Raw genomic sequence first — 54,822 nt, 5'->3', positions numbered from 1 at the left:
CGCAATCGGGTCAAATTCTTGCCCTATTCCTTGTGCCATTAGGCATCTCGACGGGTTCATCTCACCAAATGGGGACTGGGCACGCCCGCTTTTCACGAAAAGGCTGCGGCGGACTTCGACACGGTTTCGTCCCGGTGCGGCGCGGAAGACCTCGGCAAAATGCGTGCGTGTTGACGGTTTGGTAACCTGAATTAAGTCAAAATAAATCAAATCGTCATCAAGCATGGCCGACACCGGCGTGAAAGGCATCCGCCTTCGGCCGGCAATCACTGGCAAGACAACCGGCAGGAAAACATGTTCGTAAGAAAGCTCGCAACCGCACTCGCCCTCGTCCTTGCGACCGCAGGCGTTGCCTCGGCGCAAACGCCGACGCGCATTCAGCAGTTCAATGCCTGGGGCGCCTATTCCTATCAGGCGAATGGCGGCAAGGTCTGCTACGTGCTGTCCGTGCCGAAGGAAAAGACGCCGCCCGGCGTCGACCACGGCGATGTCTTCTTCCTCGTCTCGCAGCGCCCGGGCCAGAACATCAGCTACGAGCCGCAGGCGATGATGGGCTATCCGCTGCAGGAGAATTCCAAGGTCAACGTCGTCATCGACGGCCGCACCTTCGTGATGTTCACCAAGGGCAACTCCGCCTGGGTCGAGAACGCCGCCGAAGAGCCGGCCCTCGTCGCCGCCATGAAGAACGGCAAGGACATGCAGGTTCAGGCGAAGTCCCGCCGCGGCACCGGCACGGCCTATTCCTATTCGCTCTCCGGCATCTCGGCGGCGCTGAAGCAGATCGAGGGTTGCCGCTAAGCTGCGGCTGAAGCCTATCCGCTATAAGGGCCGGCAGCGATGCCGGCCCTTTCGCTATTCCTCGGCAGGTGACTTTGCGCCGGAACAATGCTAAAGGGCCGGCAACTGGACCTCCGCCGCATCCGTCGGCGCCGTAAGGTCCGCTGAACTTCAGTCGAGCATGGACCCGCTAGCGGCGCAGGAAGCCTGCGCAGGCGCGCCCTGTTCTTGAGGGATGACCCGATGGCAAGCATGGACTTTCTCAATACGGCCGAGCCGCTCAAGGCGCCGCTCGTCCGCAACATCCCGGCCGCCGAAAAGCCGTCGCTGATCGGCCTTTCGCGCGAGGACATGGGCCGCGCGCTGGTCGAGAAGGGTGTCGCCGAGCGGCAGGTGAAGATGCGCGTCAGCCAGCTCTGGCACTGGCTCTATGTGCGCGGCGTCTCCGATTTCGACGACATGACGAATGTCTCCAAGGACATGCGCGAAATGCTGAAGACGCATTTCACCATCGCCCGCCCCGAGATCGTCGACGAGCAGATTTCCAATGACGGCACGCGCAAGTGGCTGCTGCGCTTTCCCGCGCGCGGCGCTGGCCGCCCGGTCGAGATCGAGACCGTCTACATTCCCGAAGAAGGGCGCGGCACGCTCTGCATTTCCAGCCAGGTCGGCTGCACGCTGACCTGTTCTTTTTGCCATACCGGCACGCAGAAGCTGGTGCGCAACCTGACGGCCGAGGAAATCCTCTCGCAGCTCCTGCTCGCCCGCGACCGTCTCGGCGACTTCCCGGACCGCGATACGCCGGCCGGCGCCATCGTGCCGGCGGAGGGCCGCAAGGTCTCCAACATCGTTATGATGGGCATGGGCGAGCCGCTCTACAATTTCGAGAGCGTGAAGACGGCTCTGCTGATCGCCACCGATGGCGATGGCCTGTCGCTTTCCAAGCGCCGTGTCACGCTGTCGACTTCCGGCATCGTGCCGGAAATCTATCGTACCGGCTCGGAAATCGGCGTCATGCTGGCGATCTCGCTGCATGCCGTGCGCGACGACCTGCGCGACATGCTGGTGCCGATCAACAAGAAATATCCGCTGAAGGACCTGCTCGAGGCCTGCCGCGCCTATCCGAGCCTGTCGAACGCCCGCCGTATCACCTTCGAATATGTGATGCTGAAGGACGTCAACGACACGCTGGAGGACGCCAAGCTGCTCGTCCAGCTCCTCAAGGGCATTCCGGCGAAGATCAATCTCATTCCCTTCAACCCCTGGCCGGGCACGAACTACCAGTGTTCGGACTGGGAGCAGATCGAGCGCTTCGCCGATTTCATCAATCAGGCCGGTTACGCCTCGCCGATCCGCACGCCGCGCGGCCGCGACATCCTCGCCGCCTGCGGTCAGCTCAAGTCGGAATCCGAGCGCATGCGCAAGGTCGACCGCATGGCCTTCGAGGCGATGATGATCGTCGGGCACGGCGAAGACGACTGAGCCGCGCCCTCTCATCAGAAAATATGATCGACCCAGCGGTCTGTGAGAATTGATTTGAACGGCCGTTTTGCCTAGAAACGGCCGAAATCATTCTCGGGAGACCCATTCATGCGCCATATCCTGCTCGCCGCGGCCGCAACGCTCGCGCTCACGCTGCCTGCGAAGGCCGAAGACGTCACGGTTGCCGTGACGGCCATCGTCGAACACCCCGCCCTCGATGCCGCCCGCGACGGCGTGAAGGAAGCGCTGGAAGCCGCCGGCTACAAGGAAGGCGAGAACCTGAAGTTCATCTACGAGTCGGCGCAGGGCAACCCCGCGACCGCGGCGCAGATCGCCCGCCAGTTCGTCGGCGAAGGCCCGACCGTCATCGTGCCGATCTCCACGCCCTCGGCCCAGGCCGTCGTTTCCGCGACGAAGGACATTCCGGTCGTCTTCACCGCCGTTTCCGATCCGCTCGGCGCGCAGCTCGTCAAGGACATGGACAAGCCGGGCGGCAACGTCACCGGCCTTTCCGACCTGTCGCCGGTTGCCGAGCATCTGGCGCTGATCAAGGAAATCCTGCCCAACGTGAAGACCGTCGGCTACCTCTACAATTCGGGTGAGGCGAACTCCGTTTCGCTGCTCGCCGTGCTGAAGGCCGAAGCCGAGAAGGCCGGCCTCACGGTCGTCGAATCCGCCGCCACCAAGTCGGCTGAAGTGCAGGGCGCAGCCCGTGCGCTCGTCGGCCGCGCCGATGCGATCTACATCCCGACGGACAACACGATCATCTCCGCCCTCGAAGGCGCCGTCGCCGTTGCCGAGGAAGCCAAGCTGCCGCTCTTCACCGCCGACACGGATTCCGTCTCGCGCGGCTCCATCGCGGCGCTCGGCTTCAACTACAAGGATGTCGGCAAGCAGACGGGCGAAGTGGTCGTGCGCATCCTCAAGGGCGAGAACCCGGGCGACATCGCCGTGAAGGTTGCTGCCGGCACCGACCTCGTCATCAACAAGGGCGCCGCCGCCAAGATGGGCGTCACCCTTCCGGAAGCCGTCGTCGGCCGCGCGACCCGCGTGATCGAATAAGCCGAGGTTCGCGGACATCGCCAATCGGAATCAACCGCTGCCGGATCGCCCGGCGGCGGTTGATCTGTTAGAAAGGCCCATCCCGCGCGATGCGGAATGGGAAAAAGAGAAAGCCTAAGAGCCGTGAGCCTGATTGCCTTCTGGGGTGCCGTCGAACTGGGGCTGGTCTATGCCTTCGTCGCGATCGGCGTTTACCTTGCCTTCCGCGTGCTGGATTTTCCGGACCTCACCGTCGACGGGTCCTTCCCGCTGGGTGCGGCCGTCGCGGCCGTGCTGATCATCGCGGGCCTCAACCCCTGGCTTGCCGCCGCCGTCGCCATGGCGGCCGGCGCGGTTGCCGGCCTCGTCACGGCCATGCTGAATGTCAGGTTCCGCATCCTCAACCTGCTCGCCTCGATCCTCACCATGATCGCGCTGTTCTCGGTGAACCTGCGCGTCATGGGCAAGCCGAATGTCGCGCTCATCAATGCGGATACGATGATCAGCCCGTTCTTCGGGCTTGGCCTGCGTGATTTCTACGTGCGCCCACTCTTCGTCGGCATCCTCGTCGTCATCGCCGTCATCCTCGTCTGGCGCTTCCTCGAAAGCGACGCGGGCCTGTCGATGCGTGCGACCGGCGCGAATGCCCGCATGGCCCGCGCCCAGGGCGTCAATACGAACAAGCAGATCTATCTCGGCATCGCGCTTTCCAACGCGCTGGTCGCCCTCGGCGGTGCGCTCTTCGCGCAGACCAACGGCTTTGCCGACGTCACCTCCGGTGTCGGCACCATCGTCGTCGGCCTTGCCGCCGTCATCATCGGTGAGACGCTGTTCGGCGCGCGCGGCATCCTCATGGCGCTGATCGGCTGCGTGCTCGGCTCGATCCTCTATCGTATCGCCATCCAGCTCGCGCTCTCTTCCGACGTGCTCGGCCTGCAGGCCTCGGACCTCAATTTCGTGACGGCCCTGCTCGTCACCGTGGCGCTCGTGCTGCCGCGCCTTCGCCGCGGGGGAGCCGCCTGATGATCTCCGTTTCCGATATCAAGGTCGTCTTCGGCAAGGGCACGCCGCTGCAGAAGCAGGCGCTGAACGGTGTCAGCCTCACCATTGCGGAAGGCGAATTCGTCACCGTCATCGGCTCGAACGGCGCCGGCAAGTCGACGCTGCTCGGCGTTCTCGCCGGCGACGTCATCGCCAGCGAGGGCCAGGTGAAGATCGGCACCGCCGATGTGACCCGCCAGGGCACCGCCGCCCGCGCCGGCCGCGTCGCCCGCGTCTTCCAGGATCCGCTGACGGGTAGCTGCGGCGCGCTCTCCATCGAGGAGAACCTTGCGCTTGCGGCCCGTCGCGGCGAACGGCGCGGCCTCGCTTCGGCCCTCGGTCCGCAGCGCCGCGCGCATTTCCGCGAGCGCATCGCCGAACTCAATCTCGGCCTCGAGAACCGCATGCGCGACCGCATGGACCTGCTTTCCGGCGGCCAGCGGCAGGCGGTTTCCCTCGTCATGGCGACGCTTGCCGGCTCCGACGTGCTTCTGCTCGACGAGCATACCGCTGCGCTCGATCCGGGCATGGCCGAATTCATCATGACCCTGACGCAGAAGATCGTGTCGGAGCGCAAGCTGACGACGCTGATGGTGACGCATTCGATGCGTCAGGCGCTCGATTACGGCCACCGCACCGTCATGCTGCATGGCGGCGAGATCGTGCTGGACGTGGCCGGGGAGAACCGCAAGACCCTTCAGGTCGAGGACCTCATCGCCATGTTCCGTAAGATGCGCGGCCAGACGCTGGATGACGATGCGTTGCTGATCGGCTGAGCTATTTCGCCTGCGTGAAGAGAATCCGCATCGCGAAGACCGAGAAGACGCCCGCGAATGTGTAGTCGATGCCGCGCAGGACCTTCGGGTTCTGCTGGAGCCAGCCTGCCAGCCTGTCGGCGGCGAGGATGACGATCACGTTCACCGGGATGCCGACGACGATGAAGAACAGGCCGAGGAAGATCAGCTTGCCGGTGACGTTCGGGTCGCTGGCCGAGATGAACTGCGGCAGGAAGGTCATGAAGAAGATGATGACCTTGGGGTTCAGCAGGTTCACGCCGAAGCCGGTGGAGATATTGGCGAGCGCCGTGCCGCGCGGGCCGGCCGCCGCCTTCACCGTGAAGTTGGAGCCGTAGCGGATCGCCTGCACGGCAAGCCAGAGCAGGTAGGCCGCGCCGCCGGTCTTCAGGATCAGGAAGGCGGTGGGCGAGGCGGTGATCAGCGCCGAAATGCCGAAGGCGACCAGCAGCGTATGCACCACGATGCCGAGGCTGGTGCCGATCACCACATAGAGCGCCGGGCCGCGGCCCTGCGAGAGCGCCCGGCTGATGGAGAGCGTCATGTCCGGCCCCGGCGTCATGGCAAGCAGCAGGCTTGCGGCCGTGAAGGCGAGAAGCGTCGGGAGCGTGGGCAGGACGTCCATGGCGGAACCCTTGAAAAGCCGGGAGGATGACGGACTCTTATCCGGCTTTCCGGGGATTTCCAATCAAACCTTGTGATGGGCCGTTACGGTTTCTCGACGAAGGCCTTGAACCTGTCGGCATAGTCCTTGTGCCAGCGCGAGAGCGGCGGGCGGTTCTCGATGATGTCGCCCATCGCCCAGGCCATGCGGCGCTCGTCGAGGGCGCGGGGCACGTCGTTGTCCGGGCAGAGAATGTAGAAATCGCCGCGCTGCAGGCTCTCCATCATGAAATCGACCGTCTGCGTCGATGTCCAGGCGGCGTCGGGTTTTTCGGTGCGCTCTCCCCTCGTCAGGGCGGTGAAGACGAAGCCGGGGATCAGCAGATGGGCGGTAAGCTTCGCGCCCTCGGTGTTGCGCAGCTCGTGCTGCAAGGCCTCGGTGAAGACCTTCACGCCCGCTTTCGAGACGTTGTAGGCAGGGTTGCCCGGCGGGGTGGTGATGCCCTGCTTGGAGCCGGTATTGATGATGAGGCCCGGCTCGCCATGGGCCAGCATGTTCGGGCCGAAGACCTGCGTGCCGTGGATCACGCCCATCAGGTTGACGGCGAGGATATGGTCCCAGTTGGCCTCGGCGCTGAAGATGGAAGTGTCCGGCTGGATGCCGGCATTGTTCATCAGCACATGGACGCGGCCGAAGCGTTGCAGCACCGCGCGCTCCAGCGCTTCCAGCTCGTGCCGGTGGGCGACGTCCGTTTCCACGGCCATGACGTTGGCCTCGCCGGCGATGGCTTCCAGCTCGGCGCGCGCCTCGCCGAGCCGGTCGGCGTTGCGGTCGGCGATGGCGACGCACATGCCGGCCCCGGCGAAGCGCCTTGCGGCGGCAAGGCCGATGCCGGAGGCACCGCCGGTGATGACGGCGACGTTGGAAGCCTTGATGATATCCTTGAGGTCGGTCATGGGATTGCCCCTTCCATGGTTCGTTCCGCGCAATATGGGGTGGCAATCGCCCCGGTCAAATCCGGCTTGCGGCAGGATGCGTCGGGCTGCGCCCTTGCGTCACGCGCCAATCTCGCTAAAAGTGCCCGCGACACCGGGCTTTCGCGGGTTTGCTGCGGCCCTTCATGCAACGGACCTCATCATCATGGCATCACATAAAGACGTGAAGAAAGTCGTGCTCGCCTATTCCGGCGGCCTCGATACCTCGATCATCCTGAAGTGGCTTCAGACGGAACTCGGCGCGGAAGTCGTGACCTTCACGGCTGACCTCGGCCAGGGCGAAGAACTGGAGCCGGCGCGCAAGAAGGCCGAGATGCTCGGCATCAAGGAAATCTTCATCGAGGACGTGCGCGAGGAATTCGTGCGCGATTTCGTCTTCCCGATGTTCCGCGCCAATGCGGTCTATGAAGGCGTCTACCTGCTCGGCACCTCCATCGCTCGCCCGCTGATCTCCAAGCATCTCATCGAGATCGCCGCCAAGACCGGCGCCGACGCCATCGCGCATGGCGCGACCGGCAAGGGCAACGACCAGGTCCGCTTCGAGCTTTCGGCCTATGCGCTGAACCCCGATATCAAGATCATCGCCCCGTGGCGCGACTGGTCGTTCAAGAGCCGCACGCACCTGCTCGAATTCGCCGAGCAGCACCAGATTCCGGTCGCCAAGGACAAGAAGGGCGAAGCGCCGTTCTCGGTCGACGCCAACCTTCTGCACTCTTCCTCCGAGGGCAAGGTGCTGGAAGACCCGGCCGTCGAAGCCCCCGAATACGTGCATATGCGTACCATCTCGCCGGAAAGCGCGCCGGACAAGGCGACCGTCATCAAGGTCGGCTTCGAGCGCGGCGACGCCGTCTCGATAAACGGCGTGCGCATGTCGCCGGCGACCCTGCTTGCGGCGCTCAACAATTACGGCCGAGACAACGGCATCGGCCGTCTCGACCTCGTGGAAAACCGCTTCGTCGGCATGAAGTCGCGCGGCGTCTACGAGACGCCCGGCGGCACGATCCTGCTTGCCGCGCACCGCGCCATCGAGAGCATCACGCTCGACCGCGGCGCGGCCCATCTGAAGGACGAGCTGATGCCGCGCTATGCGGAGCTGATCTATTACGGCTTCTGGTTCTCGCCGGAGCGCGAGATGCTGCAGGCGCTGATCGACCGCAGCCAGGAGCATGTCGAGGGTGAAGTGACGCTGAAGCTCTACAAGGGCAATGTCATGGTGACCGGCCGCGAATCGCCGAAGTCGCTCTATTCCGACAAGCTGGTCACCTTCGAGGACGACCAGGGCGCCTACGACCAGAAGGACGCCGCCGGCTTCATCAAGCTGAACGCGCTGCGCCTGCGCACGCTCGCCGCCCGCAACAAGCGCGGCTGAGCGGCTCTGCCCGAATGAAAAGGCCCGCTGCCGGCAACGGCGGCGGGCTTTTCTTATTCCGCCGGTTCCGTCGCAAGCCGGGCGTCGCGGCCGCAGACCGCGCGATACCAGAGGTAGGAGAGGATCGCCATCAGGCCCATCGAGGGAATGATGGTGCCGAAGGCGAAGAGGGGCAGGCCGATGGCGGCGGCGATCAGGCCGGCGAGGAAGCCCGACCCCATCTGGACGAAGCCCATGGCTGCCGATGCCGAGCCGGCGATATGCGGGAAGGGTTCCATGGCGGCGGTCATCATGTAGGGCATCACGAAGGCGATGCCGAAGGCATAGAGGCCGACCGGACCCATGACGCTGAGGAAGGTCGGAGTTTCCAGAAGGTGCGAGGCGCAGGCGATCAGCACGCTGGCGATGCCGATGAAGGTGAGGCCGGGAACGACGATGCGGGCGGGCGTCATCCTGCGCATCAGGAGGCGCACGACGACCGTTCCGGCGAAGAAGAAGCCGGATTGCATGAGCATGCCGACGCCGAACTGGGTGGGCGTCAGGCCGACGCGGTCGATCAGCACGAAGGGCAGCATGGTCGCCTGGCCGTAGAGTGCGCCGACCGCGCCGGCCATGACGAGCGTGGCGGAGACGAAACGGCTGCTGGTCGCAAGATCGCGGTAGCCACGCAGGATCGGGCCGATGCGGCCCTTGGCGGGGTCGGGGGTCGTCGTCTCGGCCATGCAGAAATAAACCGCGCCGCAGGCGGCAAGCGCAAAACCCACCATCAGGAAGAAGATCGACTGCCAGCCGAACAGGCCGAGGGCGAAGCCGCCGAGCGTGGGCGAGACGGCCGGGCCGATGGCGAGCATCATGCCCACCATGTTCATGATGCGGGCGGCTTCGGTGCCGGTGAACTGGTCGCGCACGATGGCGCGCGAGACCGTCATGCCGACGGAGGCGCCGATGCCCTGCACGAGACGGCCGGCCAGCAGCGCGCCGACGCTGGGGGCGAAGGCGGCCATGAGGCTGCCGGCGAGGTAGACGGTCATGAAGATCAGCGTCGTCTTGCGCCGGCCGAGCACGTCCGACATGGTGCCGGAGACGAGTTGTGAGAGGGCGAAGCCCGCGAAATAGAAGGAAAGGGTCAGCTTGATCGCCGATTCCGTGGAGGAGAAGGCATGCACCAGCTCCGGCATGGCGGGCGTGTAGAGCGCCATGGAAACGGGGCCGAGCGCCACGAGGAAGGCGCTGATGATGCTCGTGCGGCGCTCGCTCATGCGCGCCCGCGTCACCGGCCGGTCTCCCTTGCCAGCGTCAGGGCGGTGCTGTCCTCCTCCAGCGCGGAGAGATTGGCGCGCAGGCGTTTCAGTCGCTCGCCCATCAGGTCCAGCTCCGCCTCGCCGATGCCGCTTGTCACATGCTGCATCAGCTCCATCTGCTCGACGCGGATGCTTGCGATCAGCGCGTTGGCGGCGGGCGTGGTGAAGATCAGCTTGGCGCGCCGATCCGCCGGATCCGCGCGGCGCTCGATGAAGCCGAGGCTCTGGAGGCGATCCAGATAGGTGGAGAGCGTCATCGGCTCGATACCCATGCGCTGGGCGATCTCGAGCTGGCGGCTGCCCTCCAGTGTGGCGATGCGCACGAGGGCGCGTGCTTCGCCCGGCGTGAGGCCGAGGCCGGCGGTGGCGATGCGGCGCTCGAAGGCGCTACGCAGCATGCGGGCAACGTCGATGAGGACGAAACCGAGGGCGTCGGGATCGGGGCGTGAGATCATGATTGCTTTCTGGCTATTGTAAGCAGAGCTTACTATGCACTCCCGGAATGGACAACTGGCGAGCTAGGGGAACAGCGCATGGCTGCCCTGCGAAAGGCCGGGCACACCCCCTTGACGAAGCAGGGCCGAACGGCTGGAATGCCTTGAGAATCAAGGGGATTTCCGATGACCGGTTCGATGCTATTCGGCGCCTTCATGGCTGCTCTGCTCTATGTGCTTATCCCCGGCCCGGCCTTTCTCGCCTTGCTCGGCATCGGCGCCGGCCAGGGGCGCAAGGCGGGGGCCCTGTTCATGGGCGGGCACCTTGCGGGCGACCTCGTCTGGTCGAGCCTCGCCCTTGTCGCCATCGTCGGCGCCAAGACGATCGGTACCATGGTCTTCGATGTGCTCGGCCTCTTCTGCGGCTTCTATCTGGCCTGGATCGGCTGGTCGGCGCTGCGCGCGAAGGCCCGGCAGGACGGCGCGGCCGTGATGACGGTGGAGCGGCCGCTGAGACGCGGGCTGATCTTCGGCCTGACCAACCCGAAGGGTTATCCGGTGGCGCTCGCCACCTTCACGGCCCTGCTCGCCAGTTCCTCCAATGCGCTCGATTTCGATGCCTTGCCGGCGCTGCTTGGCGTGTCGTTCCTCGGCTTCCTCGTCGCGGATGTCATCCTGATCGCCATTATCGGCGCGCGCATGGTGCGCACCTTCTACCGGCGGCACGAGCTGGCGATCGTGCGCATGTCCGGCCTGCTCTTCATGGGCTTTGCCGTGCAGGCCGTCTGGCACGCGGCGCCCGGCCTTCTCGGCTGGCGGAAGCCCTAGAGCGCTTTCGCTTTTCTTCGAATCGCGAAAACGCTCTTTCTCTCTTCGTTTTTTCGTATTTCCGAACGCAAAACCGCTACGCACTTTTGCTGGATATACTCTAAGCGGCGGCGGGAAAGCGGATCGCCACACGAAGCCCGCGCCCGCCCGGACCGTCCTCCAGCGTCATCGCCGCATCGAAGAGGGCGGCGATCTCCTCCACGATGGGCAGGCCCAGCCCCATGCCCGGCGCATCGCGATGCTCGCCGCGCGAGAAGCGCTGGCGCACGAGGTTCCGCCGCTCGGGGGCGATGCCCGGGCCGTTGTCCTCGACGGTCAGCAGCGCGCCGTCGGCGGTGGCGCGCACGCTCACCGTCACCTCCGCGCCGGGACCGGCATAGGCGATGGCGTTTTCCATGAGATTGCGCAGGAGTTCGCCGAAAAGCAGCGGTTCGGCGCGGGCCGGAACCGGGCCGTCGCCCTCATAGCCGAGGTCGATGCCGGCATCCGCCGCGGCGGGCACGCGGTCGGCGGTAAGCTGCTGGGCGAGGGAGGCGATGTCGATGGGCGCGGGTTTCTGCGGCTCGTTGGAACCGGCGGCGTCGATCTTCGCCATCAACAGAAGCTGGGCGAGGATGCGTTCGGCATGGGCGACGGCGGCGTCGCCCTTCTGCGCGGCCTCCTGCGCCTCTTCCAGCGTGCCGGCGCGGCTGGCGAGCGCAAGTTGCGTGCGGATGATGGCGAGCGGCGTGCGGAGCTGGTGGCTGGCATTGCCGGAGAAGTGGCGCAGCGCGTCGAGCGCCGATTGCAGGCGCACCATGAAGGAATTGACGGTATCGACGAGGCCCTGCACCTCGCTCGGCACGCGCTGCTCGATGGGATGCAGGTCGTTGGGGTTGCGCTCGGCGATGGCGTCGCTGAGGCGATAGAGCGGGCGCAGCGAGACGGTGACGGCGATCCAGACGATGATGGCGGCGCCCGCGATCATCATGGCGAGACGCAGCGCCGAGCGCAGGAGGATCGTCTGGGTGAGCTGGCGGCGGGCGATGGTGGTTTCGGCCACCGTCACGGCGAAAGGCACGGAGTTGATGCCCGTCGAGGCCGAGCGTTGCAGCACGGCGATGCGGATCGGCTCGCCGCGGAAGGTCGCATCCGCAAAGCCGATGGACCGGCCCTCCGTGGCCGCGATGGTCGGCAGGGTCTGGTAGCCGGTGATGAAGCGGCCGGGCGGGCCGTCGACGCGGTAGAAGACGCGGTCCTGCGCCGCCGAGGTCAGCATTTCCAGCGCGACATAGGGGATGTCCACCTCCAGCGTGCCGTTCTCCGTCACCACGACACGCTCGGCGATGGCGAGCGCCGAGCCGGCGAGCACGCGGTCGGAGACGGTGTTCGCCGTCTTGACCGCCTCGTTATAGGTATCGACGAGGGCGACGGTGCCGATCACCGCCGTCGAGACGAGCAGCCAGAGAAGGAGGCGGCGGCGCAGCGAGGAGGTGGGGAAGAGGGTCAAGCCGCGCTCGCCTTGTCGAGATAATAGCCGATGCCGCGGGCCGTGCGCACGGTCAGGCCATGCGGGGCAAGGCGCTTTCTTAGCCGGCTCACATATTGCTCGATGGCGTTGGCGGAAAGGTCGTCGTCGAAGGCGGCGAGCGACTGCATGATCGCCTCCTTGGCGACCACCTTGCCGGCGCGCATGAAGAGGATTTCGAGGAGGCCGAGTTCGCGGGCGGGAATGTCGAGCGGCGCGCCCTCGGCCGAGAAGGTGCGCGAATTGAGGTCGAGCGCGACGCCGCCAAAGGTGATGGCGGCGGAACGCAGGCCCGCCTGCCGGCGCAGCAGCATGCGCACGCGCGCCTCGAATTCGGAAATGTCGAAGGGCTTGATCATATAGTCGTCGGCGCCGAGATCGAGGCCGCGCACCCGCTCCTCCGGCGCGCCGCGCGCCGTCAGGATCAGCACTGAAGCCTTGCTGGAGCGCGCGCGCATGGCGCGCAGCACGTCGAGACCGTCCATTTCCGGCAGCGTCAGGTCGAGGATGACGAGGTCGAAATTTTCAGACGCGATGGCGGCGTCGGCGGAGGCGCCGTCGCGCACCACGTCCACCGCATGGCCGGTGCCCTTGAGGATGGCGGACAGGCCATCCGCCAGGGCTTCGTTGTCCTCGACCAGTAGAATGCGCACGTTTTCGTCCTCCCTTCGCGAGCTTAACGGCGGGCGGCGGACTTGTGAACCTGCGCGCGCTTTGGCAAGGTCGCGCCATGCGCCTTGTCCTCATCCTTCTTGCGATCCTCGCCGCCGCCTTTCCCGCGCTCGCCGAGCCGACCTTTTTTGCGGCGCGCGACGGCAATGCGGACGCGCCGGTGCTCGTCGTCTATTCCTCGCTGGACGAGCCGCTCGCCCGGCCGATGATCCGGGGCTTTGAGGAAGCCAATCCGGATGTCGCCGTGCGCTACGACGAGATGCTGACGGGGGAATTGCACGACCGCATCGTGCGCGAGACGGATGCGGGCGGGAAGACGGCGGATTTCGCCTTCTCCTCGGCGATGGACCTGCAGGTCAAGCTCAGCAACGACGGCTATGCCCAGCGCAGCGATCTGCCGATGAGCGACCGCTGGCCGGGCTGGGCCAACTGGCGCAACACGGCCTATGCGCTGACCTTCGAGCCGGCGGTCTTCGTCTATCACAAGCCGAGCTTCAAGGGCCGCAAGCCGCCGGCCTCGCGCGCGGAATTCCTCGCCTATCTCAAGGAGCAGGGCGAGAAGGTCTATGGCCGCATCGGCACCTACGATATCGAGCGCTCGGGCGTCGGCTTCCTCTTCATGGCGCGCGACCAGGAGCAGTTCGGCGATATCTGGACGGTGATCCAGGCGATGGGCGCGGCCGGGGTCAAGCTCTATTCGACCAGTTCGGCCATTCTGGAGCGCGTGGCGGATGGCCGCTTCGTGCTCGGCTACAACATTCTCGGCTCCTATGCCGCGGACTGGGCCTCGCGCCATCCCGATGTCGGCATCGTGCTGCCGAAGGATTATACGGTCGTCATGTCGCGCATCGGCCTCGTGCCGCAGGCGGCGGCCTCGCCGGAACTCGGGCGGCGCTACCTCTCCTTCTTCATGTCGAAGGAGGGGCAGGAAATCCTGTCGCGCGAATTGCAGATCGCCGCCGTCAGCCCCGAAGTCTCCGGCTCCAACACGGCGCGCACGATGAGCGCGCTGCTCGGCGCGCAGTTGAAGCCGGTGCCCGTCAGCCCCGGCCTGATGGTCTATCTCGACCAGGTCAAGCGCGCGCGGTTGATCGCCCGCTGGAACGAGGTCCTGCGCACGCAATAGGCATCCGGCGCGCCAAGGCCGGGCCTTGCGCCGCCATGTCAGGTAGATGTCAGCTTCCTGTGTTGCTTTAGGCTTCTTCATCGTCCGTGGAGGCGGACGGAAGACCGGGAGGAGAATTCTGCAGCAATCGCGCCCGCGAATCCGTTCGCGCCGGCGATGGCCGCCATCCTCCCGTCACAAGCAACGATGCGCGCAAAAAGCCGCGCCTGACGGAGGACATACCTTTGAAACACTTCTTCCTGGCATCGATCATCGCCGGCGCTCTCGCGCTTCCGGCCTTCGCCGCCGATTATTCGATCATGGCGCCGGCCGGTCCGGGCGGCGGCTGGGACCAGACGGCCCGCTCGCTGCAGACGGTTCTTCAGGATGAGAAGATTTCCGGCGCCGTTCAGGTCGTCAATGTTCCGGGCGCCGGCGGCACGATCGGCCTCGCCCAGTTCGCCAGCCAGAACAGCGGCAATCCGAACGCGCTCATCGTCGGCGGCTATGTCATGGTCGGCGCGATCCTCACCAACCAGTCGCCGGTCTCCCTCAAGGACGTGACGCCGATCGCCCGCCTCACCGGCGAATATGAGGCCATCGTCGTCCCGGCCGCCTCGCCGATCCAGAACATGGAAGACCTCGTCAAGGCGCTGAAGGCCGATCCGGGCGCGGTCTCCTGGGCTGGCGGCTCTGCCGGCGGCACGGACCACATCACGGCGGGCCTCATCGCCAAGGCTGCCGGCGTCGATCCGACCAAGATCAACTATGTCGCCTATTCGGGCGGCGGCGAGGCGCTGGCCGCGATCCTCGGCAACCAGGTGACGGCCGGCATTTCCGGCTACGGCGAATTCGAAGCCCAGGTGAAGGCCGGCACGCTGCGCCTGATCGCCATCTCCAGCGCCGAGCGTGTCGAAGGCATCGACGCCCCGACCATCAAGGAAGGCGGCCTCGACGTTGTGGTCGAGAACTGGCGCATGGTCGCCGCTGCGCCCGGCCTTTCGGCCGAGCAGGTCGCCGCGGTCAACGCCGATATCGAGAAGGTCGTGAACTCCGCCGCCTGGAAGGATATCCTGACGACCAAGGGCTGGCAGAACACCTACCTTGCCGGCGATGCCTTCAAGGCGCAGCTCGACAAGGATGTCGCCGCCACGGAAAGCATCCTCAAGGACATCGGGCTCGTCAAATGAGCGAGGTCCCGTCCTCTCACGAAAAGCGCCGCCCCGACAGGGCGGCGCTGGTCATCGCGCCGGTGCTCTTCCTGCTTGCCGGCATCATCTGGTGGGATGCCGGCCGCCTTGCGGAAATGAGCAACTATTCCCGCATCGGCCCCGCCACCGTGCCCCATGTGGTCGCCATCGGCCTTGCGCTGCTCGCCGTCTGGACCGCCTTCGAAGCCTGGCGCGGCGATTTCCCCGAGCGCGAGCCGGTCGAAATCCAGCCGGTCGTGATGATCGTCGCCGGCCTTGCCGGGCAGATGCTGCTCCTGAAGACCGCGGGCTTTTCCATCGCCACCGGCGTGCTCTTCGCGCTGACGGCCTTCGGCTTCGGCCGGCGCAAGCTCTGGATCTCGCTGCCCATCGGCATCGGCTTCAGCTTCGTCGTCTACATCATCTTCGGCCGCTTCCTGCAGCTTTCGCTGCCTGCGGGGCCGCTCGAGCACCTGTTCTTCTGAGGGTTGACGATGGGTACTTTCGAATTCCTGCTGCAGGGCATTGCCGTCGCCGCCCAGCCGATGAACCTGCTCTATGCGCTGATCGGCGTCACGCTCGGCACGGCCGTCGGCGTTCTGCCCGGCATCGGCCCGGCGCTGACGGTGGCGCTGCTCCTGCCCGTCACCTACAAGCTCGATCCGGCCGGCTCGCTCATCATGTTCGCCGGCATCTATTACGGCGGCATGTATGGCGGCTCGACGACCTCGATCCTGCTCAACACGCCGGGTGAAAGCGCCTCCGTCGTCACCGCGCTCGAGGGCAACAAGATGGCCCGCGCCGGCCGCGGCGGCCCGGCGCTTGCGACGGCGGCCATCGGCTCCTTCGTCGCCGGCCTCATCGCCACGCTCGGCCTTGCCTTCATCGCGCCCTTCGTCGTCAAGTTCGCGCTTTCCTTCGGCCCGCGCGAATATTTCGCGCTGATGGTGCTCGCCTTCGTGACGGTCTCGGCCGCCTTCGGCGATTCCACGCTGCGCGGCCTTACTGCCCTCTTCGTCGGCCTCGGCCTTGCCGTCATCGGTATCGACCAGCAGACCGGGCAGGCGCGGCTCTCCTTCGGCATTCCCGATCTTCTCGACGGTATCGAGGTGACGACGCTGGCCGTTGCCATGTTCGCCATCGGCGAGACGCTCTACGTCGCCTGTCAGGGCGACCGCATTCCCGACAAGGTGGAGGCGGTCAAGGGTTCGGTCTGGATGAGTGCGCAGGACTGGGCGCGCTCGTGGAAGCCGTGGCTGCGCGGCACCTTCATCGGCTTCCCCATCGGCGCCATGCCGGCGGGCGGCGCGGATATTGCAAGCTTCCTATCCTATTCGACGGAAAAGCAGTTCTCCAAATACAAGGACGAATTCGGCAAGGGCGCCATCGAGGGTGTGGCGGGGCCGGAGGCGGCCAACAATGCGTCGGCCGCCGGCACGCTCGTGCCGCTGCTCTCACTCGGCCTGCCGACGACGGCGACGGCGGCCATCATGCTTGCCGGCTTCCAGCAATACGGTCTCCAGCCGGGGCCGCTGCTCTTTGCGACCAATCCGCAACTCGTCTGGGGCCTCATCGCCAGCCTGCTCATCGCCAATTTCATGCTGCTGGTGCTGAACCTGCCGCTGATCGGCCTCTGGGTGAAGCTGCTGACCATCCCCAAGCCCTGGCTCTATGCCGGCATCCTGCTCTTCGCCACGCTCGGCACCATCGGCGCCAATCCGTCGGTCTTCGAGCTGGGCATGCTGCTCACCTTCGGCCTGCTTGGCTTTGCCATGCGCATCTTCGGCTATCCGATCGCGCCGGTCGTCGTCGGCCTCATCCTCGGGCCTATGGCCGAGCAGCAGTTGCGCCGGGCGCTGGCGATCAGCCAGGGCGACGTGACGGCGCTCTTCATGTCGCCCATCGCCGCCGTGCTCTTCGGCCTCGCCTTCCTCGCCGTCGTGGTGCCGCTCATCCTGCGGGCGCGCGGCAAGGGCGAAGTCCTCTCGCAGTTCGCGGCGAACGAAGACTGAGGTTCTTCTTTGGCGGTTGAAAACAAGGCAGGCCGGAAACCCCGTTTCCGGCCTGCATCCGTTGCATGGCTGGGCTGAGATTCCGTCTCTTGTCCTTCGAGGCCCGCAGCCTCATCTTCCGCTCGTAAGCTAAAACAGAAAGCGAGCAATCCAATGACCACCCTCCGCAACTCCTTCGCCCAGGGCTTCTTCGGCCGGGCCTTCGCCGTACTGAGCGCTGCCAACGCAGCCGCCGCGGCAGTCGAAGGGCACCGCCGCCCGAAGGAACGCGACCTGAGGACGCTCGGCATCAACCCCGCCGACTTCCCGCGCGTCTGACGCGAGACAGAGAATTTCCGAATGAAAAGGCCCGCCGATCGCAAGATCGGCGGGCCTTCTGTCTTTCAGGCTTGAAGGCCGGCCGTCGGAACGGCCGGCCGCAATCGTCAGACCTGTTCGCCGAGCTGGGCGGATACACGGTCGCTTGCACGCGCGCCGGCCGGATGCTCCAGTTCCCGCTCGCGCCTGTTGTAGCGGATCGAGGACCAGAGCGAGATGCCGATCAGCGTCGCGCCGCCAAGGCCGGTGATGACCTCGGGAATATGCACCAGCGTCTGGCAATACATGACCACCGAGAGGATCAGGATCGCGTAGAACGCGCCATGCTCCAGGTAGCGGTATTCGGCCAGCGTGCCCTTCTCCACCAGCATGATCGTCATGGAGCGCACATACATGGCGCCGATGCCGAGGCCGATGGCGATGACGAAGAGGTTCTGCGTCAGCGCGAAGGCGCCGATCACGCCGTCGAAGGAGAAGCTGGCGTCGAGCACTTCAAGATAGATGAAGGCGCCGAGGCCGCCCTTGGCCGCTTCCGACATCGCCTTCTGCGAGGCGTCCAGCAGGCCGCCGACGACTTCCACGGCAAGGAAGGTGAGGAGGCCGTAGACCGCGGCATGCACGAATGTATTGGCGGCTTCGCCTTCCAGCAGGTTCGAGAAGATAAGGATGAGCGCCAGAACGAAGGCGATCTCGATGCCCTTGACGGTCGCCGAGCGCGCCATGTGCTTCTCGATGAAGCCGATCCAGTGCACGTCCTTCTCATGGTTGAAGAAGTAGGTGAGGCCGACCATCATCAGGAACGTGCCGCCGAAGGCCGCGATGGGCAGGTGCGCGTCATTCATGATGCGGGCATATTCTGCCGGCTCGCGGGCTGCGAGGACGAGCGCGTCGATCGGGCCGATGCCGGCGGCGATGACGACGATCAGCAGCGGGAAGACGATGCGCATGCCGAAGACGGCGATGACGATGCCCCAGGTCAGGAACCGGTGCTGCCAGACCGGCGTCATGTCCTTGAGCTTGTTGGCGTTCACGATGGCATTGTCGAAAGAGAGCGAAATCTCCAGCACCGCGAGAACGGCGCAGATGAAGAAGACGGTCGCCATGCCGGAAAGCGTTCCGGTCGTCTGCCAGCCGAGCCAGGCGCCGAGCGCAAGGCCGATGACAGTCGAGATGAGTGCCCATTTGAGGTAGGAGAGGGTGGTCTTGCCTTCGCCGTTGCCGATCATGACAGCGCCTCCATGCTGGAGGAACGGAAGGTGGAATTGCGCATACCACGACGGGCATGCGGGTAAGGCATGGTCAGGATGTTCATGTGCGTATGAATCCGCCGGCTAATTGCTGGCGGTACCGACATCACGAGAGCGCCGTAAAAACTCTCGCCAGAGGGGCCCGGCACCAGGGTTCACCGCGGCAACCGATGTCAAAAGGCCGCGGGTACGGGACTGTTTTCACCGAACTCGTCTTCCGCGTCAAGAGGCAGGGTGCCGCACCCGCCTGAACGCGGCAAGGCGCATCCGGTTCCCAAATTTGTGCCGATGCTCTGTACCAATGGGGCTGTCCGTTCCTATATTCGCTGCACGATGATTTGCCAGAAAGGATGAGCCATGACCGAAACGCGCATCGATCCCGCCCTTGTCGAGTGGACCGGCCCGGGCGGCCTGCCGCGTTTCGATCTCGTGAAGGACGATGCCTTCGCGGCCGGTTTCGATGCGGCGCTGGCCGATCATGAGGCGGAGATCGACGCGATCGCGAACAATCCGGAACCCGCGACCTTCGAGAACACCGTCGTCGCGCTGGAAGTTGCGGGAGATGCGCTTTCGCGCGTTTCGGCGCTGTTCTGGAGCCGCGCCGGGGCCAATACCAACGACACGATCCAGGCGCTGGAACGCGACATCGCGCCAAAGATGTCGCGGCACTATTCGAAGATCGGCACCAATGCCGCGCTCTTCAAGCGCATCGATGCGCTGTGGGAAAGCCGCGCCGGGCTGAACCTCTCGCTGGAGCAGGTGCGCGTGCTGGAGCGGCACTGGAAGGGCTTCGTGAAGTCGGGGGCCAAGCTGGCAAAGCCCGAGCAGGACCGGCTTTCGGCGATCAACGAGCAGCTTGCAGGTCTCGGTGCGAATTTCGGCCAGAACGTGCTTGCCGACGAGAAGAGCTGGGCGCTCTTCCTCGACGAGGGCGAGGCGCTGGAAGGCCTGCCGGATTTCCTGAAGGATGCGATGGCCGCCGCGGCGCGTGAGCGCGGCGAGGACGGGCGCTATGCCGTCACCCTGTCGCGTTCGATCATCGAACCGTTCCTGACCTTCTCCGCCCGCCGGGACCTGCGCGAGCAGGCGTTCCGCGCTTGGGTGGCGCGCGGGGAGAATGCCGGCGAAACGGATAATCGCGGCATCGTCAAGGACACGCTGGCGCTGAGGGCGGAAAAGGCCGGCCTGCTCGGCTATCAGAGTTTTGCCGCGCTGAAGCTCGACAACACCATGGCCAAGACGCCGGAGGCGGTGAACGGGCTTCTCATGCAGGTCTGGGAAAAGGCCGTGGCGCGGGCGCGCGAGGAAGAGGCGGAGCTTGCCGCGCTGGTCGCCGAAGAGGGGCGCAACCACGAGGTCATGCCCTGGGACTGGCGCTACTACGCGGAAAAGCTGCGCGCGAAAAAGTTCAATTTCTCCGAGGCGGAGCTAAAACCCTATCTCCAGCTCGAAAAGATCATCGAAGCCTGCTTCGACGTCGCGGAACGGCTGTTCGGCATCCGCGCCGTCGAGAAGAAGGGCGTGCCGGTCTATCATCCCGATGTGCGAGTCTTCGAAATCCGCGACCGGGATGACAGGCTGGTCGCCATGTTCCTCGGCGATTATTTCGCGCGGTCCTCCAAGCGTTCCGGCGCTTGGATGAGTTCCTACCAGAGCCAGCATCGCCTGCCGCTGCCGAACGGTTCGGTCGGCGAGCTGCCGATCATCTACAATGTCTGCAACTTCGCAAAGCCGGCGGAGGGCAAGCCCGCCCTTCTCTCGCTCGACGACGCGCGCACGCTTTTCCACGAATTCGGCCATGCGCTGCACGGCATGCTCTCTAACGTCACCTATCCCTCCGTCTCGGGCACGGGCGTCTCGCGCGACTTCGTGGAACTGCCCTCGCAGCTCTACGAGCACTGGCTGACGGTGCCGGAAATCCTCACGCGCTATGCGGTGCACTACCGGACCGGCGAGGCGATGCCGCAGGCGCTGCTCGACAAGGTGCTGGCCGCCCGCACCTTCAATTCCGGTTTCGCGACGGTGGAGTTCACCTCCTCGGCGCTGGTCGACATGGCGTTCCACACGCGCGGTCCCGTCGAGGACCCGATGGCGGTGCAGGCGGAAGTGCTCGAGACGATCGGCCTGCCGAAATCCATCGTCATGCGCCACGCGACGCCGCATTTCCAGCATGTCTTCTCGGGCGACGGCTATTCGGCGGGCTACTATTCCTACATGTGGTCGGAAGTGCTCGATGCCGACGCCTTCGCCGCCTTCACGGAGACGGGCGACGCCTTCAACCCGGCCATGGCGGAACGGCTGAAGACCTATATCTACTCCGTCGGCGGTTCGGTGGACCCGGAGGACGCCTACAAGGCGTTCCGCGGCAAGCTGCCCAGCCCGCAGGCGATGCTGGAGAAGAAGGGACTGGCGGCCTGAAAAGGCGCCTCATCGCGGCGCCGTGCGCCGGGCGGGCAACAGAGTTGCGGCCCGCCCCTTTCGCATTTGCGGAAAAACATGTATGAGCGCGGCCATTGAAGACGGCGCCCCCTATCCCGCGCGCCCCGAACCTCAGAGATTACAACATGTCCATTCGCAATATCGCGATCATCGCGCACGTCGACCATGGCAAGACCACGCTCGTCGACGAGCTTCTGAAGCAGTCCGGCTCTTTCCGTGAAAACCAGCGCGTCGCCGAGCGCGTCATGGACTCCAACGACATCGAAAAAGAACGCGGCATCACCATTCTCGCCAAGGCCACCTCGGTCGAATGGAAGGGCGTTCGCATCAACATCGTCGACACGCCCGGCCACGCCGACTTCGGCGGCGAAGTCGAGCGCATCCTCTCGATGGTGGACGGCGCCATCGTTCTCGTCGACTCGTCGGAAGGCCCGATGCCGCAGACCAAGTTCGTGGTCGGCAAGGCGCTCAAGGTCGGTCTGAGGCCCATCGTCGCCATCAACAAGATCGACCGCCCGGACGGCCGCCACGAGGAAGTGCTGAACGAGGTCTTCGACCTCTTCGCCAATCTCGACGCTACCGACGAGCAGCTCGACTTCCCGATCCTCTACGGTTCGGGCCGCAACGGCTGGATGAACGTCAACCCGCACGGCCCGAGCGACGAAGGCATGGCCCCGCTGCTCGACCTCGTGCTCAAGCACGTTCCCGAGCCGAAGGTTGCCGAAGGCCCGTTCCGCATGATCGGCACGATCCTCGAAGCCAACCCCTTCCTCGGCCGCATCATCACCGGCCGCATCCATTCCGGCTCGATCAAGCCGAACCAGTCCGTCAAGGTCATCGGCCAGGACGGCCAGCTCATCGAAAACGGCCGTATCTCGAAGATTCTCGCCTTCCGCGGCATCGAGCGCACGGCGATCGAAGAAGCCCATGCGGGTGACATCGTCGCCATCGCCGGCCTCACCAAGGGCACCGTCGCCGACACGTTCTGCGACCCGTCCGTTTCGGAAGCCCTGAAGGCCCAGCCGATCGACCCGCCGACCGTCACCATGTCCTTCATCGTCAACGATTCGCCGCTCGCCGGCACGGAAGGCGACAAGGTCACGAGCCGCGTCATCCGCGACCGTCTCTTCAAGGAAGCCGAGGGCAACGTCGCGCTGAAGATCGAAGAGTCGGGCGACAAGGATTCCTTCTTCGTCTCCGGCCGCGGCGAACTTCAGCTCGCCGTCCTCATCGAGACCATGCGCCGCGAAGGCTTCGAGCTTGCCGTGTCGCGTCCGCGCGTCGTCATGCACAAGGACGAAGGCGGCCAGCTTCTGGAGCCGATCGAGGAAGTCGTCATCGACGTCGATGAAGAGCATTCCGGCGTCGTCGTGCAGAAGATGTCCGAGCGCAAGGCCGAGATGGTCGAACTGCGTCCGTCGGGCGGCAACCGCGTCCGTCTCGTCTTCTTCGCCCCGACCCGCGGCCTCATTGGCTACCAGTCCGAGCTTCTGACGGATACGCGCGGCACGGCGATCATGAACCGCCTGTTCCACGACTACCAGCCCTACAAGGGTGAGATCGGCGGCCGCGTCAACGGCGTGCTGCTCTCCAACGAAGCGGGCGAAGCCGTCGCCTACGCGCTCTTCAACCTCGAAGATCGCGGCCCGATGGTCATCGACGCGGGCGAGAAGGTCTATATGGGCATGATCGTCGGCATCCACACGCGCGACAACGACCTCGAGGTCAACGTGCTGAAGGGCAAGAAGCTCACCAACATCCGCGCCGCCGGCAAGGACGAGGCCGTCCGCCTAACGCCGCCGATCAAGATGACGCTGGAACGCGCCCTTTCGTGGATTCAGGACGACGAACTCGTCGAAGTGACGCCCAAGTCGATCCGCCTGCGCAAGCTGCATCTCGACCCGAACGACCGCAAGCGATTCGAAAAGCAGCGCGCCGCCGGCGCCGCATAATCGCACGCTTCCCGAAACGGGACAAAATGAGACCCCGGCCCTGTGCCGGGGTTTTTCATGTGTGTGCCATCGTTTTACGGCTTGTGACGTTTCTTAAAAAAGCGTTAACTTTCCGGGATACCACCTCGAACTTGCCTGTGGGCAAGGGGGACCTTCGCGCGATGCGCGATTCCGGTGGAATCGGTGCGGGAATATGAGTCGTGTTATGAAGACACTGTCGATCGATGTGCGGCGCGCCGAGCCGCAGGACGCGCGCGCGATATCCGAGACGCATCGGGTGTCGTGGCTGCAGGCCTATGGCGGCCTCATTCCGCACCGGCCGCTCATCCAGATGGTCGACCGCCGCGGCGAGGTCTGGTGGCGCAAGGCGACACGCGGCCCCGCAACGCTTCTCGTGCTCGACGTCGCCGGAACGGTGGCTGGCTACGCCACGCTCGGCCTCAACCGCGCGCGGGCGCTGCCGCAGGAAGGCGAGATCTACGAACTCTACCTGCGCCCCGAATACCAGGGCATCGGCCTTGGCCGCCTGCTCTTCGGCGAGGCGCAGCGGCTTTTGAAGTCGCTCGGCTGCAACGGCATGATCGTCTGGTGCCTGGAAGACAGCGAGCATGCGCATAACTTCTTCCGCTCCGCCGGCGGGCGCGACATTGCCGAAGGCATGGAGAATTTCGGCGAGAAGGAACTGAAGAAGATCGGCTTCGTCTGGCCCTGACGGCTACTGCGCCGTTTCCGGCAGGTTGCGCATCGGCTCGCCCGCCAGCTTTCCCCGTTTTCCCTGCCATCGCGGCTCGTCCTTGCCGCAGATGAAGCCGGCCGCCTCCCCGTCGGCGATCTGCCGGGCGAGCGCATTGGCGTCCTTGTTCTCCAGTGCATCGACATAGCCGACCACGCAGCTTGCCGGATTGTCCGGCGTGGCGACCGTCGAGACGACGAGGACCTGGCCGTAACGCGTGTTGGTGTCGTCCGTCGTTTCCGGATCGGCGACGAACCACCGCACGATGGTTGCGAAGGGCGCGCCGCCGCCGTCGAGCCGCCACTCGATCTTCGCATTGGTGTGGTTGAAGGGGCCGAAGGTTTCGAAGGCTCCGTCGAGCCAGTCCTTGCCGATGGGCCCGTAGGTCTGGCTTTGCCGCAGGTCGCCTTCCTTGAAATAGACCGGGACCTTCTTGTAGCCGGCGCATTTCATCGTGATGCTCTCGCCTTCCTCCTCTTTTGCAAGGGTCTTGCAGGCGTCGAGGTTGCGGTCGGTATAGGCGCTCTCGTTGGCCTGCGCGGTGGCGGCATGGACGGTGGCGGCAAGGAAGAGGGGCATCAGGCGCATGGGACATCCTCCGGTTAGCTAGAGAACGGCGCAGGCCGCCCGTCTATTCACCTTGGATGAAAGTCATGTTGCGCCGCAGCGGGATTCGCATTAGGAAGCGCGCAAACCACTCCATTTCCAATCGAGGGAGCCCCCATGCGTATCGATGCGATTTCCGTTGGCAAGAACCCGCCGGACGACGTGAACGTCATTGTCGAGGTGCCGGTCGGCGGCCACCCGATCAAGTATGAGATGGACAAGGAAGCCGGCGCGCTCGTCGTCGACCGCTTCCTCTACACGCCGATGACCTATCCGGGCAATTATGGCTTCGTGCCGCACACGCTTTCGGAAGACGGCGACCCGATCGACGTGCTGATCGCCAACACGCGCCCGCTCGTTCCTGGCTGCGTCATCAATGTTCGCCCGATCGGCGTGCTGGTCATGGAAGACGATGGCGGCAAGGACGAGAAGATCATCGCCGTGCCGGTGCCGAAGCTGACGCGCCGCTACGACAAGGTCGAGAACTACACGGACCTGCCGGAAATCACGCTGAAGCAGATCGAGCACTTCTTCACGCACTACAAGGATCTGGAACCCGGCAAGTGGGTTAAGATCGCCGGCTGGCAGGACGTTTCCGTCGCCAAGAAGATGGTTCTCGAAGCCGTCGAGCGTTACAACAAGTCGAAGTAAGCCTTGCGGCCGGGCCTGTCCCGGCCGTTTGCCCTTGCCTGAAATCGAAAACCTCCGGATCGTCGCCGATCCGGAGGTTTTCTTTTTCGGTCTGCGTCAATCAGGACAGAAGCGCCGGGGCCAGCACGCCGCGGATCACCTGCTCCAGGAAATACAGGATGACCAGCACGACGAGCGGCGACAGGTCGACGCCGCCGAAATTCGGCAGGACGCGGCGGATCGGGCGGTAGATCGGCTCGGTGAGCTGATACAGCGAGCGGCCGATGGCGGCGATTGCCTGGTTGTTCGCGTTGATGACGTTGAAGGCGTAGAGCCAGGAGAAGATCGCCGAGGCGATCACCAGGAACCACGCGATGCTGATGATGAACAACAGGGTGTTGATGACCGCTATCATTGACGTCTCCAATTGGTTTCGTCCCGACATGTAGCCATTGCCGGCCCCGCCAGCAAGGCCGGGCTTTTGGCGCGCGGCAACATGTTTAACGGGCCGGCCTCAAGCCTCGTGGAAGACCCGGTCGAGGAACGACCCCATCCAGAGCCGCAGGGCCGCATCGTGCAGCAGCCGGCCGTCGAGATGGGCGCGGCCCATCTGCGCGCCGGGCAGGTCGAAACGATGCGCCCCGCGCACCACCCAGCGATGCATCATGGCGAGTGTCAGCTCGCCGTGGAACTGGATGCCCCAGGCGTTGTCGCCGTAGCGAAAGGCCTGGTTCTCGTAGTGATGGCCGGTGGCGAGCAGCGTCGCGCCCGCGGGCAGGTCGAAGCCCTCGCGGTGGAACTGGTAGACCATGTCCGGCCAGGCCATCAGCGCCGTGCCGGCCTCGGTCGCCTGAAGCGGATACCAGCCGATCTCCGTCAGGCCCTCCGCATGGCCGTAGACCGCGCCGCCGAGATTCTTCACCAGCATCTGCGCGCCGAGGCAGATGCCGAGGAACGGCCGGTTCTCCTTGAGCGGCACGGACAGCCAGTCGATTTCCCGCCGCACATAGGCTTCGTCGTCATTGGCGCTCATCGGCCCGCCGAAGACCACGGCGCCCGCGTGACGGTCGAGCGTTTCGGGCAGCCCGTCGCCTAGCACCGGGCGGCGGATATCCAGCCGGTAGCCCATCGCCCGGAGAATCTGGCCGACGCGGCCGGGGCTGGAAGTCTCCTGATGCAGGACGACGAGGATGGGGCGCTTGTTATGCGGCTTATGCGGGGAATCGAGCATGCTCAGACGTCGTCCGCCTCCTCCGCGCCCGCCGCCGCACCCACCCTTTCGGCCACTTCCTGCCGCTTCATGATGCGCTCACGGCCCGAGACGCCGAGCAGGTCGGCGATGCGCCAGATGGCATGGTCCTCCATCTCGCTGCGCTCGCCATCCGCATAGACGATCTCCCAGAGCAGGCCGATGAGGCTGACGCGCTGCTCTTCCGAGAGCTGGCGTTTCAACTCGGAGGTGAACTGGAAGAAGTCGATGGCCTCGCTTTCCGCATCCGTGCCGGCGGCGACGAGCGCATCCAGCTCCGCCTCGTCCACGGGGTAGAATTCCCTGAAGCGGGCGCGAAGGGCCGTCTTCTCGGATTCTAGCACCGTGCCGTCGGCCTCCATCACCTGGATGCAGAGCGCCATAACCGCGACCCGGGGGTCGTCGACCGCAAAGGCCGGCCGGCTGTCGCCACCGGAAAGGCTCGCAAGAAACTGCTGCAAGCGTTCGAACATCGATATGGCCCCATTTCCTGGAAGAGCATGTATTTCACGACTTGCGAAAATACGACGAATGCCTGTTTCTTCGCAATTGTATTAAAGGGCCATGACGCACTTTCTGCTCGAATCGTCCCTGTCTCAGAAAAGCCGGAAGCCGCTTGTGCCGTCCCGCTTCGCACCCGTGCCGTCCTTGACGCCCGGATCGTCCGGCAGGCCGTAGAAGGGCGGTTCCGTTTCCTGCGCGGCCGTCTCGGTCTTCGGCTTTTCCTGCACGGTCGCGGTCGCCTGCACAGGCTCGGGGACAGCCGCCACGACGACCGGCTTTTCCGTTTCCACCACCACGGCCGTTTCGGCCCTGGGTACGGGCTTCACGGCGATGGCGAGCGGGGGCAGGGTGCGGATGGCTTCGTCCACCGCATCCGCCGAACCCTCCTCGACCGGCCCTTCGAGGGTGCTGACCGGGGTGCGCCACTCGAAGGCGTCGAGCCGGCCTGTGACGGGCGAAACGGCGCGCCATTCCGGCGCGGTGACGCCGTCCGCCGTCCAGGCGGGATCGCGTGGGGCCTTCAGCGCCTGGTTCATCCAGTGGCGAATGCGGCCCTGGTCGCCGGTCTCGGCGTCCTCGATATCGGCGAGCAGCAGGAAGGCGCTTTCGCGTGGGGAGAGACGGGCGGCGGCCTCGGCCTTGGCGCGGGCGCGCGGGAAGTCGCGGGCTTCCAGCGCGGCCTCGGCGACGGCGTAGAGCGCCTCGGCGTTGTTCGGGCGCAGGGCCTCCAGCTTTTCCGCCCGCTTCAGCCGGTCGGTCGCCGAATCGCCGCTGCGGGCGCGGACATAGAGCCGCGCCACGTCGCCATGGGCGGTCGCCTTCCAGAGTTTTTCGAGGATCGAGGCGGCCTTGCGCAGATTGTCCTCGCGCAGATATGCCCTGGCTTCGACAAGGCCGGCGGGCACGAAATTCTCGTCGAGTTTCAGCGCCTGATGGGCGTCCTCGCGCGCGCCCTTCGGGTCGGCGTCGAGCTTTGCCGCCGCGCGGGCGGCAAGGAGCACGGCCTTGCGGCGCGCATGGGCCTTCTTTTCCTCGGGAGAGGCGGTGCGGCCGTCGCCGAGGAGCTTCAAGGCCTCGTCCCAGTCGCCGGCCTGCGAGCGGTATTCGAGCGCGGCTTCCGTCGCCCAGGCAAGCTGCGGCGCTTTTTCCGCCGCGCGCTCGGCATATTGCCGGGCGGCCTCGTTGGCGCCGAGGCGGCGGGCTTCGAGATAGAGGCCGCGCAGGCCGAGTTCCCGGGTTTCCGGGTCGTCGGCCATCAGTTCGAACTTTTTGCGCGCATCGTCGTAGCGACCCTCGATCATCGCCGCCTGCGCTTCGAGCAGATGGATGAGCGGCTCCTGATCGGCGCTGAGCAGACCCTTGGTGCGCGTCAGCATCTTGCGGGCGCCCACGGCGTCACCCGCGCCGGCGGCGATCAGCCCGGTCGAGAGCGCCTGATAGCCGCGGTCGCGCTTGCGGGCGCGGAAATAGCGCTGGATCGAGTGCGGCGACGTCCAGATGACGCGCACCAGCCACCAGGAGAACATGACGGCGGCGATGAGCGAGACGACGAGCGTTGCCGCCACCATCAGGCTCATGTCGGCGCGCTGGCCCTGCCAGATGACGGAGAGTTCGCCCGGCCGGTCGGCAAGCCAGGCGAAGCCCGCGGCGAGCGCGAGCACGAAGAGGACGAAGCCGAGTATGCGGATCATGAAGCCTCTCCTCAGCCCTGGTTGCCGGTCGTCATGGCGCCGGAAACGGCGGCGCCGATCAGCCCCTCGACGGTGACGCGGGCATCCAGCTTGCGCTTGTAGTCGGCCGCTGCGGCCTGCCCCTTTTCCGGCAGGGCCTGCCATTCGATCAGCGCGCCCTTGAAATCGCCGTCCTGCAGGCGGGTCTCGATGCGGGCGACGACGGCCTCGGGGCTGTCACCCTCGACGGTGCCGACCGGGCGCACGCGGATGGCCGATGCGGCGCTCGACATCAGGCGGTTGAAGATACCTTGATCGCCTTCCGGCTGGTGGACGGCGTCGAGAATGGCGTCCGCCGTCGGCTGGAAGTCGCGAACGAGGTCGGAGCGCGAGGGCACGCCGACCGTGGCGTGCTCGCGCAGCCCGGCCACGGACGGATCGTCCGGCGCGACGGAGGCGAAGGCCTCGAGTTCGGCGAGATAGGAGCCGCCCCGGTCGATTGCGGTCTTCAGCGCGCTGGCGGCGACGGCCCGGGCCATTTCTATGTCGCTGCGCGGCTCGTCGAGCTTCTGCTCGGCGGCGGCGATGCGCTGGGTCAACTGGCTTTCCGTCGTGCTGACGCTTTCGCTCGTGCGGGTGACGGCATCCTGCAGGGCGGCCAGCTCCGTGGTTAGCCGGCTAATTTCGCTTTCGAGCTTGCCCACGGCTGCGGGATCGGCTCCGGCAGCGCCCGGATTGGTGCCGGCCGATTTCTCGAGGGCGGCAAGCCGTGTCTCGATCGGCTGGAGATCCACCGTGACGGGCGTGGCGGGTTCGGCAAGGCGCGCCTTCAGCGCCTCGATTTCGCTGGACAGGCCGGCAAGCGCGCTGTCGCCGCCCGTGCGTTCCGGCCCGAGAGCCGGCAGGTAGCCGCCATATTGCAGGCTGCCGGCGCCGAGAAGCGCGATCAGGCCGCCAAGGATACTTGCGGCGAGCGTGCCGGACGTGCCGCGCTGGCGGGGCGGCGGCGTTTCCTTGCGCGCCGGCTCCTTGTCGGCCGCAGGGGCCGGCTCTTCCGGCGCCTGCTTCTCGTCTGCGATCTCCGGGCTTGCCGCCTCGTCCGGCTGTGCGGAGACGTCCGCAACCGTGTCGGCAGCTTCCGCCTCGTCGGTGGCGGGAACCGCTTCGAGGTCGATCGTCACCGGCTCGTCGCCGGTCCTGTTTCGACGGGACGGGGTTTCCGGTTCCATGGCGGCCTCCTCGCGTTCATGTGCATTGCCCTGAACGTAGACAGGGAAGCCGGGGAGGGAAAGACCCTTGCGGCAATTTCGTCCGCCGGGGGCCGGTTTCAGAGCAGCGCGAACAGGCTTTTTTCGTCGGGAGCGGCGGCGATGGAGACATTGGCGGTGAAGTGCCGGGGCACTGCGGCTGCGACATTGCGGCTCATGCAGAGCAGGCGGACGGACTGGAAACGCTCGGGTGTTTCGTGAACGGGAGGCAGGCGGAAGAAGGCGAGCGCGCTTTCGCGGGAATAGAGCAGGACGGCGTCGGGAAGCGGGACGAGCAGCGCCGCTTCGATGTCCGTTTTGGCGGGCGTGAGCGGCGTCATGCGATAGGCTTCGACGGTGCGGAAGGGGATGCCCGCCTCGCGAAGCCGGCTTTCGAAGGCGGGCGCGCGCGGATTGCCGGCGAGATAGAGCAGGGGGGCGTCCGGCAAGCCGGTCTCGCGATAGTGCGCGGCAATCATCGCGGCAAGGCTTTCGCCATCCCCGTCGGCGGCAAGGACGGTGGGGAAGCCGGCGGCGCGCATGGCGGCGGCGGAGGCCTGCCCGACGGCGAAGACCATGGTGGCAAGGCCGTTGCCGAGCCTGCCGGACAGGCGGGCGATTTCCGCGCTGGTGACGGCGATGGCGGAATGGGGCTCGCCGAGGGCTTTTCGCGTCGCCGTCAGGTCGTGTTCGGCCTGCGATAGCGGCAGGCAGACGGCCTCGTGCCCCAGCGCCGAGAGCGCATCCCGCGTGCGGGAGGCGGCAGGCTCGGGGCGAAGGACGAGGACGCGCATCTCAGCCCCAGCTTTCGAAGAAGTCCGCCCCTGCCTTCGCGCGGATCGCCTCGCCGGCCTCTTCGCCGAGCGTGGCGGCATTGGTTGCCGGGCCGCTTGCCTCGATCTCGTGGAACCGGCTGCCATCCGGCGTCAGGATCATGCCGCGGAACTGGACGTGGTCGCCCTCGACGGTCGCGTAACCGGCGATGGGCGTGCGACAGGAGCCGTCGAGCGTGGCGAGGAAGCCGCGCTCGCAGGTGACGGCGGTGCGGGTCGGCCGGTCGTCGATGGCGGCAAGCAGGTTTTCCATGCGCGCGTCGCCCACGCGGCTCTCGATGCAGATCGCGCCCTGCGCCGGAGCCGGCGGGAAGGAGACGGGATCGAGGATTTCCGTCGGCACGTCGAGCTTGCCGAGGCGCTTCAGGCCGGCATAGGCGAGCAGCGTCGCGTCGGCCTCGCCGCCGGCGAGCTTGGCAAGGCGGGTATCGACCTGTCCGCGGAAGACGATGACATTGAGGTCCGGGCGCAGCCGGCGGATGAGCGCCTGCCGGCGCAGCGAGGCGGAGCCGACGGTCGCGCCCTGCGGCAGGTCCAGCAGGCGTTTTGCGCTGCGGCCGATGAAGGCGTCGCGGATGTCTTCGCGCGGCAGGAAGGCGGAAAGGTGCAGGCCTTCCGGCAGTTTTGTCGGCATGTCCTTGGAGGAATGCACGGCGAAATCGAGTTCCCCGGAGGAAAGCTGCGCCTCGATCTCTTCCGTGAACAGGCCCTTGCCGCCGATTAGCGCCAGCGAGCGGTCGGTGATGCGGTCGCCCTTCGTCGAGAGAACGACGATCTCGAACATCTCTTCCGGCAGGCCGTGCGCGGCCATCAGGCGCGCGCGGGTCTCGTAAGCCTGGGCGAGCGCCAGCGGGCTGCCACGGGTGCCGATCCTGAAAGGTTTTGTTTGCATCCGCCTTGATCCATTGTTACCGGGATGTCTCGTAACCGGCTTTAGGGCCGCCCGCAATCGATCCTAGTGCTTCATGTCGTCCCATCTGACCATCCTCGGTATCGAAACGAGCTGCGACGAGACCGCCGCGTCCGTCGTCGCGCGCGGTGCCGATGGCAAGGGCGAGATTCTTGGCGAAGTCGTGCTGAGCCAGTTGGAAGAGCACAGCGCCTATGGCGGCGTGGTGCCGGAGATCGCGGCGCGCGCGCATGTCGAGGCGCTGGACAGCCTGATTTCCGAGGCGCTTCTGCGCGCCGGCCGTTCGCTTGAGGATATCGATGCCATCGCGGCGACGAGCGGGCCGGGGCTGATCGGCGGACTGATTGTCGGGTTGATGACCGGCAAGGCCATCGCGCGGGCGACGGGCAAGCCGCTCTATGCCGTCAACCATCTGGAAGGCCATGCGCTGACGGCGAGGCTGACGGACGGGCTTTCCTTCCCCTATCTGATGCTGCTCGTTTCCGGCGGCCATACCCAGCTTGTGCTGGTGCGCGGCGTCGACGATTACGAGCGCTGGGGCACGACCATCGACGACGCGCTGGGCGAGGCCTTCGACAAGACCGCCAAGCTGCTCGGCCTGCCCTATCCCGGCGGGCCGGCGGTGGAGCGCATGGCGAAGAACGGCAACCCGGAACGCTTCACCTTCCCGCGTCCGCTCGTCGGCGAGGCGCGGCTCGATTTCTCCTTCTCCGGCCTCAAGACGGCGGTGCGTCAGGCGGCGCAGTCCATCGAGCCGGTGACGGATCAGGATGTCGCCGATATCTGCGCCTCCTTCCAGCGCGCCGTCTCGCGTACGCTGAAGGACCGCATCGGCCGGGGGCTTGAGCGGTTTCGCACGCTCCATCCCGACGTTGAAACGCCCTCGCTCGTCGTTGCCGGCGGGGTGGCGGCGAATGCGGAATTGCGCGCGACGCTACAGGCGCTATGCGACAAGAACCGTTTCCGCTTCATCGCGCCGCCGCTGGCGCTCTGCACCGACAATGCTTCGATGATCGCCTGGGCGGGGCTGGAGCGCATGGCGGCCGGTTTTGCGCCCGATGACCTGTCCGTCGCGCCGCGTTCGCGCTGGCCGCTCGACCGCGAGGCGGCGACGATGCTCGGGTCCGGCAAGCGGGGAGCCAAGGCATGAGCGCCCATGCGAAAATCGCCGTGGTCGGTGCGGGGGCCTTCGGCACGGCGCTGGCAAGCGTGGCCGCCGCCAGTGGTGGCGATGTCACGCTGATCGGGCGCGATGCCGGCTCGGTCGAGGCCATGCGGACCACGCGCCGCAACGAGAAGGCGCTGCCGGGCATCGACCTGCCGCAGACGCTTGCCTATAGCGCGGATGCGGCGGTCATGCGTGGCGCGGGCATCGTGCTTTTCGCCATGCCCTCGCAGGCACAGCGCGAGGCGGCGCGGTCGCTCGCTCCGCTCCTTGCGCCCGGCACGGCGGTGGTCATCTGCGCCAAGGGCATGGAGAAGGGCACTGGCCGGCTCCTGACCGAGGTTCTGGAAGAAGAACTGCCCGGTCGCGAGATCGCCGTCCTCTCCGGTCCCGGTTTTGCCGCCGATATCGCAAAAGGGTTGCCGACGGCGATGGTGATTGCCGCGCGCACGGCGGAGATCGGGGCGATGCTGGCGCAGGCCCTTTCCGGGCCGACCTTCCGGCTTTACCCCTCGACCGACCGGATCGGCGTGCAGCTCGGCGGCGCGCTCAAGAACGTGCTGGCGATTGCCTGTGGCATCATCGAGGGCGCGCAGCTTGGCGATTCCGCCCGGGCGGCGCTGATCTCGCGCGGGCTTGCGGAACTGTCGCGCTTTGTGGAGGCGCATGGCGGGGAGGGCATCACGGTGACGGGGCTTTCCGGCCTCGGCGACCTCGTGCTCACCGGCACCAGCCACCAGTCGCGCAACCTGCGCTTCGGCATCGCGCTCGGCCGGCATGGCACGGCGGCCGGCTGGTCGGGCGATCTCGTGGAAGGCGCTTTCGCCGCCTCGGTCGCCTCGGGCGTTGCGGCGGAAAAGGGCATCGACATGCCGATCACCGATGCGGTCGCCCGCATCGTCGACGGCACACTGGACGTGAAGACCGCCATCGGGCAGCTCATGACGCGCCCGATCACCCAGGAATAATGGCCAGAACTATAACCGAAGGGAAGGACCGCACATGCATTTCGCATTCCTCTGCAAGGACAAGCCCGGCGCGCTTCAGGTGCGCCTCGATACGCGCCCGGATCACCTCGCCTATCTCAATGCGCTGAATGCCGAGGGCAAACTGGCCTTCGCCGGCCCGTTCCTCGGTGATGACGGCAAGCCGACGGGCAGCCTTGTCGTGGTCAAGGCCGAGACGATCGAGGCGGCGCGCGAGATCGCGGCGAACGATCCCTATGCCAAGGCCGGCCTTTTTGCCGAGGTCGAGGTGAAGGCTTGGAACTGGGTCTTCAACAATCCGGAGGCGTAAGGCCCGATGGCATACTGGCTCTACAAGTCCGAACCCTTCAAGTGGTCCTGGCAGATGCAGAAGGATGTCGGCGAAGCCGGCGAGGAATGGACCGGCGTGCGCAACTATCAGGCGCGCAACAACATGCGGGCCATGAAGATCGGCGAGAAGGGCTTCTTCTACCACTCCAACGAGGGGCTGGAGATCGTCGGCATCACCGAGGTCTGCGCCCTGTCGCACCCGGATTCGACGGCCGGCGAGGACCCGCGCTGGGACTGCGTCGATATCCGCGCCGTGCGCGACATGCCCAGGCCCGTTTCCCTCAAGGATATCAAGGCCAATCCGAAGCTGGCCAATATGTCGCTCGTCACTTCCATGCGCCTTTCGGTGCAGCCGGTGACGGAGGAGGAGTGGATCGAGGTCTGCCGCATGGGCGGTCTCGATAACCCGCCGCGTTAAATTCCGTGAGGACCGACCCCGAAGTCTTCATCCGCGAGAACACGGATGTGCTTTCGCCGCCGCATGTGCCGGAGGTTCGGCTGCGCCTTGCCACCGAGGCGCACGACCTGTGGCTGAAGACGGAGGAAGAGCTGGAGGCGATCGGCCTGCCGCCGCCCTTCTGGGCCTTTGCCTGGGCGGGCGGGCAGGGGCTTGCCCGCCATGTGCTCGACCATCCGCAGCTTGTCGCCGGAAAGACGGTGCTGGATTTCGCCAGCGGCTCCGGCCTTGTCGGCATTGCCGCGCGCATGGCCGGGGCTTCCGCCGTGCTGGCGGCGGATATCGATCCCTGGAGCGGGACGGCGATCCGGCTGAATGCGGCGCTCAACGGGGTCGCTCTCGACTGCTCAGCCGAAGACCTTGTCGGGCGCGATGCGGGCTGGGATGTGGTGCTGGCGGGTGACGTCTTCTACGACCGGGACTTTGCCGACGTGCTGATCCCCTGGTTCTCGGCGCTTGCCGCGCGCGGCGCGACGGTGCTCGTCGGCGATCCCGGCCGAGCCTATTGCCCGCGGGACCGCATGGAGGCGCTCGCCACCTATCAGGTGCCGGTGACGCGGGCGCTGGAGGACAGCGAGGTCAAGAAGACGACCGTCTGGCGGTTCACCAGTTCGGGCGAATGACGCAGACCCCGGCTTCCCACGAGCAATCGTTCTGGCCGGGCGCTACGGTGATGACCTTCGGCTCGCTCCTGCGGGATGCTTCCCGCCTCGTTCTCCAATCGATCGCATCGGTATCGCCGACATAGATGGTGATGCTGTCGGCGCGCAGGTGATAGGCCGGGAAGACGCCGATGCGCATCCCGTTGTCCCGCCAACCCTGCCGCGCCTCCCCGCCGGAGTGGAATACGGTCTCGAGGCGTCCGCCATGGCCCGGCAATTCGATGCTCGGCAGCCACTTGGAGCGATGGTGATGGCCGTGATGGCGGGAGGAGCCCCAACCGTCACCGGCGTCAGCGGCCGTCATGCCGCCTGCGACAAGCGCGACCGCAAGCCCTAAGACTTTGGTCGCACGGAGCGCGGATAACAGAGTCATTCTGTCCTGCCTTCCGGGTTATGCTTAACAAATCCTTAACGGCAGGATGAGGCAGAAAGCCGCAAAAGTCACGGATTCGATTGGGGATTTTCCGCGTTTGGTTAACGTGCGGCGGGTGCGCCGGAACGGGACGGAGGCAGGAGGCCGTCTAATCGATTAAATTCATTTTGCACTGCAAGAAGGCTTGTGGTTCCGCTTTCCGGTGATTAAACGTCGCAATCACTGCATTGTGCACAACATATTTGCAATTCCGGAGAAAATCGGTCCAGTTTTGGCTCTCCGGGGTTCCGTGAGGTTCAGATGACGAATGTCACTCGAAGCCGGCCGCTTTCGCCGCATCTCCAGGTTTACAAGCCGATCCCGACGATGGTCATGTCCATCGTGCACCGCATCACCGGCGGCGCGCTCTATTTCGGTACCGTCCTCGTCGCCTGGTGGCTGATCGCGGCGGCGACGGGCGAGGCCTATTTCGACTGGGTAAGCTGGTTCTTCGGCACCTGGATCGGCCGTCTCATCCTCTTCGGCTACACCTGGGCGCTGCTGCACCACATGCTCGGCGGCCTTCGCCACTTCATGTGGGACATGGGCCGCGGCTATGAGAAGCACTTCAATACCAAGCTCGCCATCGTGACCCCGGTCGTCTCCGTCGCCCTGACGGTGCTGGTCTGGGTCGTCGGCTATCTGGCGCGCTGAGGAGAGACCCATGGATATGCGCACGCCCCTCGGCAAGGTTCGCGGCCTCGGCTCGGCAAAGGACGGCACGGAGCATTTCTGGCGCCAGCGCCTGACGGCCGTCGCCAACGTTCCGCTGATGCTGTTCTTCGTCGGCTTCCTCATCTGCTACAACGGTGCGTCCTATGCGGAAGTGACGGCGGCGCTGTCGCATCCCGTCGTCGCCGTCCTCATGGGCCTCGTCGTCATTTCCGGCCTCATTCACATGAAGCTCGGCATGCAGGTCATCATCGAGGACTATGTGCATGCGGAAGGCGTGAAGATCGGTCTCCTCATGCTCAACACCTTCTTCGCGATCCTCGTCGGCGGGCTCTGTCTTTTCGCCGTCCTCAAAATCGCTTTCGCAGGATAATTCACCATGGCAGCGATCTCCTCCCCGGCGGCCAACGGCAAAGCCTATACCTATGTGGACCATTCCTTCGACGTGATCGTCGTCGGCGCCGGCGGCGCGGGTCTTCGCGCCACGCTCGGCATGGCCGAGCAGGGCCTCAAGACGGCCTGCATCACCAAGGTCTTCCCGACGCGCTCGCACACCGTCGCCGCGCAGGGCGGCATCGCCGCCTCGCTGCAGAACATGACGCCGGATAGCTGGCAGTGGCACCTCTACGACACCGTCAAGGGGTCCGACTGGCTCGGCGACGTCGACGCCATGCAGTATCTCGCCATGGAAGCGCCCAAGGCTGTCTATGAGCTGGAGCATTACGGCGTACCCTTCTCGCGCAATGCGGAAGGCAAGATCTACCAGCGCCCGTTCGGCGGCCATATGCAGAACTACGGCGAAGGCCCGCCGGTGCAGCGCACCTGCGCCGCCGCCGACCGCACCGGCCACGCCATCCTGCACACGCTCTACGGCCAGTCGCTGCGCAACAATGCGGAATTCTTCATCGAGTATTTCGCGCTCGACCTGATCATGTCGGCCGATGGCCGCTGCACCGGCGTCGTCGCCTGGAACCTCGATGACGGCACGATCCACCGCTTCGCCGCCAAGATGGTGGTTCTGGCGACCGGCGGCTACGGCCGCGCCTATTTCTCCGCCACCTCGGCGCATACCTGCACGGGCGACGGCGGCGGCATGATCGCACGCGCCGGCCTGCCGTTGCAGGACATGGAATTCGTCCAGTTCCACCCGACCGGCATTTACGGCGCGGGCTGCCTGATCACCGAGGGCGCGCGTGGCGAGGGCGGTTATCTCGTCAATTCCGAGGGCGAGCGCTTCATGGAGCGCTATGCGCCGTCGGCCAAGGACCTTGCCTCGCGCGACGTCGTCTCGCGCTGCATGACGATGGAAATCCGCGAAGGCCGCGGCGTCGGCAAGAACAAGGACCACATCTTCCTGCATCTCGACCATCTCGATCCGGCCGTTCTGCACGAGCGCCTGCCGGGCATCTCCGAGAGCGCCAAGATCTTTGCGGGCGTCGACGTGACGCGCGAGCCGATCCCGGTCCTGCCGACCGTTCACTACAACATGGGCGGCATTCCGACGAACTACTGGGGCGAAGTGCTGAACGCCGATGCCCAGAACCCGGAACGCATCGCGCCCGGCCTGATGGCCGTAGGCGAAGCGGGCTGCGCCTCGGTGCACGGCGCCAACCGCCTCGGCTCCAACTCGCTGATCGACCTCGTGGTCTTCGGCCGCGCCGCCGCCATCCGCGCCGGCCAGGTCATCGACCGCGCTTCCCCGATCCCGGCGCTCGACATTGCCGCCTGCGACAAGATCATGGACCGCTTCGATCGCCTGCGGAACGCCAATGGCGGCACGCCGACGGCGATCCTGCGCGACAAGATGCAGCGCACCATGCAGGAAGACGCCGCCGTGTTCCGCACGCAGGAATCGCTGGAAAGCGGCTGCAAGCGCATGAGCGAAATCTGGAAGGAACTGCCGGACATCAAGGTCACCGACCGCTCGATGATCTGGAACTCCGACCTCGTCGAGACGCTGGAGCTGGAAAACCTGATGGCCAACGCCATCACGACCGTCTACGGCGCCGAGGCCCGCAAGGAGAGCCGCGGCTCGCATGCCCGCGAGGACTATGCGACCGGCCCGCTCGGCGGCCGCGACGACGTCAACTGGCGCAAGCACACGCTGTCCTGGGTCAACGAGGCGGGCGACGTCACGCTCGACTACCGCCCGGTGCATACCGACCTCATCGCCGACGGCATCGATCCCAAGAAGATCGAGCCGAAGGCCCGCGTCTACTAAGATCGAGGAGAACAGGACATGGTTGAACTCGCTCTCCCGAAAAATTCGCAGATGACCGAGGGCAAGGTCTGGCCGAAGCCGGACGGGGCCACGAATACCCGCGAATTCCGCATCTACCGCTGGAACCCGGACGACGGAAAGAACCCGTCGATCGACACGTTCTACATCGACGTCGACGATTGCGGCCCGATGGTTCTCGATGCGCTGCTCTACATCAAGAACAAGATCGACCCGACGCTGACGCTGCGCCGCTCCTGCCGCGAAGGCATCTGCGGCTCCTGCGCCATGAATATCGACGGCACCAACACGCTCGCCTGCACCAAGGGCATGGACGAGGTGAAGGGCACCGTGAAGGTCTATCCGCTGCCGCATATGCCGGTGGTGAAGGACCTCGTTCCTGATCTTACGAACTTCTATGCCCAGCACCGCTCCATCGAGCCGTGGCTGAAGACCGTGTCGCCGACGCCGGCCAAGGAATGGAAGCAGAGCCATGAGGACCGCCTCAAGCTCGACGGCCTCTATGAGTGCATCCTGTGCGCCTGCTGCTCGACCTCCTGTCCGAGCTACTGGTGGAACGGCGACCGTTATCTCGGCCCCGCCGTACTGCTGCAGGCCTATCGCTGGCTGATCGACAGCCGCGACGAAGCGACGGGCGAGCGCCTCGACAATCTCGAGGATCCCTTCCGCCTTTATCGCTGCCACACGATCATGAATTGCGCCCAGGCCTGCCCGAAGGGTCTCAATCCGGCCAAGGCGATCGGCGAAATCAAGAAGATGCTGGTCGAGCGCCGGCTCTGACCTACATAAGCAGCGTTCACGAAACGTGAGGAGGCGGCCCGGACAATCGGGCCGTTTCGTCTTGATTCGTGCGGGCGATTCACGTTAATTCGGCGGGAATTGCTGCAGGGCAGCAGTATCGGGCAGATGATCGGGAGTAACGAGATGCGGATTCACCATGTTGCAGGCGGACTGATGATGGCGCTTGCACTTGCCGGCTGCCAGCGCACCGCGTCGATGGACAGCGTCAATACGCAGCCGAACCTCACGCCGCTGCAGGCCCAGCCGGTCGGCGCGGTCGCCTCGAGCCAGCTTCCCGATCCGACGACCAGCACGACCAGCCAGTTCCCGGACAAGCCGACGACCGATACGGCCATGGCGACGGGCACCGGCGATACGGCGGCGGCCGCCACGGCGCTCGACGTCAAGAAGGAATCCATGGTCGGCAACTGGCGCGTGGCGAACGGCCCGTCCTCCTGCGACATGTTCCTGACGCTCACCAATCTCGGCAGCGGTTCGCGCGGCGGCACGCGCGGCTGCGCGGGCGAGCTGACGGCGATGGGCTCCTGGGAAGTGGCCGGCAAGCAGGTCGTCCTGAAGGACCGCGACGGCAACGCCATCGCCCGTCTCTACAAGACGGCCGATTCCCGCTTCGACGGCTCGACCAATTCCGGCCAGCCCGTCAGCCTGTCGCGCTGAGCCATTCTTCCGAAACAGATACGGATGATCTGCGCCCATGGGCAAGGACTGGGACAGGGTTTCGACACACCCGGACCATGGCGTTTCGGATAGGCTGGAAGCCCTCGTTGCAAGCGGCGAGCTGAAGCCGGACCCCGCGCAGAGGGCGATGGCGGTGCGGTTCGACCGGCTGCTCGGCGAGGTTCACGCCCAGCGCCCAGCGCGCAAGTCGAGCGCGCTCGGCTGGCTCTTCGCTTCCCGCAAGCCCGAAAGCGCGAGCGCCCCCAAGGGCCTCTACATCCATGGCGGTGTCGGACGCGGCAAGACCATGCTCATGGACATGTTCTTCGAGCTGGCGCCGGTCAAGCGCAAGCGCCGGGCGCATTTCCATGAATTCATGGCGGATGTGCACGACCGCATCCACAAGCATCGCCAGAAGCTGAAGAACGGCGAGACGAAGCAGGCCGATCCCGTGCCGCCGGTCGCTGCAAGCCTCATCGAGGAGGCGCGGCTTCTCTGCTTCGACGAATTCTCGGTGACGGACATCGCCGATGCGATGATCCTATCGCGGTTGTTCGGCGAACTGTTCCAGCGTGGCTGCATCCTCGTCGCGACCTCCAATGTGGAGCCGGACAATCTCTACAAGGACGGCCTCAATCGCGGCCTTTTCCTGCCCTTCGTCGATCTCCTGAAACGCCATGTCGAGATCGTGCCGCTGGATTCCCTGACGGACTATCGCCTCGAGAAGGACAGCGGCCTGCCGGTGTTCCGCCATCCGCTCGGCGACGAGGCCGACAGGGCGATGGATGCGGCCTGGCGGCGTGAGACGGCCGGCAGGGACGTGGCCCCTGCGACGATCTCCTTCCGTGGTCGCACCATCGTCGTGCCGCAGGCGGCGGGGCGTGCCGCGCGCTTCTCATTTACCGACCTTTGCGAGCGGCCGCTCGGGGCGGCGGATTATCTCGAAATCCTCGCGCATTACGATACGCTGTTCGTCGACCACATCCCCTTGCTCGGAGCCGAGCGGCGCAACGAGACGAAGCGTTTCATCAATCTTATCGACACGATCTACGATCACCGCGCACGCCTCTTTGCGTCTGCGGCGGCTGCGCCGGAAGGCCTGCTTGTGACCCGCAAGGGCACGGAAGGCTTCGAGTTCGATCGCACGGTCTCGCGCCTCATCGAGATCCGCAGCACGGAATATCTTGCCGACCACAAGGCGCGATATGATGGAAAGTGACGGAAGCGTGACGGAAATTCTTACGTTTACGTAAGAATTTTTACATCTAACCGATTGAAAATCTTCGATCCAAAAGTATGTATTGAATTTTTAACATAGGAAGCGTAAGCCCTTGCGCCGAAGGGTCCCGCAATGACGGCATTGGGGGCCTCTAGGATCGGAGCAAAGGAAGCTTTCATGGCCCGCAAGAAGATCGCACTTATTGGTTCTGGCATGATCGGTGGCACGCTGGCGCATCTGGCCGGCCTGAAGGAGCTGGGCGACATCGTCCTCTTCGACATCGCCGACGGTATTCCGCAGGGCAAGGGCCTCGATATCGCCCAGTCCTCGCCGGTCGAAGGCTTCAATGCCTCGCTGACGGGCGCGAGCGACTATGCCGCCATCGAAGGCGCGGACGTCTGCATCGTCACCGCCGGCGTTGCCCGCAAGCCCGGCATGAGCCGCGACGATCTTCTCGGCATCAACCTCAAGGTCATGGAACAGGTCGGCGCAGGCATCAAGAAATATGCCCCGAACGCCTTCGTCATCTGCATCACCAACCCGCTCGACGCGATGGTCTGGGCGCTGCAGAAGTTCTCCGGCCTGCCGAAGAACATGGTCGTCGGCATGGCCGGCGTGCTGGACTCGGCCCGCTTCCGCCTCTTCCTCTCCGAAGAATTCAAGGTTTCCGTCCAGGACGTCACGGCCTTCGTTCTCGGCGGCCACGGCGACACGATGGTGCCGCTCGCCCGCTACTCGACCGTTGCCGGCATCCCGCTGACCGACCTCGTCAAGATGGGCTGGGTCACCAAGGAACGCCTCGAAGAAATCATCCAGCGCACCCGTGACGGCGGCGCCGAGATCGTCGGCCTCTTGAAGACCGGCTCGGCCTACTATGCTCCGGCCGCTTCCGCCATCGAGATGGCCGAATCCTTCCTCAAGGACAAGAAGCGCGTCCTGCCGGTCGCTGCCCACCTTTCGGGCCAGTACGGCGTCAAGGACATGTATGTCGGCGTTCCGACCGTCATCGGCGCCGGTGGCGTCGAGCGCATCGTCGAGATCGACCTCAACAAGGCCGAGCAGGAAGCCTTCGACAAGTCGGTCGCTGCCGTTGCCGGCCTCTGCGAAGCCTGCATCAACATCGCGCCCGCCCTGAAGTAATCCGGTAGCCAGACAGGATTTTCCCGATGAACATTCATGAATATCAGGCCAAGGCTCTGCTCAAGAGCTTTGGCGCGCCGGTCGCCGAAGGCGTCGCGATCTTTTCCGCGGACGAGGCGGAAGCGGCTGCCAAGTCGCTGCCCGGCCCGCTCTACGTGGTCAAGAGCCAGATCCACGCCGGCGGCCGCGGCAAGGGCAAGTTCAAGGAACTCGGCCCCGACGCCAAGGGCGGCGTGCGCCTCGCCTTCTCCATTGAGGAGGCCAAGGCCCACGCCAAGGAAATGCTTGGGCATACGCTCGTCACCGCGCAGACCGGCCCCGCCGGCAAGCAGGTGAACCGCCTCTATATCGAGGACGGCGCGGACATCGACCGCGAACTTTACCTGTCGCTGCTCGTCGACCGCTCGGTCGGCCAAGTCGCCTTCGTCGTCTCGACGGAAGGCGGCATGGACATCGAGGCCGTTGCGCATGACACGCCGGAAAAGATCGTCAACGTCGCGATCAACCCGGAAGCCGGCGTCACCGCCGACGACCTTGCCAAGCTGACGGCAGCTCTCAAGCTCGACGGCGAAGCCAAGGCCGATGCCGAAAAGCTCTTCCCGATCCTCTACAAGGCCTTCGTCGAGAAGGACATGAGCCTGCTCGAGATCAACCCGCTGATCGTCATGAAGAACGGCCGCATGCGCGTTCTCGACGCCAAGGTCTCCTTCGACGGCAACGCCCTGTTCCGCCACGACGACATCAAGGCGCTGCGCGACGAGACCGAGGAAGACGCCAAGGAAATCGAGGCCTCCAAGTGGGATCTCGCCTATGTGGCGCTCGACGGCAATATCGGCTGCATGGTCAACGGCGCAGGCCTTGCCATGGCGACGATGGACATCATCAAGCTTTACGGCAAGGAACCGGCGAACTTCTGCGACGTCGGCGGCGGCGCCGGCAAGGAGAAGGTTGCGGCTGCCTTCAAGATCATCACGGCCGACCCGAAGGTCGAGGGCATCCTCGTCAACATCTTCGGCGGTATCATGAAGTGCGATGTCATCGCCGAGGGTGTCGTTGCGGCCGTGCAGGAAGTCGGCCTCAAGGTTCCGCTGGTCGTTCGCCTCGAAGGCACGAATGTCGAGCTTGGCAAGAAGATCCTGAACGAATCCGGCCTGGCGATCACCGCCGCCGACGATCTGGACGACGCCGCCAAGAAGATCGTCGCCGCGATCAACGGCTAACTGAAGGACCTGACCTCATGTCGATTCTCGTCAACAAGAACACCAAGGTCCTCGTTCAGGGCCTGACCGGCAAGACCGGCACCTTCCACACCGAACAGGCGCTCGCCTATTACGGCACGCAGATGGTCGGCGGCATCCACCCGAAGAAGGGCGGCGAAACCTGGACCGGCTCCAAGGGCGAAAGCCTGCCGATCTTCGCCTCCGTCGCCGAAGGCCGTGAGAAGACCGGCGCGGACGCATCCGTGATCTACGTTCCGCCGGCAGGTGCCGCGGACGCGATCATCGAGGCGATCGATGCGGAAATCCCGTTCATCACCTGCATCACCGAAGGCATCCCGGTTGCCGACATGGTGCGCGTCAAGGCCCGCCTCGACCGTTCCAAGTCGCGCCTGCTCGGCCCGAACTGCCCCGGCATCCTGACGCCGGAAGAGTGCAAGATCGGCATCATGCCGGGCTCGATCTTCCGCAAGGGTTCGGTCGGCATCGTCTCGCGCTCCGGCACGCTGACCTATGAGGCCGTCTTCCAGACCTCCAACGAAGGCCTCGGCCAGACGACGGCCGTCGGCATCGGCGGCGACCCGGTCAAGGGCACCGAATTCATCGACGTCTTGGAGATGTTCCTGGCCGACGACGCCACGACCTCGATCATCATGATCGGCGAAATCGGCGGTTCGGCCGAAGAAGATGCGGCGCAGTTCCTCATCGACGAAGCCAAGAAGGGCCGCAAGAAGCCGATGGCCGGCTTTATCGCGGGCCGTACCGCTCCGAAGGGCCGCACCATGGGCCATGCCGGCGCTGTCGTTTCCGGCGGCAAGGGCGATGCGGAATCCAAGATCGCGGCGATGGAAGCTGCGGGCATCCGCGTTTCGCCTTCGCCGGCACGCCTCGGCAAGACCCTGGTCGAAGTCCTCAAGGGCTGAGAAACGAAACGAGGGGAGGCCGGCTGAAACGCCGGCCTCTCTGGCTCTTCCCGGCAGGATGTGCCGGGCAGTCACAACACGATCGTTCGGGAGGCGGGCGGCGCCCGCAGAGAACCATGGCACGGCAAGACGCCAACGAACAATTCCTGGCCACGTCCTTCCTCGACGGGGCGAACGCAGCCTATATCGAACAGCTCTACGCCAAGTATGAGGCCAATCCCGCCTCTGTCGGCGAGGAATGGCAGGCCTTCTTCAAGGCCCTCGAAGACCAGCCCTCCGACATCGTGAAGGCGGCCAAGGGCGCTTCGTGGAAGCGCGCGAACTGGCCCGTCGCCGCAAACGGCGAACTCGTCTCGGCGCTCGACGGCAACTGGGGCGTCGTCGAGAAGGTGCTTGAGAAGAAGGTGCAGGCAAAGGCCGAGGCCGCCGCCGCGCAGGCCGGCACGCCCGTCAACCAGGCTGACGTCAATCAGGCGACCCGCGACTCGGTGCGCGCCATCATGATGATCCGCGCCTACCGCGCCCGCGGCCACCTGCACGCCAAGCTCGACCCGCTCGGCATTGCCGCGCCGGTCGAGGACTATCATGAGCTTTCGCCCTCGAACTACGGTTTCGAGGACAAGGATCTCGACCGCAAGATCTTCATCGACAACGTGCTCGGCCTCGAATACGCGACCGTGCGCGAGATGGTCGAAATCCTTGAGCGCACCTATTGCTCGACCATCGGCGTCGAGTTCATGCACATTTCCAACCCGGAAGAGAAGGGCTGGATCCAGGAGCGCATCGAAGGCCCGGACAAGGGCGTCGACTTCACCGTCGCAGGCAAGAAGGCGATCCTGCAGAAGCTGATCGAGGCGGAAGGCTTCGAGCAGTTCATCGACGTCAAGTACAAGGGCACCAAGCGCTTCGGCCTCGACGGCGGTGAATCGCTGATCCCGGCGCTGGAGCAGATCATCAAGCGCGGCGGCCAGATGGGCCTGAAGGAAATCGTGCTCGGCATGGCGCATCGCGGCCGCCTCAACGTTCTGACCAACGTGATGGCCAAGCCCCACCGCGCCGTCTTCCATGAGTTCAAGGGCGGCTCCTACGCGCCGGACGACGTGGAAGGCTCGGGCGACGTGAAGTACCACCTCGGCGCTTCCTCGGACCGTGAGTTCGACGGCAACAAGGTGCATCTGTCGCTGACCGCGAACCCCTCGCATCTGGAAATCGTCAATCCTGTCGTCATGGGCAAGGCCCGCGCCAAGCAGGACCAGATGGCCAAGATCTTCGAGGGCGACATCATTCCGTTGTCCGAGCGGGCTCAGGTCATGCCGCTGCTGCTGCATGGCGATGCGGCCTTCGCCGGCCAGGGCGTCACGGCTGAAATCCTCGGCCTGTCGGGCCTGCGCGGCCATCGCGTCGCCGGCACGGTCCATGTGATCATCAACAACCAGATCGGCTTCACGACGAACCCGGCCTTCTCGCGCTCCTCGCCCTATCCCTCGGATGTGGCCAAGATGATCGAGGCGCCGATCTTCCATGTGAACGGCGACGATCCGGAAGCGGTGACCTATGCCGCGAAGATCGCGACCGAGTTCCGGATGAAGTTCCACAAGCCGGTCGTCATCGACATGTTCTGCTACCGTCGCTTCGGCCATAACGAAGGCGACGAGCCCGCGTTCACGCAGCCGAAGATGTACAAGGCGATCCGCGCCCACAAGACCGTGGTCAGTCTCTACGGCGCGCGCCTCGTCGCAGAAGGCGTGATCAGCGAGGGCGAGTTCGAGAAGATGAAGGCCGACTGGCGCGCTAATCTCGAAACCGAATTCGAGATCGGCCAGTCCTACAAGCCGAACAAGGCCGACTGGCTGGACGGCGTGTGGTCGGGCCTGCGCTCGGCCGACAACCAGGACGAACAGCGCCGCGGCAAGACCTCGGTGCCGATGAAGCAGCTCAAGGAGATCGGCCGCAAGATCGCGACGATCCCGGAAGGCTTCCACGCCCACAAGACCATCCAGCGGTTCATGGACAACCGCATGCAGATGGTCGAGACGGGCGAGGGCATCGACTGGGCGATGGGCGAAGCGCTGGCCTACGGCACGCTCTGCGTCGAGGGCACCAAGATCCGCCTGTCCGGTCAGGACTGCGAACGCGGCACCTTCTCGCAGCGCCATTCGGTTCTCTACGATCAGGAGACCGAGGACCGCTACATCCCGCTCGCCAACCTTTCCCCGACGCAGGCGCGCTACGAGGTCATCAACTCGATGCTCTCGGAAGAGGCGGTGCTCGGCTTCGAATACGGCTACTCGCTGGCCCGCCCGAACGCGCTTACCCTCTGGGAAGCCCAGTTCGGCGACTTCGCCAACGGTGCGCAGGTCGTCTTCGACCAGTTCATCTCGTCGGGCGAGCGCAAGTGGCTGCGCATGTCGGGCCTCGTCTGCCTCTTGCCGCACGGCTATGAGGGTCAGGGTCCGGAGCACTCCTCCGCCCGCCTCGAACGCTTCCTGCAGCTCTGCGCGGAAGACAACATGCAGGTCGCCAACGTCACGACGCCGGCGAACTACTTCCACATCCTGCGCCGTCAGGTGAAGCGCGACTTCCGCAAGCCGCTGATCATGATGACGCCGAAGTCGCTGCTGCGCCACAAGCGCGCCGTGTCCTCGCTATCGGAAATGGCGGGCGAAAGCTCGTTCCACCGCCTGCTGTGGGACGACGCCGAGGTCATCAAGGACGGCCCGATCAAGCTCCAGAAGGACGCCAAGATCCGCCGCGTCGTGATGTGCTCGGGCAAGGTCTATTACGACCTGCTGGAAGAGCGCGAGAAGCGCGGCATCGACGACGTCTACCTGCTGCGTCTGGAACAGCTCTATCCGTTCCCGGCCAAGGCGCTGATCAACGAGCTGTCGCGCTTCCGCAACGCCGAGATGGTCTGGTGCCAGGAAGAGCCGAAGAACATGGGCGCCTGGGCCTTCATCGACCCCTATCTGGAATGGGTGCTGGCGCATATCGACGCCAAGTACCAGCGCGTGCGCTACACCGGCCGTCCGGCCGCCGCCTCGCCGGCGACGGGCCTGATGTCCAAGCACCTCGCGCAGCTTGCCGCCTTCCTCGAGGACGCGCTGGGCGGCTAAGCCGCCCAACGTTCCCGCACCCACGACAAAGACACGAACAACGGAACTCAAATCATGGCTACCGAAATCCGCGTCCCGACTTTGGGCGAATCCGTCAGCGAAGCGACCGTCGGCACCTGGTTCAAGAAGGTCGGCGACACCGTCAAGGCCGACGAGCCGCTCTGTGAACTGGAAACCGACAAGGTGACGATCGAAGTGCCGGCCCCGGCCTCCGGCGTCCTTGCCGAGATCACCGCCAATGCCGGCGACACCGTCGAGCCGGGCGGCCTGCTCGGCCAGATTTCCGCCGGCGCTGTCGCCGGTGCGGCGGCTCCCGCTGCCGCGGAAAAGGCTGTCGCCGCCGCTCCGGCTGCTGAGGCCAAGCCCGCCGCTTCCGCTGCCATGCCGGCCGCTCCTGCCGCCGCCAAGCTGCTTGCCGAAAACAACCTCTCGGCCGATCAGGTCGACGGTTCCGGCAAGCGTGGCCAGGTGCTGAAGGGCGATGTCATGGCCGCCGTCGCCAAGGGCATCACGGCGTCTTCTGCTTCTGCCGAGCCGGTCAAGGTTGCCGCCCGCCCGGCCTCCTCGGAAGCCGATGCGCCGCGCGAAGAGCGCGTGAAGATGACGCGCCTGCGTCAGACCATCGCCAAGCGCCTCAAGGACGCGCAGAACACCGCCGCCATGCTGACCACCTACAACGAGGTGGACATGTCGGCCGTGATGGACCTGCGCAACCGCTACAAGGACCTCTTCGAGAAGAAGCATGGCGTGAAGCTCGGCTTCATGGGCTTCTTCACCAAGGCCGTCACGCATGCGCTGAAGGAACTGCCGGCCGTCAACGCCGAGATCGACGGCACGGACATCATCTACAAGAACTACTGCCATGTCGGCGTTGCCGTCGGCACGGACAAGGGCCTCGTCGTTCCGGTCGTGCGCGATGCCGACCAGATGGGCATTGCCCAGATCGAGAAGGAAATCGGCCGCCTCGGCAAAGCCGCCCGTGACGGCGAGCTTTCCATGGCCGACATGCAGGGCGGCACCTTCACCATCTCGAACGGCGGCGTCTACGGTTCGCTGATGTCCTCGCCGATCCTCAATGCGCCGCAGTCGGGCATCCTCGGCATGCACAAGATCCAGGAACGCCCGGTCGTCGTCGGCGGCCAGATCGTCATCCGTCCGATGATGTATCTCGCGCTCTCCTACGACCATCGCATCGTCGACGGCAAGGAAGCCGTGACCTTCCTCGTGCGCGTCAAGGACAGCCTGGAAGATCCCGAACGCCTCGTTCTCGATCTCTAAGGGTCGCTGCGGCGGGCGCTCCTTCGAGAGCGCCCGTCTGCCCCGCCGCTTGCCGGCGTCGGGGCGATGATCGGGTCTGCGCCTGGAGTGCGAGGGTGATGGAAGCAGCGGCCGCATCGACGGAAATCTGGGTGCTCGGCTGGAGCGTCGTGTTTCTCCTCGTGCATATTCTCGTGCAGGCCTTGTCGCTGGATCTCGCCGGCGATCTCGGCATCAAGTACCTGCTCGGCCCGCGGGACGAGCAGCGTACGTCCAGAAGCGTGGTGGCGGGGCGTCTCCAGCGTTCCCTCAACAATATGCTGGAGACCTATCCCGCCTTCGTCGCGCTGGCGCTTGCGCTGGCCGTGACGGGCAAGACGGGCGGGCTTGGCGCGACGGGCGCGCTGGTCTGGATTGCCGCCCGCATGGTTTTCACGCTGTTCTACGTGGCCGGCGTTCCGGTGCTGCGCACGCTCGCCTGGTTCGTATCGATCTTCGGGCTTGTCCTGATGGTCGTGCGGCTGATGACCTGACCGAAGCCCGAGCCGAGACGAAACCGTGGCCTTCGCTCCTCCCGGCATCGTGACAGCAACCGAACCGCAGGATACCTTCCGTCGGGCACGCGAGGCGTGCGCAGAGCAATCCCGTGGCCTTCACGGCCTCCACAACGCACCGGTCGCACGTCCATGAGCCAGTATCTTCTCGAACTTGCCTCCCTGATGGCTATCTTCGCCTTCGCCATCGTCTCCCCCGGCGCGGACCTCGCCATGGTCATGCGCCAGTCGCTCGTGCATGGACGCCGCGCGGCCATCGTCACGTCCTTCGGCATCGGCACGTCGCTGATGTTCCACGTCACCTATACGATCCTCGGCCTCGGCCTCATCATTTCCCAGTCGATCTACCTCTTCAACATCGTGAAGTGGTGCGGTGTCGCCTATCTCGTCTATATCGGCATCAAGGCGCTTCGCGCCGGCAAGGCGGACCTTTCCGTCGAGGCGGTGAAGGGCGATGCGGACGGCAAGAGCGAACAGTCGGCGCTGCGCGCCTTCGGCCTCGGCTTCCTTGCCAATGCGCTGAACCCCAAGCCGGTCTTCTTCTTCCTGTCGATCTTCTCGACGGTCGTCAGCGCCCACACGCCCATCGCCGTCAAGTTCGGCTACGGCCTTGTCATGGCGATCTGCCTCATCGTCTGGTTCGTCGGCGTTTCGTTGTTCATGACGACGCCGAAGATGCGCGCGGCCTTTGCCCGCGCCAGCCAGTGGATCGACCGCGCCAGCGGCCTCGTCTTCATCGCGCTTGGCATCAAGCTCGCCACGGAAAAGGCCCACTGAAACATGCGCGCTGCCCTCGTCCTCACCGCTTTCCTCGCCGCTTCCGCTGCATCTGCGGCGGAGTGCCGGCAGGACCGCGCGATCTATGCGGATCGCGACGGGGGCTATGAGCTGACCTTCGAGCCTGTCGGCTCCGATGCCGCCGCGACGAGCCATCACTTCAAGCTGAAGGTGCTTGCCAGCGGCGTGGTGCTGGACGGTGTGGTCCTGCCGGGCGACCCTCCCCGTTCCAACGGTATGGTCATGCACAATTGCCCGGAAGGGGATGCGACCGGCGAGGAGATCGCCACCTGCACCGTCTGGGAAGGCGTGATCTATGCGCTCGACAGCGGCGATGCCGCGCTCCTGCCCGATGAAGGCGGCAAGGCGGCCGAGAGCCTGCTTCTCTCCGGCTTCGGGGCGTCGCTGCGCTATTCGACCCTCTGGGAAGAGGGCAAGGCGAGTGTCATGCCCTGGGACGTGCTGAAGCGGAAGGGATGCGCGGCATGAGCGAGGCCCCCGTCCTTCTCGTCACCGGCGGCAGCCGCGGCATCGGCGCCAGCGTGTGCCGCCTTGCGGGCGCGGCCGGCTGGCAGGTCGCGGTGAACTACGTTTCCAATCTTGCAGCCGCCGAGGCCGTGGTGGCCGAAATCCGCAATGCCGGCGGCTCGGCGATTCCCATTCAGGGCGATGTCGGCAGCGAGCTCGGCCTTGCCAATATCTTCTCCACCATCGACGGCACCTTCGGCCGGCTCGACGGTCTCGTGAACAATGCCGGCATCGTCGCCATGCCGCAGCGCGTCGACGAAATGTCTGCCGAGCGGCTGGAGCGCATGTTCGCCGTCAATGTCATGGGGTCGATCCGCTGCGCGCAGGAGGCCGTGCGCCGCATGTCGACGCGCCATGGCGGGCAGGGCGGTTCCATCGTCAACCTGTCGTCCGTCGCCGCGCAGCTTGGCTCGGCCGGGCAATATGTCGACTATGCCGCCAGCAAGGGCGCCATCGAGAGCTTCACCATCGGTCTTGCCCGCGAGGTCGCGGCGGAAGGCGTGCGCGTCAATCTCGTGCGCCCCGGCATCATCGATACGGAAATCCACGCCTCCGGCGGCCTGCCGGACCGGGCGCGCGACATGGCATCGCTCATCCCGATGCAGCGGCCGGGCACGGCCGATGACGTCGCCCATTCCATTCTCTATCTTCTCTCCGACGCGGCATCCTATGTGACGGGTGCCGCCCTCAACGTCAGCGGCGGCCGCTAGGCCCCGCGCAGGAAGGACTTGTCATGGCATATGATCTCATCGTTATCGGTTCCGGCCCCGGCGGCTACGTCTCGGCCATCAAGGCGGCCCAGCTCGGCCTCAAGGTCGCGGTCGTCGAAAAGCGCGCGACCTATGGCGGCACCTGCCTCAATGTCGGCTGCATTCCCTCCAAGGCGCTGCTGCACGCCTCCGAGACCTACAGCCACGCCGCCCACGGCATGGAAGCCCTCGGCATCGACGGCGTGAAGCCGACCCTCAACCTGCCCAACATGATGGCGCACAAGGATGCCACCGTGAAGTCGAATGTCGACGGCGTCGCCTTCCTCTTCAAGAAGAACAAGATCGACGGCATTCAGGGCACCGGCAAGGTGCTGGGCGCGGGCAAGGTCTCCGTCACCAACGACAAGGGCGAGGAACAGGTTCTCGAAACGAAGAACATCGTCATCGCCACGGGTTCGGATGTTGCCGGCATTCCGGGCGTTCCGGTCGAGATCGACGAGAAGGTCATCGTCTCCTCGACGGGCGGCATCGCGTTCGACAAGGTGCCGGGCCATCTGGTCGTCGTCGGCGGCGGCGTTATCGGCCTCGAGCTCGGCTCGGTCTGGGCGCGCCTCGGTGCCAAGGTCACGGTCGTCGAATATCTCGACGCCATTCTCGGCGGCATGGACGGCGAGGTCTCCAAGCAGTTCCAGCGCATGCTGGCCAAGCAGGGCATGGACTTCAAGCTCGGCGCGAAGGTGACGGGCGTTACGAAGTCCGGCTCCGGCGCGAAGGTGACCTTCGAGCCGGTCAAGGGCGGCGATGCCACCACCATCGACGCCGACGTCGTGCTGATCGCCACCGGCCGCAAGCCCTACACCGAAGGCCTCGGCCTCAAGGAAGCCGGCGTCGCGCTCGACAGCCGTGGCCGCGTCGAGATCGACAAGCACTTCCAGACCAACGTTCCGGGCATCTACGCCATCGGCGACGTGGTGCGCGGCCCGATGCTGGCCCACAAGGCCGAGGACGAGGGCGTTGCCGTCGCCGAAATCCTCGCCGGTCAGGCCGGCCATGTGAATTACGACGTCATCCCCGGCGTCGTCTACACCCAGCCGGAAGTCGCCTCCGTCGGCAAGACGGAAGAGGAGCTGAAGGCCGCGGGCATCGCCTACAAGGCCGGCAAATTCCCCTTCACCGCCAACGGCCGCGCCCGCGCCATGCTGGCGACGGACGGCTTCGTGAAGGTTCTGGCGGACAAGGAAACGGACCGCGTTCTCGGCGTCCACATCGTCGGCTTCGGCGCCGGCGAGATGATCCACGAGGCGGCCGTGCTGATGGAATTCGGCGGCTCCTCCGAAGACCTCGGCCGCACCTGCCACGCGCACCCGACCATGTCGGAAGCCGTCAAGGAAGCCGCGCTCGCAACCTTCGCCAAGCCGATCCATATGTGAGCGGCTCGGTCGTGGCGACCTCTGATTGCTAACTATTATCAGCCGATCTATAATCGGGTGATGGAGGTCGCCATGGCCAGCAGCGCAAATCTCGGCAAGCATCTTGAAGACTATGTCGCCGACCTGGTGCGAACGGGTCGCTACAATTCGCGCAGCGAAGTGCTCCGCGAGGGCGTGCGGCTCGTCGAGGAGCGCGAGAAGCGGTTGGTCGCGCTGGATGCTGCCATTGCCAGGGGGCTGGAGGACGCAGAGGCCGGGCGTTTGTCTTCCGCGGAAGATGTGGCGGCACGGCTGGCTGCGAAATATGGCCGGATGACGGGGCGCAGCGCCTCATGATCGTTGTCCTCTCACGGGAAGCGGAGAGGGACCTCGAAACGATCGGCGATTACATCGCCCGCGATAATCCGGCGCGGGCGCTCAGCTTCGTGCAGGAGCTGCTTGTCCGATGTGGAGCGCTTGCCATAACGCCTGACGCCTTTCCGCTTGTGCCGCGTTACGAGCGTCATGGTGTCCGCCGCCTCGTGCATGGGCGTTATCTGATCTTCTACCGCGTTGCGGATGGGCAGGTGCAGGTGCTGCATATCCTGAACGGCGCGCAGGATGTCGAGGCGATCCTTTTCCCGGACGGATAGCGACTGCGACAACCGGCCGCCTGTCTTCCCCGCCCGAACGGGGGCACCATGAAGGCCTTAAAGGAAGGTCTTCATGTCTCCCGTCTCGCGGCCCGTCTCGCTCCCCCATCCCCTCCTTCCCGCCGCCGACTGGGCGGATCGCTTCACGCTCGGGCTGCCGGTCGGCAATCTGACGGCGCGGGAGGCGGCGCGGCTGGCGCTGGAGCATCCGCCGGGCTGGGTGCGCAAGCTGATGGTGCTGCGCAACGCTCTTGTCGCGCCTTTCGGCCTCAAAGGGGCGGCGGCGGAGGTGAAGACCTCGGATGCGGAGATCGGCGGATTTCCCGTCGTCAGTGTCAGCGACGACCGGGTGGTGCTCGGCTTCGATGACCGGCACCTCGATTTCCGCATTGTCATCGACGTGCGGCAGGACCGGCCGAGCGGGCAGACCCTTTCCGTCATGACGCTCGTCCAGCGCAACAACCTGTTCGGGCGGCTTTATCTTGCCGCCGTCATGCCGTTCCACAAGCTGATCGTGCGCCGGATGCTGTCCGGCATCGGCGAGCGGGTGCTCACTTCACGGCGGTGACCGTGAAGCCCTTCCTGCGCAGCAGCTCGACAACGCCCTCCGGCCCCGGCAGGTGCAGTGCGCCGACGGCCATGAAGACATTGCCCTCCGCGAGGATCGGCGCGGCGCGGTCCGCCATGATGTGGTTGCGGTCGACGATGATGCGCTGCTCGAAATCGGCATAGGCATCGTCGCCTGTCTCGGGGCCGGCCGCGCGCATCATGGGCATGATCATGCCGGTATCGCCGGCAAGATAGAGCTGGCTCATCGTCTCGATGACGTCTTCCAGCTTGTCGCCCAGCTCCACCGTCTGCACGAGGCCCTGGATCTGGGGTTCGAGCGGCAGGGAATCGAGGGCGGAAATCTGTTCGATCAGGGTTTCGAGGCCCTTCAGGGTCTTGCCCTCGGCAAGCGCGTCCTTGGCGAGGCGCTGGTCGAGGAAGGCGGCGCCGGCGGTCTTGCGGGCGATCTCGCAGGCCGGCAGCGCGACGAAGCTGGCGATCATCCACGGCTTCATGCGGGCGACGGCCGCGAGCGAAAGGCCGCGACTCTTCAGGCCTTCCGTCAGCTTTGCGGCGTCGTCCTTGTCGAGGAAATCGGTGATGGACTTGCCGTCGGTGAACATGGTGAGGTCGGGGTGCGCCATGATCGCGACGCTGGCCTTCTTCTCGTCGGCGATCTCGTCCGATTCGACGATGACCGTGCCGGCGGCGGCATAGGCGGTGCGCGCGGTCTCGGGCATGGCGAGCACGCGCGGATCGGTCACATGCATGGTGCCGAGCAGCCAGGAGGGGGGCCTGCCGTCCTTTTCGATCTTCCAGAGGATGGCCCGGCCGTTCGGTACGGCGTCGGCTTCGGCGCGCAGCTTCGCGAAAGCGGCGGGATCGTCCTTCTCAAGCTGCGT

Annotated in this window: 57 protein-coding genes (1 of these 57 only partly in view); 40 read left to right on the top strand and 17 right to left on the bottom strand. The window is 65.4% G+C overall.

Features of this window, described 5'->3' with window-relative positions; all coding sequences use genetic code 11:
- Window positions 1-294: 294 nt before the first annotated feature.
- The 5 genes from MOE34_RS18650 (at window position 295) to MOE34_RS18630 (ending at window position 5,117) form a co-directional block, all read left to right on the top strand.
- A complete protein-coding gene (locus tag MOE34_RS18650) occupies window positions 295-798 on the top strand; it encodes an invasion associated locus B family protein (protein WP_160787143.1) in 504 nt (167 codons plus the stop codon).
- A gap of 231 nt (window positions 799-1,029) precedes the next feature.
- The gene (gene rlmN / locus MOE34_RS18645) at window positions 1,030-2,259 is read left to right on the top strand and encodes a 23S rRNA (adenine(2503)-C(2))-methyltransferase RlmN (RefSeq protein WP_380735248.1); all 1,230 of its coding nucleotides are present in this window, start codon (window positions 1,030-1,032) and stop codon (window positions 2,257-2,259) included.
- A gap of 108 nt (window positions 2,260-2,367) precedes the next feature.
- A complete protein-coding gene (locus MOE34_RS18640; RefSeq protein ID WP_160787141.1) occupies window positions 2,368-3,321 on the top strand; it encodes an ABC transporter substrate-binding protein in 954 nt (317 codons plus the stop codon).
- Between the two features lie 123 nt (window positions 3,322-3,444).
- Window positions 3,445-4,323, top strand: a complete 879-nt coding sequence (locus MOE34_RS18635; RefSeq protein WP_160787140.1) for an ABC transporter permease — start codon at window positions 3,445-3,447, stop codon at window positions 4,321-4,323.
- Window positions 4,323-5,117 (top strand): ABC transporter ATP-binding protein, encoded by a 795-nt coding sequence (locus MOE34_RS18630; protein WP_160787139.1) that lies wholly within the window; start codon window positions 4,323-4,325, stop codon window positions 5,115-5,117. The genes MOE34_RS18635 and MOE34_RS18630 overlap by 1 nt, the downstream gene beginning before the upstream one ends.
- Window position 5,118: 1 nt before the next feature.
- On the opposite strand, the gene MOE34_RS18625 is transcribed toward MOE34_RS18630, so the two are convergent.
- Entirely contained in the window at window positions 5,119-5,760 is a 642-nt protein-coding gene (locus MOE34_RS18625; RefSeq protein WP_160787138.1) for a LysE family translocator, read from the bottom strand.
- 83 nt (window positions 5,761-5,843) lie between these two features.
- A complete protein-coding gene (locus tag MOE34_RS18620; protein WP_160787137.1) occupies window positions 5,844-6,695 on the bottom strand; it encodes an SDR family NAD(P)-dependent oxidoreductase in 852 nt (283 codons plus the stop codon).
- 184 nt (window positions 6,696-6,879) lie between these two features.
- On the opposite strand from MOE34_RS18620, the gene MOE34_RS18615 reads away from it, so the two are divergent.
- Window positions 6,880-8,103 (top strand): argininosuccinate synthase, encoded by a 1,224-nt coding sequence (locus tag MOE34_RS18615; protein WP_160787136.1) that lies wholly within the window; start codon window positions 6,880-6,882, stop codon window positions 8,101-8,103.
- A gap of 53 nt (window positions 8,104-8,156) precedes the next feature.
- Here MOE34_RS18615 and MOE34_RS18610 read toward each other — a convergent pair whose 3' ends face one another.
- Together MOE34_RS18610 and MOE34_RS18605 are read right to left on the bottom strand one after the other, a co-directional pair.
- On the bottom strand, window positions 8,157-9,362 hold the full coding sequence (locus MOE34_RS18610; protein ID WP_160787197.1) for a multidrug effflux MFS transporter: 1,206 nt from the start codon (window positions 9,360-9,362) through the stop codon (window positions 8,157-8,159).
- 11 nt (window positions 9,363-9,373) lie between these two features.
- On the bottom strand, window positions 9,374-9,859 hold the full coding sequence (locus MOE34_RS18605; RefSeq protein ID WP_170299540.1) for a MarR family winged helix-turn-helix transcriptional regulator: 486 nt from the start codon (window positions 9,857-9,859) through the stop codon (window positions 9,374-9,376).
- Between the two features lie 165 nt (window positions 9,860-10,024).
- On the opposite strand from MOE34_RS18605, the gene MOE34_RS18600 reads away from it, so the two are divergent.
- Window positions 10,025-10,666, top strand: coding sequence for a LysE family translocator (locus MOE34_RS18600; protein WP_160787135.1), 642 nt, complete (start codon window positions 10,025-10,027; stop codon window positions 10,664-10,666).
- Window positions 10,667-10,766: 100 nt separating this feature from the next.
- Here MOE34_RS18600 and MOE34_RS18595 read toward each other — a convergent pair whose 3' ends face one another.
- Window positions 10,767-12,155, bottom strand: coding sequence for a sensor histidine kinase (locus MOE34_RS18595; RefSeq protein WP_160787134.1), 1,389 nt, complete (start codon window positions 12,153-12,155; stop codon window positions 10,767-10,769).
- Window positions 12,152-12,826 carry a response regulator gene (locus tag MOE34_RS18590; RefSeq protein WP_160787133.1) on the bottom strand — a complete coding sequence of 225 codons (675 nt, stop codon included), beginning with the start codon at window positions 12,824-12,826 and terminating at the stop codon, window positions 12,152-12,154. The genes MOE34_RS18595 and MOE34_RS18590 overlap by 4 nt, the downstream gene beginning before the upstream one ends.
- A gap of 77 nt (window positions 12,827-12,903) precedes the next feature.
- On the opposite strand from MOE34_RS18590, the gene MOE34_RS18585 reads away from it, so the two are divergent.
- The 5 genes from MOE34_RS18585 (at window position 12,904) to MOE34_RS18565 (ending at window position 17,470) form a co-directional block, all read left to right on the top strand.
- On the top strand, window positions 12,904-13,971 hold the full coding sequence (locus MOE34_RS18585) for an ABC transporter substrate-binding protein (protein WP_242218957.1): 1,068 nt from the start codon (window positions 12,904-12,906) through the stop codon (window positions 13,969-13,971).
- Between the two features lie 224 nt (window positions 13,972-14,195).
- Window positions 14,196-15,140, top strand: coding sequence for a Bug family tripartite tricarboxylate transporter substrate binding protein (locus tag MOE34_RS18580; protein WP_160787131.1), 945 nt, complete (start codon window positions 14,196-14,198; stop codon window positions 15,138-15,140).
- A complete protein-coding gene (locus tag MOE34_RS18575) occupies window positions 15,137-15,625 on the top strand; it encodes a tripartite tricarboxylate transporter TctB family protein (RefSeq protein WP_160787130.1) in 489 nt (162 codons plus the stop codon). The genes MOE34_RS18580 and MOE34_RS18575 overlap by 4 nt, the downstream gene beginning before the upstream one ends.
- A gap of 9 nt (window positions 15,626-15,634) precedes the next feature.
- Window positions 15,635-17,152, top strand: a complete 1,518-nt coding sequence (locus tag MOE34_RS18570; RefSeq protein ID WP_160787129.1) for a tripartite tricarboxylate transporter permease — start codon at window positions 15,635-15,637, stop codon at window positions 17,150-17,152.
- A gap of 153 nt (window positions 17,153-17,305) precedes the next feature.
- Complete coding sequence (locus tag MOE34_RS18565; protein WP_024270181.1) at window positions 17,306-17,470, top strand: hypothetical protein; 165 nt, start codon at window positions 17,306-17,308, stop codon at window positions 17,468-17,470.
- A gap of 107 nt (window positions 17,471-17,577) precedes the next feature.
- Here the strand turns inward: MOE34_RS18565 and MOE34_RS18560 are convergent, their stop codons facing one another.
- Window positions 17,578-18,696 (bottom strand): DUF475 domain-containing protein, encoded by a 1,119-nt coding sequence (locus MOE34_RS18560; RefSeq protein ID WP_160787128.1) that lies wholly within the window; start codon window positions 18,694-18,696, stop codon window positions 17,578-17,580.
- 378 nt (window positions 18,697-19,074) lie between these two features.
- On the opposite strand from MOE34_RS18560, the gene MOE34_RS18555 reads away from it, so the two are divergent.
- The 3 genes from MOE34_RS18555 to MOE34_RS18545 all read left to right on the top strand — a co-directional run bounded on the left by MOE34_RS18555 (window position 19,075) and on the right by MOE34_RS18545 (window position 23,820).
- Window positions 19,075-21,135 carry a M3 family metallopeptidase gene (locus MOE34_RS18555; protein WP_160787127.1) on the top strand — a complete coding sequence of 687 codons (2,061 nt, stop codon included), beginning with the start codon at window positions 19,075-19,077 and terminating at the stop codon, window positions 21,133-21,135.
- Window positions 21,136-21,281: 146 nt separating this feature from the next.
- Complete coding sequence (gene typA, locus MOE34_RS18550) at window positions 21,282-23,108, top strand: translational GTPase TypA (protein WP_160787126.1); 1,827 nt, start codon at window positions 21,282-21,284, stop codon at window positions 23,106-23,108.
- A gap of 205 nt (window positions 23,109-23,313) precedes the next feature.
- Window positions 23,314-23,820, top strand: coding sequence for a GNAT family N-acetyltransferase (locus MOE34_RS18545; protein ID WP_160787125.1), 507 nt, complete (start codon window positions 23,314-23,316; stop codon window positions 23,818-23,820).
- 3 nt (window positions 23,821-23,823) lie between these two features.
- On the opposite strand, the gene MOE34_RS18540 is transcribed toward MOE34_RS18545, so the two are convergent.
- Entirely contained in the window at window positions 23,824-24,429 is a 606-nt protein-coding gene (locus MOE34_RS18540) for a hypothetical protein (RefSeq protein ID WP_160787124.1), read from the bottom strand.
- Window positions 24,430-24,564: 135 nt separating this feature from the next.
- Between MOE34_RS18540 and ppa the strand changes: the two genes are divergently transcribed.
- The gene (gene ppa / locus MOE34_RS18535) at window positions 24,565-25,098 is read left to right on the top strand and encodes an inorganic diphosphatase (protein ID WP_160787123.1); all 534 of its coding nucleotides are present in this window, start codon (window positions 24,565-24,567) and stop codon (window positions 25,096-25,098) included.
- Window positions 25,099-25,198: 100 nt separating this feature from the next.
- Here ppa and MOE34_RS18530 read toward each other — a convergent pair whose 3' ends face one another.
- The 7 genes from MOE34_RS18530 to hemC form a co-directional block, all read right to left on the bottom strand.
- The gene (locus tag MOE34_RS18530; RefSeq protein ID WP_206366685.1) at window positions 25,199-25,492 is read right to left on the bottom strand and encodes a YggT family protein; all 294 of its coding nucleotides are present in this window, start codon (window positions 25,490-25,492) and stop codon (window positions 25,199-25,201) included.
- A 99-nt stretch (window positions 25,493-25,591) separates the two neighbouring features.
- Window positions 25,592-26,308, bottom strand: coding sequence for a glutamine amidotransferase (locus MOE34_RS18525; RefSeq protein WP_160787121.1), 717 nt, complete (start codon window positions 26,306-26,308; stop codon window positions 25,592-25,594).
- Window positions 26,309-26,310: 2 nt separating this feature from the next.
- Window positions 26,311-26,799, bottom strand: a complete 489-nt coding sequence (locus MOE34_RS18520; protein ID WP_160787120.1) for a TerB family tellurite resistance protein — start codon at window positions 26,797-26,799, stop codon at window positions 26,311-26,313.
- Between the two features lie 123 nt (window positions 26,800-26,922).
- A complete protein-coding gene (locus MOE34_RS18515; RefSeq protein WP_160787119.1) occupies window positions 26,923-28,521 on the bottom strand; it encodes a heme biosynthesis protein HemY in 1,599 nt (532 codons plus the stop codon).
- A gap of 11 nt (window positions 28,522-28,532) precedes the next feature.
- Entirely contained in the window at window positions 28,533-29,729 is a 1,197-nt protein-coding gene (locus MOE34_RS18510; protein WP_160787118.1) for a COG4223 family protein, read from the bottom strand.
- A 98-nt stretch (window positions 29,730-29,827) separates the two neighbouring features.
- Complete coding sequence (locus tag MOE34_RS18505) at window positions 29,828-30,541, bottom strand: uroporphyrinogen-III synthase (RefSeq protein WP_160787117.1); 714 nt, start codon at window positions 30,539-30,541, stop codon at window positions 29,828-29,830.
- Window position 30,542: 1 nt separating this feature from the next.
- Complete coding sequence (gene hemC / locus MOE34_RS18500) at window positions 30,543-31,472, bottom strand: hydroxymethylbilane synthase (RefSeq protein WP_160787116.1); 930 nt, start codon at window positions 31,470-31,472, stop codon at window positions 30,543-30,545.
- Window positions 31,473-31,545: 73 nt separating this feature from the next.
- Between hemC and tsaD the strand changes: the two genes are divergently transcribed.
- Genes tsaD through MOE34_RS18475 form a run of 5 tightly spaced genes read left to right on the top strand, consistent with a single transcriptional unit; the run spans window position 31,546 to window position 35,051 of the window.
- Window positions 31,546-32,640: a tRNA (adenosine(37)-N6)-threonylcarbamoyltransferase complex transferase subunit TsaD gene (tsaD, locus tag MOE34_RS18495; protein ID WP_160787115.1), complete on the top strand. Its 1,095-nt coding sequence runs from the start codon at window positions 31,546-31,548 to the stop codon at window positions 32,638-32,640.
- Window positions 32,637-33,623, top strand: coding sequence for an NAD(P)H-dependent glycerol-3-phosphate dehydrogenase (locus MOE34_RS18490; RefSeq protein ID WP_160787114.1), 987 nt, complete (start codon window positions 32,637-32,639; stop codon window positions 33,621-33,623). The genes tsaD and MOE34_RS18490 overlap by 4 nt, the downstream gene beginning before the upstream one ends.
- Window positions 33,624-33,657: 34 nt before the next feature.
- Window positions 33,658-33,951, top strand: a complete 294-nt coding sequence (locus tag MOE34_RS18485) for a YciI-like protein (protein WP_160787113.1) — start codon at window positions 33,658-33,660, stop codon at window positions 33,949-33,951.
- Between the two features lie 6 nt (window positions 33,952-33,957).
- Window positions 33,958-34,389: an EVE domain-containing protein gene (locus MOE34_RS18480; protein WP_160787112.1), complete on the top strand. Its 432-nt coding sequence runs from the start codon at window positions 33,958-33,960 to the stop codon at window positions 34,387-34,389.
- A 5-nt stretch (window positions 34,390-34,394) separates the two neighbouring features.
- On the top strand, window positions 34,395-35,051 hold the full coding sequence (locus MOE34_RS18475; protein WP_160787111.1) for a class I SAM-dependent methyltransferase: 657 nt from the start codon (window positions 34,395-34,397) through the stop codon (window positions 35,049-35,051).
- Here the strand turns inward: MOE34_RS18475 and MOE34_RS18470 are convergent.
- Window positions 35,032-35,463, bottom strand: a complete 432-nt coding sequence (locus MOE34_RS18470; protein WP_229341943.1) for a hypothetical protein — start codon at window positions 35,461-35,463, stop codon at window positions 35,032-35,034. The two genes, MOE34_RS18475 and MOE34_RS18470, sit on opposite strands and share 20 nt — an antisense overlap.
- Before the next feature lie 300 nt (window positions 35,464-35,763).
- On the opposite strand from MOE34_RS18470, the gene sdhC reads away from it, so the two are divergent.
- From sdhC to MOE34_RS18375, 19 genes are all read left to right on the top strand, one after another.
- A complete protein-coding gene (sdhC, locus tag MOE34_RS18465; protein WP_160787109.1) occupies window positions 35,764-36,156 on the top strand; it encodes a succinate dehydrogenase, cytochrome b556 subunit in 393 nt (130 codons plus the stop codon).
- A gap of 10 nt (window positions 36,157-36,166) precedes the next feature.
- Window positions 36,167-36,547, top strand: coding sequence for a succinate dehydrogenase, hydrophobic membrane anchor protein (gene sdhD, locus MOE34_RS18460; protein WP_160787108.1), 381 nt, complete (start codon window positions 36,167-36,169; stop codon window positions 36,545-36,547).
- A gap of 6 nt (window positions 36,548-36,553) precedes the next feature.
- Window positions 36,554-38,395, top strand: a complete 1,842-nt coding sequence (sdhA, locus tag MOE34_RS18455; RefSeq protein ID WP_160787107.1) for a succinate dehydrogenase flavoprotein subunit — start codon at window positions 36,554-36,556, stop codon at window positions 38,393-38,395.
- An 18-nt stretch (window positions 38,396-38,413) separates the two neighbouring features.
- A complete protein-coding gene (locus MOE34_RS18450) occupies window positions 38,414-39,193 on the top strand; it encodes a succinate dehydrogenase iron-sulfur subunit (protein WP_119258995.1) in 780 nt (259 codons plus the stop codon).
- A 144-nt stretch (window positions 39,194-39,337) separates the two neighbouring features.
- Window positions 39,338-39,871, top strand: coding sequence for a protease inhibitor Inh/omp19 family protein (locus tag MOE34_RS18445; RefSeq protein ID WP_160787106.1), 534 nt, complete (start codon window positions 39,338-39,340; stop codon window positions 39,869-39,871).
- Between the two features lie 37 nt (window positions 39,872-39,908).
- The gene (zapE, locus tag MOE34_RS18440) at window positions 39,909-41,090 is read left to right on the top strand and encodes a cell division protein ZapE (protein ID WP_160787105.1); all 1,182 of its coding nucleotides are present in this window, start codon (window positions 39,909-39,911) and stop codon (window positions 41,088-41,090) included.
- Window positions 41,091-41,267: 177 nt separating this feature from the next.
- Window positions 41,268-42,230 carry a malate dehydrogenase gene (gene mdh / locus MOE34_RS18435; protein WP_023514887.1) on the top strand — a complete coding sequence of 321 codons (963 nt, stop codon included), beginning with the start codon at window positions 41,268-41,270 and terminating at the stop codon, window positions 42,228-42,230.
- Between the two features lie 26 nt (window positions 42,231-42,256).
- Entirely contained in the window at window positions 42,257-43,450 is a 1,194-nt protein-coding gene (gene sucC, locus MOE34_RS18430) for an ADP-forming succinate--CoA ligase subunit beta (protein WP_160787104.1), read from the top strand.
- A gap of 17 nt (window positions 43,451-43,467) precedes the next feature.
- Entirely contained in the window at window positions 43,468-44,370 is a 903-nt protein-coding gene (gene sucD, locus MOE34_RS18425; protein WP_119258990.1) for a succinate--CoA ligase subunit alpha, read from the top strand.
- 116 nt (window positions 44,371-44,486) lie between these two features.
- The gene (locus MOE34_RS18420) at window positions 44,487-47,483 is read left to right on the top strand and encodes a 2-oxoglutarate dehydrogenase E1 component (RefSeq protein WP_160787103.1); all 2,997 of its coding nucleotides are present in this window, start codon (window positions 44,487-44,489) and stop codon (window positions 47,481-47,483) included.
- Window positions 47,484-47,537: 54 nt separating this feature from the next.
- A complete protein-coding gene (gene odhB / locus MOE34_RS18415) occupies window positions 47,538-48,761 on the top strand; it encodes a 2-oxoglutarate dehydrogenase complex dihydrolipoyllysine-residue succinyltransferase (RefSeq protein WP_160787102.1) in 1,224 nt (407 codons plus the stop codon).
- A 98-nt stretch (window positions 48,762-48,859) separates the two neighbouring features.
- Complete coding sequence (locus MOE34_RS18410) at window positions 48,860-49,273, top strand: MAPEG family protein (protein WP_160787195.1); 414 nt, start codon at window positions 48,860-48,862, stop codon at window positions 49,271-49,273.
- Between the two features lie 153 nt (window positions 49,274-49,426).
- Window positions 49,427-50,071: a LysE family translocator gene (locus MOE34_RS18405; protein WP_160787101.1), complete on the top strand. Its 645-nt coding sequence runs from the start codon at window positions 49,427-49,429 to the stop codon at window positions 50,069-50,071.
- Window positions 50,072-50,074: 3 nt separating this feature from the next.
- Complete coding sequence (locus tag MOE34_RS18400; protein ID WP_160787100.1) at window positions 50,075-50,560, top strand: hypothetical protein; 486 nt, start codon at window positions 50,075-50,077, stop codon at window positions 50,558-50,560.
- Window positions 50,557-51,309, top strand: coding sequence for an SDR family oxidoreductase (locus MOE34_RS18395; RefSeq protein ID WP_160787099.1), 753 nt, complete (start codon window positions 50,557-50,559; stop codon window positions 51,307-51,309). Before MOE34_RS18400 ends, MOE34_RS18395 begins: the two co-directional genes overlap by 4 nt.
- A gap of 23 nt (window positions 51,310-51,332) precedes the next feature.
- The gene (gene lpdA, locus MOE34_RS18390) at window positions 51,333-52,739 is read left to right on the top strand and encodes a dihydrolipoyl dehydrogenase (RefSeq protein ID WP_160787098.1); all 1,407 of its coding nucleotides are present in this window, start codon (window positions 51,333-51,335) and stop codon (window positions 52,737-52,739) included.
- Window positions 52,740-52,811: 72 nt separating this feature from the next.
- Window positions 52,812-53,075 carry a type II toxin-antitoxin system ParD family antitoxin gene (locus MOE34_RS18385; protein WP_160787097.1) on the top strand — a complete coding sequence of 88 codons (264 nt, stop codon included), beginning with the start codon at window positions 52,812-52,814 and terminating at the stop codon, window positions 53,073-53,075.
- Complete coding sequence (locus MOE34_RS18380; RefSeq protein ID WP_160787096.1) at window positions 53,072-53,371, top strand: type II toxin-antitoxin system RelE/ParE family toxin; 300 nt, start codon at window positions 53,072-53,074, stop codon at window positions 53,369-53,371. Before MOE34_RS18385 ends, MOE34_RS18380 begins: the two co-directional genes overlap by 4 nt.
- Before the next feature lie 73 nt (window positions 53,372-53,444).
- Window positions 53,445-53,939 carry a DUF2867 domain-containing protein gene (locus MOE34_RS18375; protein ID WP_160787095.1) on the top strand — a complete coding sequence of 165 codons (495 nt, stop codon included), beginning with the start codon at window positions 53,445-53,447 and terminating at the stop codon, window positions 53,937-53,939.
- Here MOE34_RS18375 and MOE34_RS18370 read toward each other — a convergent pair.
- A protein-coding gene (locus MOE34_RS18370) for a TraB/GumN family protein (protein ID WP_160787094.1) crosses the window boundary here: on the bottom strand, window positions 53,923-54,822 show its 3' portion. Its footprint extends 177 nt past the window's final position; the window shows 900 of its 1,077 coding nt (coding positions 178-1,077); the start codon falls outside the window, past its right edge — the gene reads right to left on this strand; it ends in the stop codon at window positions 53,923-53,925. The genes MOE34_RS18375 and MOE34_RS18370 overlap by 17 nt on opposite strands.

The organism is Shinella zoogloeoides, assembly GCF_022682305.1.
In the GTDB taxonomy this organism is placed as follows: Bacteria; Pseudomonadota; Alphaproteobacteria; order Rhizobiales; family Rhizobiaceae; genus Shinella; species Shinella zoogloeoides_B.
Note: the sequence above shows the minus strand (reverse complement) of the source record. Positions and strands in the feature narration are given on the sequence as shown.

What these genes read in the sequence shown, in the direction of transcription:
- MOE34_RS18650 (WP_160787143.1), top strand. Translation starts at nt 295, where the DNA reads ATGTTCGTAAGAAAGCTCGCAACCGCACTCGCCCTCGTCCTTGCGACC.
- rlmN (WP_380735248.1), top strand. Translation starts at nt 1,030, where the DNA reads ATGGACTTTCTCAATACGGCCGAGCCGCTCAAGGCGCCGCTCGTCCGC.
- MOE34_RS18640 (WP_160787141.1), top strand. Translation starts at nt 2,368, where the DNA reads ATGCGCCATATCCTGCTCGCCGCGGCCGCAACGCTCGCGCTCACGCTG.
- MOE34_RS18630 (WP_160787139.1), top strand. Translation starts at nt 4,323, where the DNA reads ATGATCTCCGTTTCCGATATCAAGGTCGTCTTCGGCAAGGGCACGCCG.
- MOE34_RS18625 (WP_160787138.1), bottom strand. Translation starts at nt 5,760, where the DNA reads ATGGACGTCCTGCCCACGCTCCCGACGCTTCTCGCCTTCACGGCCGCA.
- MOE34_RS18620 (WP_160787137.1), bottom strand. Translation starts at nt 6,695, where the DNA reads ATGACCGACCTCAAGGATATCATCAAGGCTTCCAACGTCGCCGTCATC.
- MOE34_RS18615 (WP_160787136.1), top strand. Translation starts at nt 6,880, where the DNA reads ATGGCATCACATAAAGACGTGAAGAAAGTCGTGCTCGCCTATTCCGGC.
- MOE34_RS18610 (WP_160787197.1), bottom strand. Translation starts at nt 9,362, where the DNA reads ATGAGCGAGCGCCGCACGAGCATCATCAGCGCCTTCCTCGTGGCGCTC.
- MOE34_RS18605 (WP_170299540.1), bottom strand. Translation starts at nt 9,859, where the DNA reads ATGATCTCACGCCCCGATCCCGACGCCCTCGGTTTCGTCCTCATCGAC.
- MOE34_RS18600 (WP_160787135.1), top strand. Translation starts at nt 10,025, where the DNA reads ATGACCGGTTCGATGCTATTCGGCGCCTTCATGGCTGCTCTGCTCTAT.
- MOE34_RS18585 (WP_242218957.1), top strand. Translation starts at nt 12,904, where the DNA reads ATGCGCCTTGTCCTCATCCTTCTTGCGATCCTCGCCGCCGCCTTTCCC.
- MOE34_RS18575 (WP_160787130.1), top strand. Translation starts at nt 15,137, where the DNA reads ATGAGCGAGGTCCCGTCCTCTCACGAAAAGCGCCGCCCCGACAGGGCG.
- MOE34_RS18570 (WP_160787129.1), top strand. Translation starts at nt 15,635, where the DNA reads ATGGGTACTTTCGAATTCCTGCTGCAGGGCATTGCCGTCGCCGCCCAG.
- MOE34_RS18565 (WP_024270181.1), top strand. Translation starts at nt 17,306, where the DNA reads ATGACCACCCTCCGCAACTCCTTCGCCCAGGGCTTCTTCGGCCGGGCC.
- MOE34_RS18560 (WP_160787128.1), bottom strand. Translation starts at nt 18,696, where the DNA reads ATGATCGGCAACGGCGAAGGCAAGACCACCCTCTCCTACCTCAAATGG.
- MOE34_RS18555 (WP_160787127.1), top strand. Translation starts at nt 19,075, where the DNA reads ATGACCGAAACGCGCATCGATCCCGCCCTTGTCGAGTGGACCGGCCCG.
- typA (WP_160787126.1), top strand. Translation starts at nt 21,282, where the DNA reads ATGTCCATTCGCAATATCGCGATCATCGCGCACGTCGACCATGGCAAG.
- MOE34_RS18545 (WP_160787125.1), top strand. Translation starts at nt 23,314, where the DNA reads ATGAAGACACTGTCGATCGATGTGCGGCGCGCCGAGCCGCAGGACGCG.
- MOE34_RS18540 (WP_160787124.1), bottom strand. Translation starts at nt 24,429, where the DNA reads ATGCGCCTGATGCCCCTCTTCCTTGCCGCCACCGTCCATGCCGCCACC.
- ppa (WP_160787123.1), top strand. Translation starts at nt 24,565, where the DNA reads ATGCGTATCGATGCGATTTCCGTTGGCAAGAACCCGCCGGACGACGTG.
- MOE34_RS18530 (WP_206366685.1), bottom strand. Translation starts at nt 25,492, where the DNA reads ATGATAGCGGTCATCAACACCCTGTTGTTCATCATCAGCATCGCGTGG.
- MOE34_RS18525 (WP_160787121.1), bottom strand. Translation starts at nt 26,308, where the DNA reads ATGCTCGATTCCCCGCATAAGCCGCATAACAAGCGCCCCATCCTCGTC.
- MOE34_RS18520 (WP_160787120.1), bottom strand. Translation starts at nt 26,799, where the DNA reads ATGTTCGAACGCTTGCAGCAGTTTCTTGCGAGCCTTTCCGGTGGCGAC.
- MOE34_RS18515 (WP_160787119.1), bottom strand. Translation starts at nt 28,521, where the DNA reads ATGATCCGCATACTCGGCTTCGTCCTCTTCGTGCTCGCGCTCGCCGCG.
- MOE34_RS18510 (WP_160787118.1), bottom strand. Translation starts at nt 29,729, where the DNA reads ATGGAACCGGAAACCCCGTCCCGTCGAAACAGGACCGGCGACGAGCCG.
- MOE34_RS18505 (WP_160787117.1), bottom strand. Translation starts at nt 30,541, where the DNA reads ATGCGCGTCCTCGTCCTTCGCCCCGAGCCTGCCGCCTCCCGCACGCGG.
- hemC (WP_160787116.1), bottom strand. Translation starts at nt 31,472, where the DNA reads ATGCAAACAAAACCTTTCAGGATCGGCACCCGTGGCAGCCCGCTGGCG.
- tsaD (WP_160787115.1), top strand. Translation starts at nt 31,546, where the DNA reads ATGTCGTCCCATCTGACCATCCTCGGTATCGAAACGAGCTGCGACGAG.
- MOE34_RS18490 (WP_160787114.1), top strand. Translation starts at nt 32,637, where the DNA reads ATGAGCGCCCATGCGAAAATCGCCGTGGTCGGTGCGGGGGCCTTCGGC.
- MOE34_RS18485 (WP_160787113.1), top strand. Translation starts at nt 33,658, where the DNA reads ATGCATTTCGCATTCCTCTGCAAGGACAAGCCCGGCGCGCTTCAGGTG.
- MOE34_RS18480 (WP_160787112.1), top strand. Translation starts at nt 33,958, where the DNA reads ATGGCATACTGGCTCTACAAGTCCGAACCCTTCAAGTGGTCCTGGCAG.
- MOE34_RS18470 (WP_229341943.1), bottom strand. Translation starts at nt 35,463, where the DNA reads ATGACTCTGTTATCCGCGCTCCGTGCGACCAAAGTCTTAGGGCTTGCG.
- sdhC (WP_160787109.1), top strand. Translation starts at nt 35,764, where the DNA reads ATGACGAATGTCACTCGAAGCCGGCCGCTTTCGCCGCATCTCCAGGTT.
- sdhD (WP_160787108.1), top strand. Translation starts at nt 36,167, where the DNA reads ATGGATATGCGCACGCCCCTCGGCAAGGTTCGCGGCCTCGGCTCGGCA.
- sdhA (WP_160787107.1), top strand. Translation starts at nt 36,554, where the DNA reads ATGGCAGCGATCTCCTCCCCGGCGGCCAACGGCAAAGCCTATACCTAT.
- MOE34_RS18450 (WP_119258995.1), top strand. Translation starts at nt 38,414, where the DNA reads ATGGTTGAACTCGCTCTCCCGAAAAATTCGCAGATGACCGAGGGCAAG.
- MOE34_RS18445 (WP_160787106.1), top strand. Translation starts at nt 39,338, where the DNA reads ATGCGGATTCACCATGTTGCAGGCGGACTGATGATGGCGCTTGCACTT.
- zapE (WP_160787105.1), top strand. Translation starts at nt 39,909, where the DNA reads ATGGGCAAGGACTGGGACAGGGTTTCGACACACCCGGACCATGGCGTT.
- mdh (WP_023514887.1), top strand. Translation starts at nt 41,268, where the DNA reads ATGGCCCGCAAGAAGATCGCACTTATTGGTTCTGGCATGATCGGTGGC.
- sucC (WP_160787104.1), top strand. Translation starts at nt 42,257, where the DNA reads ATGAACATTCATGAATATCAGGCCAAGGCTCTGCTCAAGAGCTTTGGC.
- sucD (WP_119258990.1), top strand. Translation starts at nt 43,468, where the DNA reads ATGTCGATTCTCGTCAACAAGAACACCAAGGTCCTCGTTCAGGGCCTG.
- MOE34_RS18420 (WP_160787103.1), top strand. Translation starts at nt 44,487, where the DNA reads ATGGCACGGCAAGACGCCAACGAACAATTCCTGGCCACGTCCTTCCTC.
- odhB (WP_160787102.1), top strand. Translation starts at nt 47,538, where the DNA reads ATGGCTACCGAAATCCGCGTCCCGACTTTGGGCGAATCCGTCAGCGAA.
- MOE34_RS18410 (WP_160787195.1), top strand. Translation starts at nt 48,860, where the DNA reads ATGGAAGCAGCGGCCGCATCGACGGAAATCTGGGTGCTCGGCTGGAGC.
- MOE34_RS18405 (WP_160787101.1), top strand. Translation starts at nt 49,427, where the DNA reads ATGAGCCAGTATCTTCTCGAACTTGCCTCCCTGATGGCTATCTTCGCC.
- MOE34_RS18400 (WP_160787100.1), top strand. Translation starts at nt 50,075, where the DNA reads ATGCGCGCTGCCCTCGTCCTCACCGCTTTCCTCGCCGCTTCCGCTGCA.
- MOE34_RS18395 (WP_160787099.1), top strand. Translation starts at nt 50,557, where the DNA reads ATGAGCGAGGCCCCCGTCCTTCTCGTCACCGGCGGCAGCCGCGGCATC.
- lpdA (WP_160787098.1), top strand. Translation starts at nt 51,333, where the DNA reads ATGGCATATGATCTCATCGTTATCGGTTCCGGCCCCGGCGGCTACGTC.
- MOE34_RS18385 (WP_160787097.1), top strand. Translation starts at nt 52,812, where the DNA reads ATGGCCAGCAGCGCAAATCTCGGCAAGCATCTTGAAGACTATGTCGCC.
- MOE34_RS18380 (WP_160787096.1), top strand. Translation starts at nt 53,072, where the DNA reads ATGATCGTTGTCCTCTCACGGGAAGCGGAGAGGGACCTCGAAACGATC.
- MOE34_RS18375 (WP_160787095.1), top strand. Translation starts at nt 53,445, where the DNA reads ATGTCTCCCGTCTCGCGGCCCGTCTCGCTCCCCCATCCCCTCCTTCCC.